Raw genomic sequence first — 47,930 nt, 5'->3', positions numbered from 1 at the left:
AAAACGGCCTGCGTTTCGCCATCCGCGAAGGCGGCCGCACCGTCGGCGCCGGCGTCGTGTCGAAAATCGTCGAGTAAGGCGCGCTTGTCGCGCCTGGTTGCGGCAGGCTATTTTCCTCAGGGAAATCTGCCGAGAGCAACACGGTGAGAAACCAAAGAAGGCCGCTCCGTCCGGGGCGGCCTTTTTTTCATTTTGCGGTTTCTGAACCACGTTTGTCCGCAACGCAAACTGTCCGAATTTTCCCTTCTGTTGCTGAACCGCGCAGAGTTTGAAACAACCGTCCGATAAGACGGTCTGGTTAATTCCCCTGCGGCTCAGACACCGACCCAGAACCAGTCGTTCATTCCGAGTTGTAGTATTTCCGAAGAAGTGCTTTTTAGAAAACCGCCGCCAACAAAACAGGCGTTGGCCCACAAGGAGTACTTTGAAATGGACGAAACCGTACAAAGGCTGTCCAGACGTTTGAAACGACGCGGATACCAGGTTTTGCCAAACAAGGAAACGGGCGAATACATTAGCAGTCTCGGTTTTCAGGTCCAGACGGTATTTGATGTTGGTGTTGCCGGCGGCACAGCGCATTTGTATGCGGCGTTTCCGGATTCAAAATTTGTTTTGATCGAGCCGATTGCAGACTATGAAACAAAGCTACGAAGAAAATGGGCGGACAAAATCAATTTTGATTTTCACGCCTGCGGTGTTGGGGCGGAAAACGGGCAGACAACGCTGCGTATCCCAACGGTCGGTGCCCGATCATTTGGAACGCGCGCGACTATGCTTGAGTTCGATGATTCTGCTACGGCGCACATATCGAAAATCGAAGAAAGACAGGTGCCCGTGAAAACACTTGACGAGATCGCTTCGACCTACAAAGGACCTTTCGGCCTTAAGATTGATACCGAAGGTTTCGAAATCGAAGTAATTCGGGGCGCGTCGGAAATGCTGAAAAACTGCGCATTTGTCTTGGCCGAGGTTTCAACACGCCGTCGTTATCAAGGCGGCTACAAGTTTAGCGATTTTGTTTCGGTTATGGCAGGTCAGGGGTTTGAACTGCACGATTTCATCAGACCGCCGTCGCCGCAGGCAACCGATTGCGACGCGATTTTTGCACCTTTTAACAGCCCTTTGTTTGACTTTCGGGATTTGAAGCTATCGCGCATTGCAGCGAAGGGCGTAAAGCCGTAGGAGGAAGTCGTTCTTTCCTTCTAGATACGTGTGCCCATGGGCACGGGTAGTTCCGGTTTTGCCGCGATAATACTTGGTTGATGCGGCGTGGCGGGTTCGAGATGTTTGGCGGCAGTCAAATCCAGAATTAGTAAGCCTGAAAAACCCCTTGCCAAACCCCCCACACCCCTGTAGATCGCGCGAGTTCTCTTCAAGAACATCGAGGCGGGGTGATTCCCGCCTTTTGGGTTCGAAGAGGGTTGGCGATGCGCGCTTGTCCTCCTCTCAACCTCAACGCCTGATAAAAGGCTGTTATTATGCAAAGCCAAAACATCCGTATTCGGCTGAAGGCATTTGACTATCGCGTTCTGGATGCCAGCACGCAAGAGATCGTCAACACTGCCAAGCGGACCGGCGCGAACGTGCGCGGTCCGATCCCGCTGCCGAACAAGATCGAGAAGTTCACGGTTCTCCGTGGCCCTCACGTTGACAAGAAATCCCGCGACCAGTTCGAGATCCGCACGCACAAGCGTCTGCTCGACATCGTTGATCCGACCCCCCAGACCGTTGACGCGCTGATGAAGCTCGACCTCGCCGCTGGTGTGGACGTCGAGATCAAGCTGCAGTCGTAAGATCGGAGGGTATAGATTATGCGCTCTGGTATTATCGCAAAAAAAGTAGGCATGACCCGCCTGTTCATGGAAGACGGCAAGCAGATCCCTGTGACCGTTCTTCACCTGGACGGCCTGCAGGTCGTTGCACAGCGTACCGCTGACAAAGACGGCTACACCGCCGTTCAGCTGGGCGCAGGTGCTGCCAAGGCAAAACGCACCTCGAAGGCTATGCGCGGTCACTATGCCGCTGCAAAGGTCGAGCCTAAGCGTAAGCTGGCCGAGTTCCGCGTCTCCGAAGATGGCCTGATCGAAGTGGGCGCCGAGATTTCGGCAGAACACTTCCTGGAAGGTCAGAAGGTTGACGTTTCGGGTACCTCGATCGGTAAAGGCTTTGCCGGTGCAATGAAGCGCCACAACTTCGGTGGTCTTCGCGCCTCGCACGGTGTTTCGATCAGCCACCGTTCGCATGGTTCGACTGGCCAGTGTCAGGATCCGGGCAAGGTTTTCAAAGGCAAAAAGATGGCCGGTCACATGGGTGCTGCCCGTGTAACCACCCAGAACCTGGAAGTCGTCAAAACCGACGCCGACCGTGGTCTGGTCTTCATCAAAGGCGCCGTTCCCGGACCAAAATCGGGCTGGGTTACCGTCAAGGACGCCGTCAAGAAGAAAGCACCGGAAGGCCTGCCTTTCCCGGCAGCCGTAAAAGGTGCTGCAACTGAAGCACCTGCGGAAGAAGCTCCCGCGGAAGGTGGTGAAGCATGAAACTTGATGTAATCAAACTGGACGGCGGCAAAGCCGGCAACATCGAGCTGGACGCCGATCTGTTCGGCCTTGAGCCGCGCGCGGACATCCTGCACCGTGTGGTCCGTTGGCAGCGCAACAACGCGCAGGCTGGCACCCACAAGGTCAAGACCCGTTCGGAAGTGTCCTACTCGACCAAGAAGATCTATCGCCAAAAAGGCACCGGTGGCGCACGCCACGGCGCTCGCTCGGCACCGATCTTCCGGGGTGGTGGCGTTTACAAGGGTCCGGTCGTGCGTTCGCATGGTCACGACCTGCCGAAGAAGTTCCGTAAACTCGGTCTGCGCCACGCGCTGTCTGCCAAAATGGCAGCTGGTGAACTGGTTGTGATCGAAAACGCCGAAGCCGAAGGCAAGACCGCTGCACTGGCCAAACAGGTTGCAAACCTGGGCTGGAAACGCGCTCTGGTCATCGACGGGGCGACCGTGAACGAAGGTTTCCTGAAGGCGTCGCGCAACATCGAAGGTCTGGATATCCTGCCGTCGATGGGTGCAAACGTTTATGACATCCTCAAGCGTGACACTCTGGTGCTCACCAAAGCGGCTGTCGAAGCACTGGAGGCTCGTCTGAAATGAGCGCGAAGGCAGAACACTACGACGTGATCCGCAAGCCGATCATCACTGAAAAGTCGACCATGGCGTCCGAGAACGGCGCGATTGTCTTTGAAGTGGCGATCGACAGCAACAAACCGCAGATCAAAGAAGCGGTTGAATCGCTGTTTGGTGTCAAGGTGAAGGCGGTCAACACCACCATCACCAAAGGCAAAGTCAAGCGGTTCCGCGGCCAGTTGGGCAAGCGGAAAGACGTCAAAAAAGCATATGTGACCCTGGAAGAGGGTAACACCATCGACGTAAGCACCGGTCTCTGATCGGACTCGTCTTTGGGAAAAAACATGGGGCCCCTGCTGATGCAGGGGCCTTTTTTGTTGGCGCAGCTCATCTGGCCGCGTTGAACTTGGCCCGGACCTGTGCACAGTGATCTCTAGGCAGTGAGACGGGTGATATGCAGGCTGAACAGCAGGTTCGCGATTTCGGGAAAACCCGGGATGGTCAGATCGTCAGAAGCATCGATATCGGGCAGGGGACGCTTTCTGCGCGTATCCTGACCTATGGCGCAACGCTGCAGGATCTGCGTTTGCAGGGTTTTGAGCATCCTCTGATATTGGGGTGGCCAGAGATTGCAGGCTATGAAGACAGCACTGCTTACCTAGGAGCCATGGTGGGCCGTTGTGCCAATCGGATCGCGCGCGCGTCATACAGTTTGGATGGTGCAAACTACCAGCTGGATCGCAATTATTTGGGCACTCATACGTTGCACGGCGGAACGCAAGGTATGCATTGTTTGGTCTGGGAAATTTCCAGCGTTACACCGGGCGCGGTCACTTTGCAGCTGACCCTGCCTGATGGCCATATGGGCTTTGGCGGCGACTTGGAAGTGGCGGTGACCTTCCGAGTCGAGGCGGAGGCTACATTGAGTATCGAAATGGAAGCGCGGACAACGTCGGCAAGCCTTTGCAATCTGACCCCGCATATCTACTTCAACCTCGACGGTGGAGCAGACATCCGCCAGCACGAACTAATGGTGCGCGCAGAACACTACACCCCTGTTGACGGGGACCTCATTCCCACAGGCGAAGCGCTTAGCGTTGAGGGCACGCCCTTTGATCTGCGGTCACCGCGACCTTTGGGGGGCTGGGCATATGATCACAATTTCTGCCTGTCCGATCAGCGTCTGCCTTGTCGTCCTGTGGCGACGCTGACCGGATCGTCCTCAGGTCTTTCGATGCATCTAGAGACGACCGAGCCGGGTTTGCAGGTCTATTCTGGTGCGTCTTTTGATGAAGGTCCACGCATTGGCTTGGGTGGCCAACCCTACGGCCCTTATTCGGGCGTCGCTTTGGAACCACAGGTCTGGCCCGATTCAATCAACCAGCAAGGGTTTCCAAGTGCGGTATTGCGCAAGGGTCAAACCTATCGCCATGTTTCGCGATACGTGTTTCAGAGCGAGGATTAAGGTCAGGCGGTTCCATGGCCAGTTGGGTCGCCGGAAAAGGGAAAAAAAGCACTTTTTGATCTAGGCAGAGGGTTACACTATCGATGTGAGCACCTATCTCTGATCGGATCCGCCTACGGATAAGCGTGAGGGTCGCCGCGAAAGCGGAGGTTTTCTTGAGCAACAACACCAGAGAAAATGAGCGCGACACATTCGCCTCAGCCAGAATTCGCTTGCTATGCCGGATCGGTAGTCTATGCGGTTTCTACAAACATAAGTGACATGGCAGGCGCATGACAAAACCCTATCTCTCGACCCCGGACAAACCGGATGTGACCGCCGCGCGGGATTGGGTTACGACACTTGCCAAATACCGCGAGCCGAACCAGTGGCGCAGCTCCTTTGAGCTGGGTGTCAGTATTATCCCTTTCTTCTTGCTATGGGCGCTGTCCTGGATGTCGCTTTCGGTCAGCTATTGGTTGGCTTTTGCGATTGCCGTTCTCAACGCGGCCTTCCTGCTGCGCTTGTTTGCGATCCAGCATGATTGTGGGCACGGAGCGTTCTTCAAGAACCGGTCGGTCAGCGACTGGGTTGGGCGGGTCATTGGTGTATTGACCCTGACGCCTTATGACGTCTGGCGTCGCACGCATTCCAACCATCACAACAGCTCGGGGAATTTGGACAAACGGGGAATGGGCGATATCCACACTTTGACAGTCACCGAGTACCGGTCAAAGACGCCCATGAACCGGTTCTGGTATCGGGTTTATCGCAACCCCATTACACTGTTTGTCCTTGGCCCCGGCTACCTGTTTCTGTTCCAGAACCGCCTCCCGCTGGGTTTGACGGGCAGCGTCAGGTTTTGGGTCAGCGCGATGAGCACCAACCTTGCCATTCTGGCTGCGCTCGTGGCCGTATACTATTTTGGCGGCCTGATGCCGGTGCTGCTGATCTTTCTGCCCTCAACCCTGATTGCCGCGACCGCGGGCGTGTGGCTGTTTTACGTACAACACCAGTTCGAGGATACGCATTGGGACGCTGATAAGGACTGGCAACTGCATGAGGCTGCCTTGCACGGCAGCTCGCATTACATCCTGCCATCCGTGCTGCAGTGGTTCAGCGCCAATATCGGCATTCACCACGTGCACCACCTGTATAGCCGCATCCCGTTCTATCGCCTGACCGAAGTGCTGCGCGACCATGATGAGCTGGCCAACAGCAACAAGATGACCATCCGTGAGAGCCTCGCCAACGCGCGGTTGCATCTGTGGGACGAAAATAATCGCCGTTTGTTGTCCTTCGCCGAGGCGCGCGCGCTGTATGGGTGAGGGGTGTTCCGCTGGGTGGAGCACAACGGGAAAGACGTCAAGAAATAGCATGTGACCCTGGAAGAGGGTAACACCTTCGACGTGCCCACCGGCCTCTGATCGGAGCTGCCCTTGGGAAATGACGAAAGCCCCCCACGCAAGCGGGAGTTTTTGTTATTTGAATCTCTGTTCTGAACCTGCTCTGTCAGATTGGCCCTGAGAAGCTGCCGTTGCTTCGACTGCGCAGAGCAGATAGGCATACAGGTATGAAACATGTACCCAAAGAAACAACAGATGAGGCCCTTATTCAGGAGTTTCTGGATAAAGGAGGCAAAGTCAGCGTCGGCAAAACCAAACCCGCGCCCGCTGAGCTGGGTTTGAGCAAGAATGTCTGGAACGCCAAGCTGACCAAAGAAGAGAAGGCCGCGCGCGACAAGAAGTGATTGTGCGAGGCCGGTTGGGCAAGCGGAAAGACTTCAAATAGAAATGTGCCCCTCGAAGAGGGGAGCACACATCGACGTGTCCAGCGGTCTCAGGTCGAATTCGTTTTGGGAGCGACAAAGGCCCCAGCGCTAGCAGGGGCCTTACTTTGTGAGGATTGGTACCGAGCTGTTTTTGGCACGCTGATCGTGTTTAGTAGAGGTCGCCGTCCGAAGCCTGCAGGATGTTGACCACGCCTTCGTCGATCATCTCTTGCAGAACGCTGAGCCGGTCAAAGTCCTCAGGGCTGTTGTAGTTCTGAACATGAACCATGACGATTCCTTTGACGCCGCTGTCATCTTGTAACTTCTTCATGTCGCTGGGGAACATGTGGTAGGCGCCGATGACCTTCACTTTTTCTTCCTCGGAGTCACCGCCCCAAGGTGCGTACTTGATATTCTTGCGGGTAATGCCCTCGATAAATAGTAAGTCAGCATCTTTGGCTGCATTCACCAGGCCTTCCGAGTAGTGCCCGTCGCCGCCAAAGACGAGAACACGGCCGTCGGGTTTGGTCGTAAACCTGTAGGCGTGGGTATTCTCTAAAAACCCGTGCGCTGTCGGGAAGGCTTCGACCAGAACATTGTCATCTTCAAAAATCTTACGTCCGTTGACGTCAACATGTGGCCAGACCGGCACCCCAACTGCGGTTGCGCCGTCAAATTTCTGCACTGTCGATCCTTGTGCCATTTCGTTGCGGTCAATGCGCCATGCGTCGTTGATGCTGGCCATCATCTCGTCGACACCGGCGGGGCCGTAAACTTTCTTGTCGACGACGGCCAGGTTCGACCCGAATTTGAACGGATTCAAAATGAAAGACGGCAATCCAACGGTATGATCTTCGTGCAGGTGGGTCAGGAACATGTATTTGATGTTCGGGACGTTCATGATCGTTGCCAGATCCATTGCGTCCTGAGACTGAACCGATTTACCCAGCGCGCGCCACCAGCCTTCACCAGCGTCAATGAAATAGGGATAGTCGTTTACGATTACCGCCAGAGCCGGGCCATAACGATAGGGGTTGGGATTCGGGTCGCCGCTTCCCATGACCAGAACTTTGGACGGCTTGTCGGTCGGCGAACGATCTAGTGGCCCTCGGTTCTCAAATATTGGCCAGTTTCCGGGCGAACTGAAGGCCGTCTTCATATTCTTCATTTGCGTGAACGGCACGTTGAGATGGTTCTGCTCTGTTGTTGCAGCACCGGCCGCAAGATTTTCTTCCCAGGTTTGCGCAGTTGCAGTTGTTGCAATGACGCAAGCTGTCGCGAGCGTTGCTGATAAAAGTTTCTTAGGCATCGTACATCCCCCTTTAGGTCTGAAAACCTCAACCATTCGAATATGTATATTGGGTACCTTTTGGTATGTTACATACTTAATGGTCTGTAAAGTACTTTTTGGTATGTACGCCTTGACGGAACGCAATTTTGGCTTAAAAAAAGGGCATGCGCGACGCTGAAAAATCCCCGCCTCTTCCCCGATATGACCGTGAAAGATGGTTAGAAACAGCCCTTAATGTCCTTGCGACAGAGGGGGGTGCCCGGCTGCGAATCGACTCTCTCGTCAAAAACCTGGGAGTCACGAAGGGCAGTTTTTACCACCACTTCAAAAACCGTGATGAGTTTGTTCGAGCGCTGATCGACTACTGGTCCAAGGAGTTTACGGAGTCGGTCATCAACGATGTCAATACGTCCGAGGCTTCACCGTCAGAGCGCCTGTTGTCGTTAACGCAATATGTCGAGTCTGAAGGACTTGATCAATTTGATATTGCTTTCCGATCTTGGGCGGCTCAGGACCCCGTCGTGGCCGAAGCTCTGAAAGAAGTCGATCGCAGGCGATATGAGTTTGTAAAAGGGGTTTTTGAGGCTATTGGATTTGAGGGTGCCGAACTTGAAATGCGGGTCAGGTTGTTTCTTGTATTTGTAAGCGCGCGCCGGTCTGTGTACACGCCCCAAAGCACGTACGATTCAGCAAGCGAAACGCTCCTGAGGCATGAATTTCTCACTAAAAAACGCTAATTGGTATACGAACCAACAAGAGGTTCTAAAGGCACTCCTTCGACCAGGGAATAAAGGGGGAGTGAGACACATACATAATGTTTTTGATTTCTATAGACACCTACCCCCAACACTGCTAAACGCACCCAATCTTACGGCCTCGGATTCGTTCCGGGGCCTCTGATATTTGAAACCGGGGACCTTCGGGGCCCTATACCTTTGGCACCTACGGGGGCCTATCACATAGCGGGGAAATCCCCGCACTTGCTAAACGGAAGACAGAAAGCATGGCACTCAAGTCGTACAAGCCGACGACGCCGGGCCAGCGCGGGCTGGTGCTGATCGACCGTTCGGAGCTTTGGAAAGGACGTCCGGTCAAGTCTCTCACTGAGGGTTTGACCAAATCGGGCGGCCGGAACAACACCGGACGGATCACTTCACGCCGCCGCGGCGGTGGCGCAAAGCGTCTCTACCGGATCGTTGACTTCAAACGGAATAAATTTGATGTCGCGGCAACCGTCGAACGGATCGAATATGACCCGAACCGGACCGCATTCATCGCACTGGTAAAATACGAAGACGGCGAGCAGGCATATATCCTGGCTCCGCAGCGTCTGGCTGTTGGTGACAAGGTCGTGGCATCCGCCAAGGCTGACATCAAGCCGGGCAACGCAATGCCGTTCTCGGGCATGCCCATCGGTACCATCGTCCACAACATCGAGATGAAGCCTGGTAAAGGCGGTCAGATCGCACGTGCGGCCGGTACTTACGCTCAGTTCGTTGGTCGCGATGGCGGCTACGCTCAGATCCGTCTGAGCTCGGGCGAGCTGCGCATGGTCCGTCAGGAATGCATGGCCACCGTCGGTGCCGTGTCCAACCCCGACAACAGCAACCAAAACCTCGGTAAAGCCGGTCGTATGCGCCACAAAGGCGTGCGCCCGTCGGTTCGTGGTGTTGCAATGAACCCGATCGATCACCCGCATGGTGGTGGTGAAGGTCGTACCTCGGGTGGCCGTACACCGGTTACTCCATGGGGTAAGGACACCAAGGGTAAGCGTACCCGCAACAAGAACAAAGCGTCCCAGAAGCTGATCATCCGCTCGCGGCACGCCAAGAAGAAGGGACGTTAATCTATGTCTCGCTCTGTTTGGAAGGGTCCTTTCGTCGATGCTTACGTGCTGAAAAAAGCCGAAGCAGCGCGCGAGTCGGGCCGCAACGAAGTCATCAAGATTTGGTCGCGTCGTTCCACCATTCTGCCCCAGTTCGTGGGTCTGACCTTTGGTGTGTACAACGGCCATAAGCATATCCCCGTCAACGTCTCGGAAGACATGATCGGTCAGAAGTTCGGTGAGTATTCGCCAACTCGTACCTATTACGGTCACGCCGCTGACAAAAAAGCGAAGCGGAAGTAAGTCATGGGCAAGGAAAAGAACCCCCGCCGCGTGGCTGAAAACGAAGCAATGGCGAAAACGCGCATGCTTCGCACTAGCCCGCAGAAACTGAACCTGGTTGCGCAAATGATCCGCGGCAAGAAAGTTGAGAAGGCTCTGACCGACCTGACTTTCTCGAACAAGCGTGTCGCGCAGGACGTCAAGAAGTGCCTGCAGTCCGCAATCGCCAACGCCGAGAACAACCACAATCTGGACGTTGACGAGCTGATCGTCGCCGAAGCATGGGTTGGCAAGAACCTGGTCATGAAGCGCGGTCGCCCGCGTGCCCGTGGTCGGTTCGGCAAGATTATGAAGCCGTTCTCGGAGATCACCATCAAGGTGCGTCAAGTTGAGGAGCAAGCCTAATGGGTCATAAAGTAAATCCGATCGGCATGCGCCTGCAGGTGAACCGCACCTGGGACAGCCGCTGGTACGCTGATACCAAGGACTACGGTGATCTTCTTCTGGAAGATCTGAAGATCCGTGAGTTCATCAACAAAGAGTGCAAGCAGGCCGGTATTGCCCGTGTGATCATCGAACGTCCGCACAAGAAGTGCCGCGTTACGATCCACACTGCGCGTCCTGGTGTCATCATCGGCAAGAAAGGTGCAGACATTGAAGTGCTGCGCAAAAAGCTTGCTCACATGACTGACAGCGAGCTGCACCTGAACATCGTCGAAGTGCGCAAGCCCGAGCTTGACGCGCAGCTGGTTGCCGAGTCCATCGCTCAGCAGCTGGAGCGCCGGGTTTCGTTCCGTCGCGCGATGAAACGGTCTGTTCAGAACGCCATGCGCATGGGCTCTCTGGGTATCCGGGTGAACGTCGCTGGCCGTCTGGGCGGCGCCGAAATCGCACGGACTGAGTGGTACCGCGAAGGCCGTGTGCCTCTGCACACACTGCGCGCCGACATCGATTACGCACAAGCCGAAGCGATGACCCCCTACGGGATCATCGGGATCAAGGTCTGGATCTTCAAAGGTGAGATCATGGAGCACGATCCGCAGGCACGTGACCGTAAAGCACAGGAACTCCAGGACGGCCCTGCACCTCGTGGTGCTGGTGGCGGTCGTCGCTAAGGAGGGAAAGATATGCTTCAACCAAAGCGTACTAAATTCCGCAAGATGCACAAAGGCCGGATCAAGGGTGAAGCCAAAGGCGGCTCTGATCTGAACTTTGGCACCTATGGTCTGAAAGCTCTTGAGCCTGAGCGTGTAACTGCACGCCAGATCGAAGCTGCGCGTCGTGCCATGACGCGTCACATGAAGCGTCAGGGCCGTGTCTGGATCCGCATCTTCCCCGACACCCCGGTCACTGCAAAGCCGATCGAAGTTCGTATGGGTAAAGGTAAAGGTTCGGTCGACCGCTGGGCATGCAAAGTCAAGCCTGGCCGCGTGATGTTCGAGATCGACGGCGTCAATGACGACATCGCACGTGAGGCCCTGCGCCTGGCCGCGATGAAGCTGCCGATCAAGACCCGCGTAGTGATCCGCGAAGACTGGTAAGCGATTGGGCGAAAGCCCTTCGTAACAAGATTAACCCCCGTCGGGACACCGGCGGGGGTTTTCTTTTTCGTCAGCCTATTGTGATCCATCCCATCGTTTCGTGAAAGAAGTCGACGATTGTCCATGGCCCCCATAGGCTGACAATTGTGAATGGGAGGGTCATATGTTTCAGCTGCGCAAGAAGGTATTCATCAAAGAGGTCATAACCACCGATCAATTGGGGCAACTATGTGCTCCGGTCTGCCGGGTTGCAGCTTTGGCAGTCATACAGAACCCACTCGCCGGTAAATTTTCGGAAGACTTGTCCGAGCTGTTTGAAATAGGTGGTGCGCTCGGCGCTGACCTCGCGGCCGACGCTGTTTCTCAACTCGACGGTTCTCCGATTTCGTATGGTAAAGCAGCGATTGTTGGCGCGAATGGCGATCTCGAACAAGGCGGCGCACTGATCCACCCGAAACTTGGCGCTCCTATGCGTGCTACAGCGGGTGGGGGCGAAGCTGTCATTCCGTCCAATGCCAAGCTCGGGGCACCGGGATGTTCAATCGATCTGCCGCTTGGGCACAAGGACAACCCGTGGTCCTTTGACCATTTCGATACCATGACTTTGAATATTCCGGATGCGCCGAAACCGGACGAGATCGTCATGTGTCTGGCCTACGCAGATGGCGGACGCCCGATCCCGCGCTGCGGTTCGGGACCGGTCAAAAACTGAAGGCTGGCCGGGGCTGGTCTTGGGTCAGGGCTTGGGCTATGCCCGACCCATGGCACAGATTGAATCACTCTTCGTTACCCGTCTCTATCGCGCAGCCCTTTCCGAATTCGATCCCAAGATCGATCCCGAGGAAATGGAAAATTCTTGTCTTGTCATCGCCGAGGATGATGAGGCTGGGCAGGAATGGTGCGAAGAAAACGGCTACCCCGGCTACACCAGCTATGCCTCGTTGACCGATCTGCCCTGGCGGTTCCCGATCTTTGCCGATCTGGTCAAGGCGTTGGATCAGCATGTGGCAGCCTTTGCCAAGGATCTGGAGTTCGATCTGGGCGAGGGTGAATTAAAGCTCGAAGACCTGTGGATCAACATTCTCCCCGAAGGTGGAATGCACTCCAGCCACCTGCACCCGCACAGCGTGATTTCCGGCACGACCTATGTGGCGATGCCCGAAGGGGCGAGCGCGCTGAAACTGGAGGACCCCCGCTCGGCCCGCATGATGGCGGCACCGACGCGGCTAAAGGGCGGGCGGCGGGATTTACAGCCGTTCATCTATATGAAGCCGCAGGTGGGGGATGTCCTGCTGTGGGAAAGCTGGCTGCGACATGAGGTGCCGATGAATATGGCCGAGGATGAGCGGATCAGTGTCAGCTTTAACTACAAGTGGGAGTGAGCCGCGGGTCACGACACAGCAATTGTACTAATGTAGCGATTGCGGGACGAATGGGCGGCGCCCCCGCCAATCACTTTTCACTTCGAGTTGTCGAAAAACCTTGCAATATGTGTCGTCATGAACCATGTGAGGCACGCTTACGTTTTTCTTTTTCGACCACTGTCTCCCGATTCTTCGGCGTTCAGTCTCTCGATCCAGACCTACAACGCCGCGCTGTCGCAATTCCGCGGACAGCAATTTAATAGGAGACTACGGATATGGCCAATGGCACCGTAAAATGGTTCAACACAACTAAAGGTTTTGGCTTCATTGCACCGGAGACCGGTGGCAAAGACGTGTTTGTACACATCTCTGCTGTTGAGCGCTCGGGTCTGACCGGCCTGGCCGACGACCAGAAAGTAACATTCGACATCGAGCCCGGCCGTGACGGTCGCGAGTCGGCTGTGAACATCGCTCTGGCGTAAGTCACTTAGACTTAGACAGTTGAAGACGCGGTCTCGTGCAAACGAGGCCGCGTTTTTCGTTTGTGGAAGGTAGTGCCAAAATTGCGATTGACTGCACTGCGACGCACTGATGAAGATCGCCGCGAAGGAAGTGATCGGTGTTAGCTTTGACAACAAGTGGTATAAACCCGTGTCTCAGGCAGGCCATGGAAACTGCTACTCCAGTATTTTGGGGGGGCGTGTTGGTGCTGTTTCTGCTGATACTTTATCGAACGGGTTGGAACGTGAGAGAGAGCATTCTGGCGATCATATGTTTGCGCGGAATGCGAAACATCACCCCGGTTGAATTGGTTGTTTCGGCGGTGACGATCAGCGCAACGTTTTATGTCCTGCTTCAAGCTTTGGAAGCCTGCAAACAAATATAGTTTTTACTTGGCTAGTTTGCTTACATTCTCATGCGCCAAACTTTCCCTTGCCACCCACTGCTGAACCCCCTATAGAGCGGCATCTTGCGTTCCCCTGGCCGAGTCGGGGGATTCGTATGTCTATCATTCATCCACCAGGTCAAAGGTGACCCTGTAAGGGGCCTTCTGGTGTTTTGAGCAAAGGAAAAAGGCGATGAACGCCCAAGAACTGCGTGACAAGACCCCGGACCAGCTCCGCGAGGAACTGGCCAACCTGAAGAAAGAAAGCTTTAACCTGCGCTTTCAACAGGCAACCGGTCAGCTGGAAAGCACCGCCGGCATCAAAGCGGCCCGCCGCAACGCTGCCCGCGTCAAAACCATTCTGAACGAAAAGGCCGCTGCTGCGGCATCGGAGGAGTAATCCTATGCCCAAGCGTATCCTGTCCGGCACCGTAACCAGCGATGCCAACGCACAAACCGTAACCGTATCCGTCGAGCGCCGCTTTACGCATCCGGTTCTGAAGAAAACCATCCGTAAGTCCAAGAAATACCGGGCTCACGATGAAAAGAACGCCTTCAAAGTCGGTGACTCTGTTCGCATCATCGAATGCGCGCCGAAATCGAAGACGAAACGTTGGGAAGTTCTGGAAGCGTAAGCTTTCAGGATTTTTCCATTTGTCGAAACCCTGGGGGATCTAACCAGACCAGCCCCCACAGGTCGGGAGAAACCACATGATCCAGATGCAGACCAATCTGGATGTCGCTGACAACTCCGGCGCACGCCGAGTTCAGTGCATCAAGGTCCTGGGTGGTTCCAAGCGTAAATACGCCTCCGTTGGCGACATCATTGTCGTCTCGGTGAAGGAAGCCATCCCGCGCGGCCGCGTAAAGAAAGGTGACGTCCGTAAGGCCGTCGTCGTACGCACCGCCAAAGAAGTCCGTCGCGAAGACGGCACCGCGATCCGTTTCGATCGCAATGCCGCCGTCATCCTGAACAACAACAACGAGCCCGTAGGTACACGTATCTTTGGCCCGGTTGTTCGTGAACTGCGTGGCAAGAACTTCATGAAAATCATCTCGCTCGCTCCGGAGGTGCTGTAATCATGGCTGCTAAACTCCGCAAAGGCGACAAGGTCGTCGTGCTGGCCGGCAAGGACAAGGGCAAAGAGGGAACTATCACCTCGGTTAACCCATCTGCCGGAAAAGCTGTTGTTGACGGTATCAACATCGCCATCCGCGCCACTCGCCAGACACAAAACTCTCAGGGTGGTCGTCTGCCTCAGGCAAACCCGATCGAGTTGTCGAACCTGGCTCTGCTGGACAAGAACGGCAAAGCAACTCGCGTTGGCTTCCGCATGGAAGGTGACAAGAAAGTGCGCTTCGCCAAGACCACGGGGGACGTGATCGATGCTTGATAACGCAACCTACACCCCGCGTCTGAAAGCTCAGTACGCTGAAACCATCCGTGCCGCTCTGAAAGAAGAGTTCGGCTACAAGAACGACATGCAGCTGCCCAAGCTGGACAAAATCGTTCTGAACATCGGTTGTGGTGCCGAAGCGGTTAAAGACTCGAAGAAAGCGAAAGCTGCTGTCGAGGATCTGACTGCGATTGCTGGTCAACAGGCTGTTTCCACCAAGGCGAAGAAGTCGATCGCTGGCTTCCGCGTCCGTGAAGACATGCCGCTAGGTGCGAAAGTGACCCTGCGCGGTGACCGGATGTATGAATTCCTGGATCGCCTGATCACCATCGCGATGCCACGTATTCGTGACTTCCGCGGCGTGAAGCCGTCTTTCGATGGTCAGGGCAATTTTGCCATGGGCATGAAAGAGCACATCGTGTTCCCGGAAATCGACTTCGACAAAGTTGACGAAGTTTGGGGCATGGACATCGTAATTGCCACCACAGCGAAAACCGACGCTGAAGCAAAGGCACTGTTGAAAGCTTTCAACATGCCGTTCAACGCGTAAGCGCCGGGAGGATTGAGACATGGCTAAAAAAGCAATGATCGAACGCGAGAAGAAGCGCGAACGCCTGGTGGCCAAATATGCCGCAAAGCGTGCCGAGCTTAAAGAAATCGCGAATGACGAGAGCAAGCCGATGGAAGAGCGCTTCAAAGCGCGTCTGAAACTGGCGAAACTGCCGCGCAACAGCTCGGCTACTCGTCTGCACAACCGCTGTCAGCTGACCGGTCGTCCCCACGCTTACTACCGTAAGCTGAAGGTCAGCCGTATCGCGCTGCGCGAGCTGGGTTCTGCTGGTCAGATCCCCGGCATGGTGAAATCGAGCTGGTAAGGGAGAGAATGATATGAACGATCCTATCGGCGATATGCTCACCCGTATCCGCAACGCGCAAATGCGTGGTAAGTCCACTGTTTCCACCCCGGCTTCCAAGCTGCGTGGTTGGGTTCTGGACGTGCTGGCGGACGAAGGTTACATCCGTGGCTACGAAGCGACGACCGGTGAAAACGGTCATCCGGCCATCGAAATCAGCCTGAAATACTACGAAGGCACCCCTGTCATTCGCGAACTGAAGCGGGTCTCTAAGCCCGGTCGTCGCGTATACATGGGCGTCAATGACATCCCGCAGGTCCGTCAGGGTCTGGGTGTGTCGATTGTCAGCACTCCGAAAGGTGTGATGTCGGACCAGAACGCACGCTCCAACAATGTTGGTGGCGAAGTGCTCTGCACCGTCTTCTAAGGAGGTCTGTCAATGTCTCGTATTGGTAAACGTCCGGTCGAATTGCCCAGCGGCGTAACTGCCTCGGTTTCCGGCCAGACCATCGAAGTCAAAGGCCCGAAAGGCGCCCGCAGCTTCACTGCGACTGATGACGTTACGCTGTCGGTCGAAGACAACGTGGTTCAGATCAACCCTCGCGGTATGTCCAAGCGCGCGCGCCAGCAGTGGGGCATGAGCCGCACGATGGTCGCAAACCTGGTGACCGGTGTGACCGAAGGCTTCAAGAAAGAGCTGGAGATCCAGGGTGTTGGTTACCGGGCTCAGATGCAGGGCAACACCCTGAAGCTGAACCTGGGCTACAGCCATGACGTTGATTTCGTCGCTCCGGAAGGTGTCACCATCACCGCGCCGAAGCAGACCGTGATCATTGTGGAAGGTAACGACCAGCAGCAGGTGGGCGAAGTCGCGGCGAAAATCCGCGAATGGCGCCGTCCCGAGCCCTATAAGGGCAAAGGCATCCGCTATAAGGGCGAGTTCATCTTCCGCAAAGAAGGCAAGAAGAAGTAAGGACGCAAACAATGGCAAACAGCAAAAGAACCCTGTTTCTGAAGCGCCGCCTGCGCGTTCGGAACAAACTTCGCAAGGTCAACGCGGGTCGTCCGCGTTTGTCCGTACACCGTTCGAACAAGAACATCTCTGTTCAGTTGATCGACGACGTACGTGGCGTAACCTTGGCCTCGGCCTCGACCCTGGAAAAAGATCTGGGTGTTGTTGGCAAGAACAACGTCGAAGCGGCCACCAAAGTGGGCGCGGCCATCGCCGAGCGTGCCAAGAAGGCAGGCGTCGAAGAGGCCTATTTCGATCGTGGCGGCTTCCTGTTCCACGGCAAAGTGAAGGCTGTCGCCGACGCTGCGCGTGAAGGTGGTCTGAAGATCTAAGACTTGCGGGCGGGTTTCGATCCGCCCCGATGATCCGGGGGCCTTGGCAATGCCGGGGCCCACTTGGATTGAACAAACGACGCCGCAAGCGTCACCAAAGAAAAGGGATGCCAAAATGGCAGAACGTGATAACCGCCGGGGCCGTGGACGTGACCGCGACGAAACTCCGGAATTCGCAGATCGTCTGGTTGCGATCAACCGCGTATCGAAAACCGTAAAAGGTGGTAAGCGCTTTGGCTTCGCCGCTCTGGTGGTCGTAGGCGATCAGAAAGGCCGCGTAGGCTTTGGCAAAGGTAAAGCGAAAGAAGTACCTGAAGCCATCCGCAAAGCGACTGAACAAGCCAAGCGTCAGATGATCCGCGTGCAACTGCGCGAAGGTCGTACCCTGCACCACGACATCGAAGGCCGTCATGGCGCCGGTAAAGTGGTTATGCGCAGCGCACCTGAAGGTACCGGTATCATCGCCGGTGGTCCGATGCGTGCCGTGTTCGAAATGCTGGGCGTGAAGGACGTTGTGTCCAAGTCGCTGGGCTCGCAGAACCCGTACAACATGATCCGCGCCACCATCAACGGCCTGCAGAAAGAGCAGAGCCCGCGTTCGGTTGCCCAGCGTCGTGGCAAAAAGGTTGCTGACATCCTGCCTAAGCGGGACGAAGCACCAGCTGCTGCTGAAGCAGAAGCATAAGGAGAGCGACCCATGGCAAAAACCATCGTCGTCAAGCAAATCGGTTCCCCGATCCGTCGCCCCGCTGAACAGCGCGCAACTCTGATCGGCCTGGGCCTGAACAAGATGCACAAAACCCGCGAGCTTGAGGATACCCCCTCGGTCCGCGGCATGGTCAACAAGATCCCGCATCTGGTTGAGATCATCGAAGAGCGCGGCTAATCGCCTTGCTTCTAAGAGCTAGAAACGCCTCCGATCAGTTCGGGGGCGTATTTTTTGTTTAAGGGCAGTGTTGGTTGTCGCCTCACCCGATGTGGTTTTAGTTCAACTTGAACGTATTCCGCTTATTACCCGCCGCATATAGTCCATGAACTGCGCCCGCTCAGGTTCAGTCAGAACCTGCAAGGCTTGGGAATTCACATTCTGGGCCGACTCATAGGCGCTGTTTCTAAGTGCGGCGGCCTTTTCGGTTAACCAGATCAACTGGGCCCTGGCGTCAGCGGCATTTTTCGTTCTTTTGATCAAGCCGTCGCGCTCCATACGGTTGAGCGTGTTGGCCAGAGTCGCTTGTTCGACGTCAATTTTGGCCAGCAGATCTTTTTGGGTGACCCCGTCCTTGAGCCAAAGCTCCAGCAAGACTGGGAACTGTCCAACAACGATGCCCAAAGGCGCAATGCGTTGCTGCAGCTCCTTCGCGAACAATCGTGCCATGTGATTGACCAGATATCCGGCCGAGTTCTCTTTTTCGAAATCCATGGTTGAGATTTACACTTGAATAGCAAGCTATGCAATAATATATAGCAAGCTATGCAAGAGAATGGAAAGGAATCGAAATGGCTCATATCGAAGAGATGGATAAAGTCGTCACACTGGCTGATCAGATGCAGGCCGAGGAAGGCCCTGTGGTGCTGATCAACGTGTTTACAGTGGGCGCGAAAGACGAAGAGGCGCTGTTGAAGGCCTGGGCACATGATGCGGACTTCATGAAGTCCCAGTCGGGATATATCTCGACCCAGCTTCATCAGGGGATCGCCGGCAGTTCGACCTTCGTGAACTATGCGATCTGGCAGGACGTCAAAAGCTTTCGCGATGCCTTCACCCACCCAGAGTTCCAGCGTCGAATTGCAGACTACCCCGAAAGCGCCGTGGCGCGTCCACATCTTCTAAGAAAGCTCACAGTCGAAAACCACTGCGTCGCCTGATGCCAAAAGCGGAGTAGCCACATGATAAAATCAATTCACCCTATCGCCGGTGTAATAGGATTCCTGACAATATTCGTGTTCTGGACATCCACTTTGTACAGCGAATTGTTTGCGACCCATGCGACTGTCGCGGCCGTAAAGTCCATGATCGTCAGTGGGCTGATTATTCTTGTGCCCGCGATGGTGATCGTAGGTGCATCCGGCATGTCCCTTGGGCGTCGGCGCAAGGACGCACCGGCGCTAGCCAAGAAGAAGCGAATGCCGATCATCGCGATGAACGGCCTGTTGATCCTTGTTCCCGCTGCAATCTTCCTGAACGCGAAAGCGAGCGCTGGGTCCTTTGACATCAGTTTCTACGCCGTGCAGGTCGTTGAGTTGCTCGCTGGTGCCACAAACCTCACTTTGATGGGGTCGAGTATACGCGACGGCCGGGCGATGACTGCCCGCAGAAGACGTGCGGGAAAGTAGCTGCACCAGTAGCCGCCGCTTACTCCCATGCAATTGGTCTCACAGCTGCGCGACCTGCTGCTCAGCTATTCAATAGATGCATAACGGCTAGACCGAAACTTCGGTTGTTAGCGATATCGCCCGGGCCTATCTCAGCCCTGTCCAAACAAGGAACGCAAACAGTTTCCGGGGAATTCGCCCCGGGCAGAGAAAGGAAATACATCATGGCTCACACAGCTACATATTCCCGCGACGGCTTTAGCCTGAGCGCCCGCATCGCGAACTTTTTCGAGCGCGTCAAAGAGGCAAATGCCCTGCGTGCTCAGTACGATCAGACTTATTCGGAATTGCAGAGTCTGACAGATCGTGAACTGGACGACATCGGTGTTCGCCGCTGCGATATAAAGGACATCGCTCGGGACCACGTTTATTGTTCGTGACCTTACCGACAACCTGACCAAGAGACGCCTGAGGGCGTCTCTTTTGATTCCGGGGTGCTCTTGGCACAGTCGACAGGAATTTCGCCCCAACCGTTGCGACCTAGCGGGAAATGGGCCAAATACGCGACAGGGCACCTGTCGGCGCCGTAACCAGGAACAACACGAAGGGCCGGAGCCGGTGAAAGAGTATCAGGTTGGCATGCTTTGGATTGAAGGCCCTCTTAGCTTTCTCGAGCAGTTGTGCATCAAATCCTTTCTGGATGTCGGCCAACATGTCCGCCTTTATACTTACGGGCCGGTCACAAACATCCCCGAGGGTGTCGAAGTGCGTGACGCGCGGGAAGTACTGGCGGATGATGAGGTGATCCTACACAAGCGCACGGGCAGTCCCGCGCTGCATTCCGACAAGTTTCGCGTGCAGATGCTGGCGAAAGTGCCGGACATAATCTGGGCCGATACCGACGCATATTGTGTCAAACCCTTTACAACTGAAAACGGTCATTTGCATGGTTGGCTAGCCGCGCACGAAATCAACGGTGGGGTGTTGGCTTTGCCTGCGGACAGCGCAACGCTGTATGATTTGATCGACTACACCAATAATCCTTATCGCATTCCGCATTGGCTGTCGCCCAAGCAACGCCGACCGCTTATTGACATGGCTTTGGCTGGTGAAACGCCACACGCAAGCGATATGCCGTGGGGTATTTGGGGCCCACGCGCCCTGACCTGGCTTTTGAGGGACAATAACGAGGCTCGTTTTTCGCAGCCCCAAGACGTTTTGTACCCTGTAACCTACGGGGCTCGGCGGGCAATGGTACGATCCAACGGAAATGCCGAGCGGTTCCTTACCGAGAACACCATGTCGATCCATTTCTATGGCCGTCGCATGCGTTCGTTCATACTCAATCGGTTCAACGGAATCCCACATCCGGAAAGCATGGTTGGCCGGCTGGTCGAAAAGCATGGGATCGACCCGCACGCAGCACCCTTGCAGAAAAAAGCCGCAACGGAAGACCTTGCCGACGTGTCTGACGAATGACGTATAGGGGCTGCGGGCTTGCCAACTTGTCCCAACAGTCCTATACGCCTGCGGTGGCTTTGCGCCATACGAATCAAAACCAAGAAATGCCGTGTCTGACCCATCACGCTTCGCGGGTCATTTCCGGCTTAGGAGAAGCGAAATGAAACTGAACGAATTGCGCGACAATCCTGGCGCCACACCGAAACGCACCCGCGTTGGCCGTGGTCCGGGTTCCGGCAAAGGTAAAATGGGTGGCCGTGGTATCAAAGGCCAGAAATCCCGTTCGGGTGTGGCCATCAATGGCTATGAAGGCGGTCAGATGCCTTTGTACCAGCGTCTGCCCAAGCGTGGCTTCAACAAGCCGAACCGCAAGGCATTCGCCGTTATCAACCTGGGCCTGATCCAGAAATTCGTCGACGCCGGCAAGCTGGACGCCAAAGCTGCGATTACCGAGGATGCGCTGGTTGCCTCCGGTCTTGTTCGTCGCAAGCTGGACGGTATCCGCGTTCTGGCCAAAGGCGAAATCAGCGCCAAATTGAACCTGGAAGTCACCGGTGCTTCGAAGGCTGCTGTTGAAGCGGTCGAGAAAGCGGGCGGCTCACTTACGGTCACAAAAGCTGCTGCGGCAGAGTAAGCGCTTGTGAGCGGGCCAAGACCCGCTTACATAGACCTCAGAGTTTTCCAAGACGCCGCCCGAGCCGGAAAACGGTTCCGGGCGGTGTTTTCATAAGAGAGACCGATTTATGGTATCAGCAGCAGAACAAATGGCAGCCAACACAAGCTGGTCTGCCCTTGGTAAAGCCACCGATCTGCGCAACCGCATCCTGTTCACGCTTGCATTGCTGATCGTCTATCGTCTGGGCACCTTCATTCCGGTGCCGGGGATTGACGGACAAGCACTGCGCGAGTTCATGGAGCAAGCGGGGCAGGGCATCGGCGGCATGGTTTCGATGTTTACCGGCGGGGCGCTGGGGCGGATGGGTATCTTTGCCCTCGGCATCATGCCTTACATTTCAGCCTCGATCATCGTGCAACTGCTGACATCAATGGTTCCCGCGCTCGAACAGCTTAAGAAAGAGGGCGAGCAGGGGCGCAAGAAAATCAACCAGTACACCCGTTTCGGCACCGTGGCCCTAGCCACTGTTCAGGCCTATGGTCTGGCGGTTTCGCTGGAATCGGGCGATCTGGCCACCGATCCTGGGCTTTTCTTCCGCATGTCGACCATGATAACTCTGGTTGGCGGTACGATGTTCCTGATGTGGCTGGGTGAACAGATCACCGCGCGCGGCATCGGCAACGGTATTTCTCTGATCATCTTCGTCGGCATCATTGCCGAGGTTCCGGCTGCTCTGGCGCAGTTCTTTGCGTCCGGCCGTTCGGGTGCAATTAGCCCTGCCGTGATCATTGGTGTGATCGTCATGGTTATCGTGGTCATTACCTTCGTGGTGTTCATGGAACGCGCGCTGCGTAAGATCCACATTCAATACCCGCGCCGTCAGGCCGGTATGAAGGTATACGAGGGCGGCTCCAGCCACCTGCCGGTCAAAGTGAACCCGGCGGGTGTTATCCCGGCGATCTTTGCCAGCTCGTTGCTGTTGCTGCCGGTGACGATCTCGACCTTCTCTTCGGGTGCCACGAACGGCCCGGTCATGTCGTGGTTGCTGGCCAATTTTGGCCCCGGCCAGCCGCTGTATCTCCTGTTCTTCGCGTCGATGATCGTGTTCTTCGCCTATTTCTACACGTTCAATGTCTCGTTCAAACCGGATGATGTTGCGGACAACCTGAAAAAGCAGAATGGTTTTGTGCCTGGCATTCGCCCCGGCAAGAAAACCGCCGAGTATCTGGAATACGTGGTCAACCGCGTGCTGGTTCTGGGTTCGGCCTATCTGGCGCTGGTATGTCTGCTGCCTGAAATTCTGCGGAACCAATTCGCCATCCCGTTCTACTTCGGCGGCACCTCGGTTCTGATTATCGTCTCTGTGACCATGGACACGATCCAGCAGGTGCAGAGCCATTTGCTGGCGCATCAATACGAAGGGCTTATCGAAAAGTCCCAGCTGCGCGGTAAAAGCAAGAAACGCGGCAGGAAGGGACCCGCTCGTCGATGAACATCATTTTGTTGGGCCCGCCGGGTGCGGGCAAAGGAACGCAAGCGCGTCATCTGGTTGAAACGCGTGGTATGGTGCAACTGAGCACCGGTGACATGCTACGAGAAGCCAAGGACAGCGGGACCGAAATGGGCAACCGCGTCGCCGAGGTGATGGCCAAAGGTGAACTGGTAACCGACGAGATCGTCATCGGCCTGATCCGTGAAAAGCTGGAACAAGGTGCCAAGGGCGGTTTCATTTTCGACGGTTTCCCGCGCACGCTGGCACAGGCTGACGCGTTGGGAGATCTGCTGAACAGCACCGGCGAAACGCTGGATGCGGTCATCGCGATGGAAGTCAACGATGACGCGCTGGTCGAACGGATCACCGCACGCTCGACCTGTGGTGGCTGCGGCGAGGTCTACAATGACGTCACCAAGCCGATCCCGGCGGACGGAAAATGCACCAACTGCGGCAAGGAAAACGACTTCAAACGCCGCGCAGATGATAATGAGGAGAGCCTCAAGACCCGTCTGATGGAGTACTACAAAAAGACCTCGATGCTGATCGGCTATTACTATGCCAAGGGCAACCTGTCCTGGGTTGACGGCCTGGGTGAAATTGACGCCGTTCAAAACGAGATTTCGCAGGTTTTGGATGGTGGCGTCGACGTCGGAAACGGCTGATCCATTTCTGCCCTTGACCTGAGCGGGAAAAGCCCATATCGACCCCCATCCCTAACGGGAATCACGACCGCATGCGGGATTCGTTCCGGATGCCCCGACCACCTCGAATAATACTGGATCCTCTGGCGTCACTGCCAAGATCGAGTGTTGTGAAAAAAGGTTCCGGAGCTACGGAACCGCAACAAAAAAGGAAAGTGACACGTGGCACGTATTGCCGGCGTAAACATCCCGACTGCAAAGCGGGTACCTATCGCCCTCACATATATCACCGGTATCGGAAACACCTCGGCCAAAGCGATCTGCGAAGCCGTAGGCATCGACGCGACCCGTCGCGTCAATGAACTGTCCGACGCCGAAGTTCTGGCCATCCGCGAGCATATCGACGCAAACTTCACCGTTGAAGGTGACCTGCGCCGCGAAGTTCAGATGAACGTCAAGCGCCTGATGGACCTGGGCTGCTACCGCGGTCTGCGTCACCGTCGTAACCTGCCCGTTCGCGGTCAGCGTACCCACACCAATGCTCGTACCCGCAAAGGCCCCGCAAAGGCCATTGCTGGTAAGAAGAAATAAGGAGGGTCTGACTGATGGCACGCGAAAAGACTCGTACCAAGAAAAAAGAGCGCAAGAATATCGCATCGGGCGTCGCCCACGTGAATTCGACCTTCAACAACACCAAGATCCTGATCTCGGACGTGCAAGGCAACGCCATTGCATGGTCTTCGGCAGGAACCATGGGTTTCAAAGGTTCGCGTAAATCGACACCTTACGCCGCTCAGATGGCTGCAGAAGATGCAGGCAAGAAGGCGCAGGATCACGGCGTCAAGACGCTGGAAGTCGAAGTTCAGGGCCCCGGTTCGGGTCGTGAATCGGCTCTGCGCGCGCTGGCTGCTGTGGGCTTCAACATCACGTCGATCCGTGACGTGACACCGATTGCTCACAACGGTTGCCGCCCGCCGAAGCGCCGCCGCGTCTAAGCGATTTTGAATTGAGCTGGGGCTGTGTTTTCACACGGCCCCAGCACGTCATTTTGAACCTCGGGCGTCTGCACCTTGTTGGTCATGGGGCGCGGACAGGAATGGAGGGATTACATGATCCATAAGAATTGGGCTGAATTGATCAAGCCGACACAGCTGGATGGCAAGCCGGGCAACGACCCCGCGCGTCAGGCTACCTTGGTTGCTGAACCGCTGGAGCGTGGCTTTGGTCTGACCTTGGGCAACGCGCTACGCCGCGTCCTGATGAGCTCGCTGCAAGGTGCGGCCATCACCAGCGTCCAGATCGACAACGTATTGCACGAGTTCTCGAGCGTCGCTGGCGTTCGCGAAGACGTCACTGACATCATCCTGAACCTCAAGCAGGTTGCCCTGCGTATGGAAGTCGAAGGCCCCAAGCGCCTGTCGATCAATGCCAAAGGCCCTGCAGTTGTTACCGCCGGTGACATCAGCGAAAGCGCTGGTATCGAGGTTCTGAACCGCGATCACGTCATCTGTCACCTGGACGATGGCGCCGACCTGTTCATGGAACTGACCGTCAACACCGGTAAGGGCTATGTTTCGGCTGAGAAGAACAAGCCGGAAGACGCGCCAATCGGTCTGATCCCGATCGACGCGATCTATTCGCCGGTCAAAAAGGTTGCCTACGACGTTCAGCCAACCCGTGAAGGTCAGGTTCTGGACTATGACAAGCTGACCCTGAAGATCGAAACTGATGGTTCGATCACGCCGGAAGACGCGCTGGCTTTTGCCGCACGCATCCTGCAGGACCAGCTGTCGATCTTCGTCAACTTCGACGAGCCCGAAGCGGCTGGTCGCCAGGACGAAGACGATGGTCTGGAGTTCAACCCGCTGCTGCTGAAAAAAGTAGACGAGCTGGAACTGTCGGTCCGTTCGGCAAACTGCCTGAAGAACGACAACATCGTTTATATCGGCGACCTGATCCAGAAAACCGAAGCCGAGATGCTGCGCACCCCGAACTTCGGCCGCAAGTCGCTGAACGAGATCAAGGAAGTGCTGTCCGGCATGGGTCTGCACCTCGGCATGGATGTCGAGGACTGGCCGCCCGACAACATCGAAGATCTGGCAAAGAAATTCGAAGACGCGTTCTAAACGCGTCTTCCCAAATGCCCGGGTTTCCGGGGACAAAATGGGCAGATCCGCCCCAAGGAGAGCCGGTGACACGCATCGCCGGCCAGACAAAGCAAAACGCTGAAGAAGGAACTAGAAAATGCGTCACGCACGTGGTTACCGCCGCCTGAACCGCACTCATGAGCACCGTAAGGCTCTGTTTGCAAACATGGCTGGCTCGCTCATCGAACATGAGCAGATCAAAACAACTCTGCCCAAGGCAAAAGAACTGCGCCCGATCATCGAAAAGCTGGTCACTCTGGGCAAGCGCGGCGACCTGCACGCCCGCCGTCAGGCCGCATCGCAGCTGAAAGAAGACAAAGACGTCGCAAAGCTGTTCGAAATCCTGGGCCCCCGCTACGCCGAGCGTCAGGGCGGTTATGTCCGTATCCTGAAAGCTGGCTTCCGCTATGGCGACATGGCACCGATGGCGATCATCGAATTCGTTGACCGTGATCTGGACGCCAAAGGCGCGGCTGACAAAGCCCGCGTTGCCGCCGAAGAGGCCGCAGACGAAGAATAAGAAAGCCCGGCTTTCTGAATTCGAACCCCCGCGTTTCGGACGCGGGGGTTTTTTCTTTTTGGTCCCTTGGTGTCGCGGTTAGGGCATTTTCGGCGATATCCGTTGATGACTCCCCGAACCTCACGGATCATGCTGCACGATGAGGGTGGAGGACGGATGATGGCAATCCCAACTAAATTACCGAACGAACTCACGGGACCGTCTGTGTGGACCGGTCGGGACATGCGTGCGCGTCGGAGTGAATGGATCATTGATCTGACGGCGGACGACATCAAGGATCTTGAGCAAGCTGCCCGTCGCTACTTGAGCCTCGAAAGAGATATCGGTGAGATCACAAAGCCCGCTTTCCCCCTAAAACGGTTTCACCGGCATCTGGCAAGCCTGCGAGAGAAGCTGATCAACGGGATCGGTTTCGAAGTGATCCGTGGCCTTCCGGTGCAGAATTATACGCAACAGGTCGCGGCCACGATTTTCTGCGGCGTGGGTGCTCATCTTGGCTCGGCCCGGTCGCAAAACGCGCAAGGACACATTCTGGGGCATGTGCGCGACATCGGTGCAGATGCGAACGATCCGAATACCCGGATCTATCAAACGCATGAGCGCCAGACATTTCACACCGACAGCGCCGATATCGTCGGCCTGCTGTGCCTGCGCGAGGCTAAGGAGGGCGGAGACTCGCTGCTGGTCAGTGCCGAGACGATCTTTAATAGGATGCGGTCAGAATGCCCGGAATTGCTGGAACTGTTGTTTGACCCAATAGCGACCGACCGGCGCGGGGAAGTACCAGACGGCATGGAACCTTTTATGTCGATCCCGCCGTTTTCCTGGCACGATGGTAAGCTGACGGTGTTTTACCAAAGACAGTATATCGACAGTGCGCAACGATTTCCTGAAGCGATGCGGTTGACACCGGGTCACATTGAGGCGCTAGACCAGTTTGATGCACTGGCGAATGATCCCGACCTCAGTCTTTCTATGCGGCTGCAACCGGGCGACATGCAGTTCGTGTACAACCATTCGCAACTGCACGACCGGACCGGGTTCGTGGACTGGCCTGACCCGGTAGAGCGCCGCCATTTGCTGAGGCTTTGGCTGTCGCCGGAAGGAGATCGCGAATTGCCCGAAGTTTTCAGGCAACGTTACGGCACCATCGAGGTGGGCAAGCGCGGCGGGATCATCACGGAAGGCACGCGGCTGCACGCTCCGTTGGATTGAGGCCTCTAACGCGCAGAACGGATGCTTGCATTACGGCACGTGTAGACGCATATCCGATAGGCGATTAACCGACGGATGGATCATGCGGAAAGTTCTCTGTGCTCTGATGCTGGCGACACTTGCAGTGTCAGCAAATGCTGAAACAAAGGTGCCAACATCGCAGGTCGAAATCAGCCTGGGTTTCGCCCCGGTGGTGAAGCAGGCCTCACCCGCAGTCGTCAATATCTATGCTAAGATCGTAAGACAGGGCGGGGCCAATCCGTTTTTCTCGGACCCGTTTTTTGAAGAGTTCTTTGGCAGGGGATTTGCCGAACCGCGCCCACGTGTACAGAATTCACTGGGATCTGGCGTCATTCTGTCAGAAGACGGTTATGTGGTGTCGAACTATCACGTTGTTGGCACGGCTACCGAAATCCGCGTGGTGACAACCGATCGACGCGAATTTTCAGCGCAAGTGGTGCTGGGCGACAAGGAAAGCGATATTGCCATCCTGCGGTTGGAAGACGCCAAGGATTTGCCGCATCTGAACTTCCGCGATTCCGACCAGATCGAGGTAGGGGAACTGGCGCTTGCGATCGGTAATCCGTTTGGTGTGGGACAAACCGTATCTTCCGGGATCATCTCCGGATTGGCGCGGACCGGGACGGCCACCGGCAACGCGCGTGGGTACTTTATTCAAACCGATGCTGCGATCAATCCGGGCAATTCCGGCGGGGCGCTGATCGACGTGAATGGCGATCTGATCGGGATAAACACTTCAATCCTGACGCGATCCGGCGGCTCCAACGGCATCGGGTTTGCGATCCCGGCCAATCTGGTTGCCGAATTTTTGCGCCAGGCCAAGGCCGGGAATGAAAGCTTTGTCAGCCCTTGGGCCGGGGTCGCTGGTCAGCACATGAGTGCGGATATCGCCGAATCTTTGGGGTTGGTATTCCCTATGGGTGTTGTGATCTCGGACCTGCACGCCCTGAGTCCGCTGGGTGAGGCAGGGCTGCGCGTGGGGGACGTGGTAACCCATGTTGATGGGGATGAGGTGAATTCCCCGGCCGAGATGAAGTTCCGCATGTCCGTCGCCGGCGTTGGTGGCACTTCGGTGCTGACCCGGCTGCGGGGTCACGACAGTGCGGATATCGAGGTTGCCCTGATCAAGGCCCCGGAAACTCCACCGGCTGATGAGACCGTTCTGAACGATGACACCGTGATGCCGGGCCTGAAGGTGTCGCGCATCAACCCGGCGATCATTACCCAGATGGGGCTTTTGCTGTCGCAAACTGGCGTGGTGATTGTGGATGCAGGCCGGTACGGTGGACGATCCGGGTTGCGCGCGGGTGACGTGGTCCTAAGCATCAACGGAACGGAAGTCCGGCATCCTTTGGACGTGGTGGATGCGATGACCGACCCGGGGCGCAGATTGAATTTGGATGTTCTGCGGGGCGGACGGGCCGTATCTCTGCGGTTCCGGCTGTAACTCCATGAGCGACCTGTTCGATACCGGGGCGAGCGAGCCTGCACCATCCCCGCACCGCCCGTTGGCGGACCGGCTGCGCCCGCAGTCGTTGGCCGAGGTCATCGGACAACAGCAGGTACTGGGCCCGGATGCTCCGCTGGGGGTCATGCTGGCCTCGGGCAGTCTGTCCAGTTTGGTTTTTTGGGGCCCGCCGGGCGTTGGGAAAACCACCATTGCACGCTTGCTGGCGCAGGAAACCGATCTGCATTTCGTTCAGATCAGTGCGATTTTTACTGGCGTGCCGGACCTGAAGAAAGTGTTTGAGGCGGCCAAGATCCGTCGGCAGAACGGGCAGGGCACGTTGCTGTTTGTCGATGAGATTCACCGCTTCAACAAAGCGCAGCAGGACGGGTTCCTGCCGCACATGGAGGATGGGACGATCCTGCTGGTCGGGGCCACGACCGAGAACCCGTCCTTTGAACTGAACGCCGCTGTGCTTAGCCGAGCACAGGTTCTTGTCCTTGAACGGCTCAGCCTCGCCGACCTTGAACGTCTGACACAGCGCGCAGAGAAAGAGCTGGACCGCGCCCTGCCGCTGACGGGCAATGCCCGCGAAGCTCTGCAGGAGATGGCGGATGGCGACGGGCGCGCGCTGTTGAATCTGATCGAACAGGTTGCGGCTTGGAAGGTGGATGCACCGCTGGACCCTGATGCGTTGTCGACAAGATTGATGCGCCGCGCGGCCAAATACGACAAATCCGGGGACGAGCATTACAATTTGATCTCGGCCCTGCATAAGTCAGTGCGCGGATCTGACCCGGATGCGGCGCTTTACTGGTTTGCGCGGATGCTGACGGGTGGGGAGGATCCGCGCTATCTGGCGCGGCGGATCACGCGGATGGCGGTCGAAGACATTGGTCTTGCCGATCCGCAGGCGCAGACGATCTGCCTGCACGCGTGGGAAACTTACGAACGCTTGGGTAGCCCCGAGGGTGAATTGGCCATAGCGCAGGCGCTGGTCTATCTGGCCTTGGCCCCAAAATCGAACGGTGCCTATGTCGGGTACAAGGCGGCGATGCGATTGGCCAAGCAGTCAGGCAGCGAACCTCCGCCAAAACACATCCTGAACGCGCCGACATCGTTGATGAAAGATCAGGGCTATGGAACGGGCTATGCCTATGATCATGACGCCGAAGATGGCTTTTCGGGTCAAAACTATTTTCCCGACGGAATGGAACGGCCCGAGTTGTATCAACCCGTGGAACGTGGTTTTGAGCGGGAACTAAAAAAGCGGCTGGATTACTTTGCCAAGCTTCGTTCGCAGCGGAACAGATCCTAGCGCTGGCTTGACTCTTGCCGTGCGGCACGCCACAGACGCGCATGTTTTCTAAGGCACCTGAGGGCACGCAATCCGCGCGGAACCGCCGCGTGAAGGGGATATCGGTATGAGTGGCGTACAATTGATCACCGTGGCAGAGGGGGATGGCGACCAGCGGCTGGATCGGTGGCTGCGCCGCCTGTTCCCGCATGTCAGCCAGGGCCGCATCGAAAAGATGTGCCGCAAAGGTGAGGTGCGCGTGGAAGGCGGGCGGGTCAAAGCCTCCACCCGGCTTGGTGTCGGGCAGGTCGTGCGCGTGCCACCCTTGCCGGATGCTGATCACAAGCCGGTTGCAGTCAAACGAGGCATCTCGGATGCCGACGCCAAGATGATCCAGTCTTGCGTGATCTATCGCGACGATCATGTTCTGGCCCTGAACAAGCCACAAGGTCTTCCAGTGCAGGGCGGCAGCGGCCAGACCCGCCACGTTGACGGTCTGTCCGAGGCGTTGCGCTTTGGCTATGACGAAAATCCGCGCCTCGTGCACCGCTTGGACAAGGACACATCGGGTGTATTGCTGATGGCCCGCACCCGCGAGGCCGCCAAGGGGCTGACAGCTGCCTTCCGGCATCGCGATACACGCAAGATCTATTGGGCGCTGGTTGCTGGCGTGCCGACCCCGTATCTGGGCGAGATCAAGACCGGACTGGTCAAGGCATCCGGTCACGGTAAACAGGGCGAGGGCGAGAAGATGATCGCCGTACATCTGAACGAAATCAACGACACGCCGGGCGCGAAACGGGCGCATACGCTGTATGCAACGCTATATCGCGTGGCCGGGCGCGCCTCGTGGGTCGCGATGGAGCCGATCACCGGGCGTACGCACCAGCTGAGGGTGCACATGGCGGCGATCGGTCACCCAATCGTTGGCGATGGCAAATACGGTGGCTCGGGGCAGGAAAATCTGGGGGACGGTTGGGGCGCGCAACTGGGCGGGGTCATCAGCAAGAAGCTGCACCTGCACGCGCGGCAGGCCTCATTCCAGCATCCGGTCACGCGCAAGACCATAACCGTCAAAGCTCCGCTGCCTGAGCATATGAAACACAGCTGGGACACGTTCGGCTGGACCGAAGATCTGGCCGCGGAAGATCCGTTCGAGGAACTGCAATGAGCGCACCGTTGCGTTTGGTGCTTTTTGATGTGGACGGAACCCTTGTCGACAGCCAGGGCAGCATTGTCGCGGCGATGACCGCCAGTTTTGGGGCCCTGTCCCTGACGGTCCCTGACCGCAAGGCGATTTTGTCCATCGTCGGTCTGTCCTTGCCCAACGCCATGGCCCGGCTTGCGCCCGAGCAGAGCGAAACGGTTCAACACAATCTTGTTGAGGGCTACAAACAGGCCTATCACGCAAATCGTTTGGAGCAGGGGGCTGCAAGCTCACCGCTCTATCCCGGTGCGCGGGACGCAATCGAAACCCTGCATGACATCCCCGAGGTGCTGCTGGGTGTGGCCACTGGAAAATCCCAACGTGGTCTGGATGCCCTGATCGAAGCACATGACCTGGAGCGCTATTTCGTGACCCGGCAGGTTGCGGACCATCACCCCTCGAAACCGCATCCGTCGATGATCGACACGGCCCGTTCTGAAACCGGAGTTTCTGCGGCAGATACGGTGATGATTGGCGATACCCGGTTCGACATGGATATGGCGCGGGCTGCCGGAGTAACAGGCATCGGCGTATCCTGGGGATATCATGACCGATCAGCCCTGAACGGCGCGGCCTGTATAATTGAAAATTTTGGCCAGTTGCCCCGTGCGCTGGATAATATCTGGACCTGAAGACATGAGTGACTGGAAGCCAAAGCGATTTTGGACCGCCTGCGCGGTTGTCCAAGCGGAAGACGGATACACCGTCGAATTGGACGGTCGCCGGGTCAAGACCCCGGCCAAGGCCGCATTGATCCTGCCGACGCAGGCAATGGCCGACGCGGTTGCTGCAGAATGGGATGCGCAGGAAAAAGAGGTTGATCCGACCCTGATGCCGTTTACCCGGTCTGCAAATGCGGCCATCGACAAAGTGCGTCATCAGCACGCCGAGGTTGCGGACATGCTGGCCGATTACGGCGATTCGGATTTGTTGTGTTACCGGGCGACACACCCGCAAACGTTGCTGCAGCGACAGGCAGATCAGTGGGACCCGGCCCTAGATTGGGCAGCTGAAACCCTAGCCGCGCGATTGGTTCCTGTGGTTGGTGTGCTGCATCAGCCACAGTCTGCAGAAGCGCTCAGCACACTTCGAGGCCGCGTACACGAATTCAACGACTTCCAGCTCGCCGCCTTTCACGATCTGGTCAGCCTGTCCGGCTCACTGGTACTGGGATTTGCCGCCGCCATGGACTGGCGCGCGGCGGACGAAATCTGGGACATCTCAAGGCTCGACGAAGCCTGGCAAACCGAACAATGGGGCCACGATGACGAGGCGCACGCGGTTGCCGAGATCAAAAAAGCTGCGTTTCTACACGCTAAACGGTTCATTGAAATCTCTATCTGAGCCTATTGGGCATTAATTTTTGACACAGATCCGGTCATCGCTGAATTGACTCATCGTTTTCCCTGATCCGACCCTTGACGTTTGTTTATGAATGCGAGCAAACTCATGCCCACTAAAGGGGAGACACCTTTGGAGTAACCTTTCTGGTGCCAGAGGTGCCGGACAGAGCCGTCCCGGAATAGGGGCGGGTAAACAGGAAGAGGTAAAAATGAAAAAATCCGTAATTTTGGGCGTGGCCACAGTTGCCGGTCTGGCTGCTGCGGCAGCGACAGCGGGCACCGTTGACGACGTCAAAGCGCGCGGCAAGCTGAACTGTGGCGTGTCCTCCGGACTGGCCGGCTTTTCGCTGCCTGACGCGAATGGCGAATGGCAAGGTTTTGACGTTGCTGTCTGCCGTGCCGTTGCCGCAGCCGTTCTGGGCGATTCCAGCGCTGTCGAGTTTGTGCCGACCACCGGTAAGACGCGCTTTACTGCGCTGGCTTCGGGTGAGATCGACATGCTGGCACGTAACACCACATGGACCTTCAGCCGCGATGTCGACCTCAAGTTCGAATTTGCTGGCGTCAACTACTATGACGGTCAGGGTTTCATGGTTCCGAAAGCACTGGGCGTAAGCTCGGCCAAGGAACTGGACGGCGCGACCGTCTGCATCCAGACCGGCACCACGACCGAGCTGAACCTGGCCGATTTCTTCCGTGCCAACAACATCAGCTATGAGCCGGTTCCGATCGAAACCAACGCCGAAGCGCAGCAGCAGTATCTGGCTGGCGCATGTGACGTTTACACCACCGACGCATCGGGCCTGGCTGCAACCCGCGCCACGTTCGAAAACCCCGGTGATCACGTTCTGCTGCCCGAAATCATCTCGAAAGAGCCGCTGGGCCCGCTGGTCCGTCATGGCGATCACGAGTGGGGCGACATTGTCCGCTGGACTCTGAACGCACTGGTTTCGGCTGAAGAGCTGGGCGTGACTTCGGCGAACATTGAAGAGCTGAGCGCTGGCACCGACAACCCGGAAGTGAACCGTCTGCTGGGTACCGAAGGTACTCTGGGCGAGATGCTGGGTCTAAACGCAGATTGGGCAGCAAGCGCGATCAAGGCGGGTGGCAACTATGGTGAAGTATTTGCCAAGAACATCGGTGAGGAAACTCCGATTGGTCTTGCACGCGGCCTGAATGCCCAGTGGACCGATGGTGGTCTGCTGTACTCGCCGCCGTTCCGCTAAAATCCACGGGAAAGGGCGCGGGGCAACCTGCGCCCTTTTTCCATAAATAAGAAACACTCCCGGATGGATTGAGCGAAGATCAACTTCGCCGGCAAAAAACGGGATGCACGGGGAAATACATAGGTCATGACGACTCTCACTGACCCGCCGAAGGAGCAGTTCCGGCTGTCCATGCTCCTTTACGATACGCGGTACCGATCAGCGACCATTCAGGTCATTGCATTGATTGGTTTCATGCTTCTGGCAGCCTGGATCATCTCAAATACCATTCAAAACCTTGAAGGGTTGGGAAAACCGGTCGAATTCGGTTTTTTTGCAGAATCCGCAAGTTATGACATTAACCAGCGATTGCTGGAATACACCTCACAGGACAGCCATCTACGCGCCGCCTTCATCGGTTTGCTGAACACGCTGGTTGTTGCGGTTCTCGGGTGTATCACGGCGACGATAGTCGGCGTTTTTGTCGGCGTGCTGCGTCTGTCGAACAACTGGTTGGTCGCGCGTATCATGACTTTCTATGTCGAGATTTTCCGTAACGTGCCTGTCCTACTGTGGATCGTTCTGGCCATGGCCATTTTGATCGAAGGCTTGCCCGCACCTAATGCGTTCCGAGGTGATAACCCCACGGCAACGATGGATCTGTTCAACACCGTCGCCGTTACCAATCGGGGTGTGTATATCCCTGAGTTCCTGTTCTCGCGTAGTTTGGGCGACATCCACTTGTTTGGAACATCAAGCCTTCGGTTTGATATTTCGCTGGATCTGGTCGCGTTTCTGATCGTTCTGGGTGGCAGCATCTTTACCATGCGCAAAGTGTCCGCCTGGGCCGCCGCCAAACAGGAATCAACAGGCGACCGTCCTAAGATCTGGCATATCCAGCTGGGCATTCTGTTCGTCCCGATGATCATCCTGATGACTGCACTGGGCTTACACCTTGGATACCCGGAATTGAAAGGATTCAATTTCAGAGGCGGCACGCATATGCGCAACTCTCTGATCGCGCTATGGCTGGCTTTGTCGCTGTACACGGCGGCCTTCATCGCCGAGATCGTACGCGCCGGCATTCTGGCTATATCCAAGGGTCAGACCGAAGCCGCGTCTGCGCTGGGCTTGCGCCCGGGTCGCACCATGCGGCTGGTTATCCTACCTCAGGCGCTGCGGGTGATCATCCCGCCGATGATCTCGAACTATCTAAACCTGACCAAGAACTCGTCGCTGGCGATCGCGGTCGGATACATGGACATCACGGGGACCCTGGGTGGCATCACCATGAACCAGACCGGCCGCGAGCTGGAATGCGTTCTGCTGCTGATGCTGGTCTATCTGGCCATCTCGCTGAGCATTTCGGCGGTGATGAACTGGTACAACAACCGTGTCAAACTGGTGGAGCGGTAATATGAGTGATGTTTCATTTGTCCGCACGGAAATGTTGCCGGAACAAGCCCCGCCAGCGTCCGAAGTTGGAGCAATCGGGTGGATCAGGCACAACCTGTTCTCCAGTTGGTTCAACGCGATCCTGACGTTGGTTTCGCTTTACGCGATCTGGTACGTGTTGTCGGGCGTTCTGCCATGGATCTTTCAGTCCGTCTGGAACGCCAACTCGCTGAACGAATGTCGCGAGATTATGATTGACACCTGGGGTTCAACCCATGGCCATGCTTGCTGGGCGGTGATCAATGACCGTTGGCTGCAGTTGCTGTTCGGGTTCTACCCGAGCCACCTGTACTGGCGTCCGATTGTATCGCTGATCCTGCTGTTGGTCGCATTGGCCCCGGTTCTGTACTCGGATCGTGTGCCGTCCAAGATGCTGATCGTCACTGCGATTTATCCGTTCCTGATGCCGTTCCTGATGTGGGGCGGCACCATTTGGGGACCGATCGCGGCAGCGTTGGGGTTTGTTGTCGGTTGGGCTGTCTACACCCTTGTCAGCAAACAACTGAGCGGTCTGTTTGGTTTGATTGCGGGCGTCGCAGCGTCGGTTATCTGGTGGCTGGTTCTGTCCAGCTATTTCGTCGGTGCCCTGGACTCGATCCTGCCAATCGGTATCGAAGCCGTACAAAGCCGTCAGTTCGGTGGCTTCATGCTGGCGATCTTGCTGGGTGTCGTGGCCATTGGTGTCTCGTTGCCCATCGGAATTGTACTGGCGCTGGGCCGTCAGTCCGACCTGATGATCGTCAAGTACCTGTGCGTGGGCTTTATCGAGTTCATCCGCGGTGTGCCGCTGATCACGCTGCTGTTCGTGGCCTCGTTGCTGCTGAACCTGTTCCTGCCGCCGGGCACCAACTTTGACATCATCCTGCGGGTGATGATCATGATGACCCTGTTCTCGGCTGCCTATATGGCCGAGGTGATCCGGGGTGGTCTGGCTGCCCTGCCACGGGGTCAGTATGAAGGTGCCGACAGTCTCGGCCTGAACTACTGGCAAGCACAGCGACTGATCATCATGCCGCAAGCCCTGAAAATCTCAATTCCGGGCATCGTGAGCACATTCATCGGGATCTTCAAAGATACGACACTGGTGTCGATCATCGGATTGTTCGACGTGATCGGACTGGCATCTGCCATCCGCGCCGACACCGCTTGGAACGGCATCTACTGGGAACTGTTCGCGTTCATCGCGGCGCTGTTCTTCGTCGTCTGCTTCTCCATGTCCCGTTACTCCATGTATCTGGAGCGCAAGCTTCAGACTGGCCACCATTAAGGAGTTCAACATATGTCTGAACTTGCAATTGACCGTCAAATCGATCGCTCGAAGATGCAGGTGAGCGACGAGGTCGCCATCGAAATCAACAACATGAATAAATGGTACGGATCTTTCCACGTGCTGCGCGACATCAATCTGACCGTCAATCAGGGCGAGCGGATTGTTATTGCGGGTCCTTCCGGTTCCGGAAAATCCACATTGATCCGTTGCCTGAACGCGCTGGAGGAACACCAGCAGGGCACGATCATGGTCGATGGGACCGAGCTGTCGAATGACCTCAAGAACATCGACAAGATCCGGTCCGAGGTTGGCATGGTGTTCCAGCACTTCAACCTGTTCCCGCATCTGACCATTCTGGAGAACTGCACGCTGGCCCCGATCTGGGTGCGCAAGACGCCTAAGAAAGAGGCCGAAGAGCGCGCGATGCACTTCCTGGAAAAGGTGAAAATCCCCGAGCAGGCGGATAAGTATCCCGGTCAGCTTTCAGGTGGTCAGCAGCAGCGTGTGGCGATTGCCCGCTCGCTGTGCATGATGCCGCGGATCATGTTGTTCGATGAACCGACATCGGCGCTGGACCCCGAGATGATCAAAGAGGTGCTCGACACCATGATCGAGCTGGCCGAGGAAGGCATGACCATGCTGTGCGTCACGCACGAGATGGGCTTTGCTCGTCAGGTCGCCAACCGCGTGATCTTTATGGATGCTGGACAGATCGTGGAACAGAACGAACCGGAAGAGTTCTTCAACAACCCGCAGAGCGAGCGGACCAAGCTGTTCCTCAGCCAGATTCTGGGGCACTGAACCCGGTTACCAATTCAGGAAAAGGCGGGGCTTTGGCCTCGCCTTTTTCTATTCCAGCAACTCGCGAGGAATAACAAACCCCTGCACATCGCCGCTATGCCACCGGACGCCGGACCAATCCGCAATGTCAAAGCGGATCACAGCCGTTGCACAGGTTGGGTAGTCGTAGAACCGGGCGTGATCCGGCGGGTGCTTAACGATTTGGTTCGCAAAAGCGGCAATGCCGGGATTGTGGCCCAGCATCAAAACGGTTTGTTTCGTTGCGCCCGATAACTCAAGCAGCATATCTGCGGGGTCGGCATGATAAAGCGTTCGCTGAAAGCAAACGGTATCTGCCTGCAGGCCCATTCTCTCCCACGTCTCACGGGTTCTGACCGAACTTGAGCTGAGAACTTCATCCGGCAGCCAGTCGTTTTCACGCAGCCACGTCGCAATCGCCGGGGCCGACCTGCGCCCGCGCTTGTTCAGCGGGCGATCATGATCGGCAAGGGCCGGACTGTTCCAACTGGATTTCGCATGGCGTGTCAGGATCAGAGTGCGGGTCATGACGGGTGAAACGCTCTCATGTGATGCGCAGATTGTTCGGGATCACGCGCGGCGCCCGAGCTGAGAGGACAGGACCGCCGCACAAGACAACCGCCGGTCATGCAGGTTTGCCCTTCGGGAGTGGACAGGTGTCCATGGCACGTCGACACATCATAAAAATCCCGACTGTTCAGAGCGCCGACAGGGCATGTCTGGGTGCAGGGGGCGGCGCAGGTGGTGCAGGGGGACGCGTCAGGTGGAGCGGGTATGGGAATCTCGTTGATGAAATGCAGCGCACCCCGAAACGAGATCATCATGCCGACCTCATCATGCACCAAAGCGCCAACCGGGCTGCTGAACGTGCGTCCCGATTTTAATGCCCAGTCGATAAAGGGCGTATAGGGCGGGCCGCCAAACGGAAAATAGGCGGTGGCGGATAAGTCCTGTGCCATCTGCCCCACCACACGCGATGACCAGCGGTCGACCGGGTCCTTGCCTTGCCATTCAGGTGAGGATTTTAGGGCAGGCCAGAATGCACTCCCAGCACCTAGCAGGATCAGCGTGCCGCCTTCCAACTGCTTTGCGTCTTTAACGCGAGGGTGCAGCGCGCCCATGATGATCAGGCCAACGTCCTGTGCAGCCTTTTCGATATCAGCATAGCTAAGCGCTGCCGGGTCAGAGGAGGGGGGATGGCGTTTGGTCATGTCTCCTCCGCCAAAGGCTCAGTCCGGTCGGATCAGCGACCCGGCGCCGTGTTCTGTATAAAGTTCAAGCAAGACGGCGTTGGGCGCGCGTCCGTCAAGGATAACCACGGCACGGACCCCGCTGTGCAGCGCGTCCAGAGCCGTTTCGGTCTTGGGTATCATGCCGCCGGCAATGGTGCCGTCCAACGTCATCTCGCGGATCTGACCCGCCTTTAGTTCGGTCACGACGTCCCCGGCTGCGTTTTTGACGCCCGAGACATCGGTCAACAGCAGCAGTCGATCGGCCTTTAGCGCGGATGCGATAGCACCAGCGGCAGTATCCCCATTGACGTTGAAGGTTTCCCCGTTCCGGCCCGCACCCAGCGGGGCGATGACAGGAATTACATCATGCGCAAACAGGTCATGCAGGATTTTCGGGTTCATCTCTGCCGGACTTCCGACAAAACCCAGGGATTCATCGGTCTGATCACAAGTCATCAACTGCGCATCCTTGCCCGACAAGCCCACGGCCGAGCCGCCCTGGCCGTTGATCGCCTGCACGATGCGCTTGTTCACGAGGCCGGACAGCACCATCTCAACCACTTCAACGGTTGCTTTGTCGGTGACACGCTTGCCGTTCACGAACTCGGACTGGATATCCAGCTTATCCAGCATCGCGTTGATCATCGGACCACCGCCATGCACGACAACCGGGTTTACGCCCACCTGACGCATCAGGACGACATCGCGGGCGAAGCTTTCCATGGCTTCGTCGCTGCCCATGGCGTGGCCGCCAAGTTTAATGACGACAATAGCGCCGTCGTAGCGTTGCAGGTATGGCAGTGCGCTGTTCAGCGTTGCGGCGGTGGCGATCCAGTCCCGGTTCATGTCTCTTGTCTTCATGGCTGCAGTCCCTCTGGGAACCCGTGTTAGGGCCTTTGTACAGCTCTGCCAAGACCGGATCGCGCATAGGGCCGCACCGGTTGCCCGGATGCGGCTGTCTGTGTGTCAGCTTATCGCGCGTTTCATCGCCGGGATGTTGCTGATCAGCAGCAAATCGACGGCCAGTACGGTCAGCAAGGTGAGGCCCACCAGCGGGAACGCCATCGCGGTGAACAAGCCGATCAGGACGGCCCCTTTCCACAATGGCAGTTCCGCTGGCATCGGCGGCGCGGCCAGACGTCCGGCCCGTTGGGGACGACGTTTTACCCACAACACAACGCCCGAGACGCACACGAAGATGACAGACAGGCAGAACACCAGGTTCAGGACAAAGTTCCACATGCCCATCAGACCAATGTGAAACGGGATCCCAATGGCCATGGATTTTCCCATCAGCGAGTAATCCTCATACCGGACATCCGCCAGAATCTTGCCGGTAAATTGGTCGACATGAACGGTGCGGTCGTTCACCGGATCGGTCGAGTCGCTGCTCATGCTGTCGCGGTTCAGGGTCCAGACACCATCCTCGCCGCTGGGATAGGCCACACGGAACCGGCCTGTCATGTCCAAGGCGGTGCCAAGGGCCACAAGCGCGTCGATATCGACCGGCGTGCCTTGTGGGACGCCGTCGATCCCGGCCTCGGACCCAGAGGCGGGCATGGGCGTTTGTTCCAACGCCCATGGGACGTCATTCTGGTGGCCGTGGTTCATGCTGGCGTGGATGTCATCGGACAGGGGGACATTGTCCCATTTCTCGGCCGGAAAGCTGCTCCATGGCTGAACGATCATGCCGCCCCAGACGCCCGCCCAGGACAGGCCCGAAATCAGGAAGACCATCAACAGCCCGGACATCCAGAACCCAATCACAGCGTGCAGCGACCGCCACAATGCGCGGCCGCGTGCGCGCAGGTTGGGAACAATAGCGGCCAAAGTGTTTCCACGCGGCCACCACATGTAAAGGCCGGTAAAGACCAAAAGCAGGCTCAGCCCCGCTGCGATTTCAATGATGCGGTCTCCGGTCGTGCCAATCAGAAGGGTCGAGTGGATGTTGTCGGCCAGATCATACCACCCGGCGCGACGATCCCAGACCTGCAGAACCTCTCCGGCGTAAGGATCGACGGCGACAAGACGCTGACCTTCTTCGGTTTTGATGCGAAACACAGTGGCCAGATTATCAGCCTTCGGACCGATCCATTCCACAACCGTGCCGGGCACCTCATCAAGGGCGATAAGGGCCTGTTGTGAGGCCGGTAACGCTTGCCCGTGGACATCAACGGCGATTTTTTCGCCGTCGCGACCGTCGAACTGAGTGATGAACATCATCATTAGTCCGGTTACTGCCAGAATGATCAGGAACGGGATGACGAAGATCCCGGCATAAAAGTGCCACCGCCAGGCGGCGAAATAGAATTTTTGCGCAGCAGTGTTCTGCGCCGGGGTGTCCCCCAGGTTTTGGCTGTCCAGTGCCATTTTTGTTCTCCGGATTCGATTACTGCCCCGCGCAGCGCGTGCACGGGTTCAAAAGTGTTGAGGTGAATCAGGAGAAGAAGGGTGGCCCCCGCGCATCATAGCGGGCGTAGAACCCGGCACTGCGGTGGGTGAAATCACGATGGATCCAGCGTGGCTGGATTTTCGCCGTAAAAGGGACGATCTCGCCGACTGACGGCAAGTGTGTATCCGCCGTTAGGCCCGCGAATGGGCACATTGCGCGCGAATCCGTGTCGTCGTGCACAGGATCGCCGGGGTTCAGGTCAACCCATTGTTCGACTGTTCCATCGCCAGTACAGATCACCAGCAGCACTTTCCCATCACTGCCCATCGCGGGCATCCAGCCCTGCGGGATCATGCCGGTCAGCACAACTGCCAGCAACGTAAGGATTGGGAAAATGCGGCTGATCCGGATCATTCCAGATGTGCGATGATCGAACGAAGGGTCGGAATACCGTCACCCTTTTCGGACGACGTCAGCACGATTTCCGGATATGCCGCCGGGTGCTTGGACAGTGCGCCGCGAACCTGATCCAACACCTTCTGCCGGTCATTGGCCTTGACCTTGTCCGCCTTGGTCATCACGCACTGAAATGTAACAGCGCTGGAATCCAGCAGCTTCATGATCTCGGCATCGACCGGCTTCACCCCATGGCGCGAGTCAATCAGGACAAACGCCCGTCGCAGGGTCTGGCGGCCGCTTAGATACTGTTTCAGCAGCCGCTGCCATTTTTCAACGACCTTCACCGGGGCGTTGGCGTAGCCGTACCCGGGCAGGTCAACCAGATAAAGCTCGGGACCTTGGGTGAAAAAGTTGATCTCTTGCGTGCGGCCCGGAGTGTTGGACGCGCGTGCCAGACCCTTGGTGCCGGTCAGCGCATTGATCAAGCTGGACTTGCCGACGTTTGAACGTCCGGCAAAGCAGACCTCAAGCCGGTCAGGGGTCGGCAGGCCATTCATGGCGACCACGCCTTTGACAAACTCGGACTGTCCCGCAAACAATTTGCGGCCGAGTTCCAGCGCGAACTTGTCCGGGTCTTCGACCAGTGGAAAGGGTAGGGTGCTCATAACGGATGAACCTTATCGCCAACTGAAATTGCGCCGCCTCGGACAACCTCGGCATAAACGCCGAAATCCTGATGACCCCAGCTGTTCAATGTGCCCAGCGTATCCGCATCGCGCACGCCGGTTTTCGGATTTGCCGTTGTCGCCAAACAGCGTCGGATGCGTTCTTTGACATGGAACACGGCCTCACCGATCTGTACTTCGCGATCCAGCCAGTCGAATTCTTCCCACAGGGGCAGGCCATCGAACCAGATGTTGCCACGCCAGCGCTGGATCGACAGATCGCTGCCAAGCTTTTGCCCGACGGCGCGGTGCGATGCCATGTTGCACAGGCTGATCGAGGGGTAATCGCTGTCAGTCATGCCGCGACCCGGCACTCGGATGATCCGTGCTGACGCCGCCCGATCCGCTGGCATCAACGGCCGGACCCAGTCCAAAAAGACCTGCTGTTCCCCATCCGGATCAAAAGTCAGATCCGGACGATCCGGATGTGTCAGGGTTATCGTGTCGCCGTTCAGCTGGGCCGAGATAGCCATCAGTTGCGGTGCTTTCGCCCCTCGACTGAAATTGGCGCAAGGCACCCATTGAGAACCATCCGCCTTCGACGCCTCATGCGCGACTGCCCAAACGCGATCCCCGGGCATGGTCTGCCCGGGGGTCACTGATACGGTCTGGAGGGCCTCGCGACCATGACTTTTGATCGGATGCCGCCAGATATGGGTTACTTCAGCATTCATTTGTCGTCCGTTTTGGGCGTCCGCTTGAAGCCGGATTTGATGTTGCCGAACACGTCAGGCTTATAGCCCTGACTACGCATGATCAGGTATTGCTGCGTGAACGTGATCGTGTTGTTCGCGATCCAGTAAACAACCAGTCCGCTGGCAAAGCTGCCCAACATGAACATGAACACCCAAGGCATCCAGGCAAAGATCATCGCCTGAGTCGGGTCAGTTGGTGCCGGGTTCAGCTTTTGCTGCAACCACATCGAGATCCCCAACAGCAAAGGCAGGATACCGATGAAGATAAGTGCCATAAAGGTATCTGGCTGCGGGCCGGCAAAAGGCAGCAATCCAAACAGGTTCATGATCGAAGTCGGATCAGGTGCGCTGAGGTCCTGGAAAGGGCCAAACCAAGGAGCCTGACGCAGTTCGATGGTGACGAAGATCACCTTGTACAGCGAGAAGAAGATTGGGATCTGCATCAGGATCGGCAAACAGCCCGCGGCGGGGTTTACCTTTTCCTTCTTGTACAGCTCCATCATGCCCTGCTGCATCTTTTGGCGATCGTCGCCTGCGGCTTCTTTCATGGCCTCCATCTGCGGCTGAAGCTCTTTCATCTTCGCCATCGAGACGTAGGATTTGTACGCCAGCGGGAATAGGATCGCCTTGATGATCAGCGTCAGGCCAATGATCGACCAACCCATGTTGCCGATTAGGGCGTTGATGTTGTGCAGCAGCCAGAAAATCGGCTTGGTCAGGAAGTAGAACCAGCCCCAGTCGATGCTGTCGACGAACTTCTGTACACCGTCAGCCTGATACTCGCGGATGGTTTCCCATTCTTTGGCACCCGCGAACAGTTGGGTGGTGACTTCTTCAGTTGCGCCGGGCGCGACAGTCAGCGTCGGCAGAACCGTTTCGGTCTGATAAATCTTGCGGCGGGCGTCATATTTAGCCGCAGCCTTGAATGCCGATCCCTCTGCAGGGATCAGAGTGGTCATCCAGTAGTGATCGGTAAAACCGACCCAGCCACCTTCCTTGACCTGAAAGACTTCGGCTTGCGCACGCTCATTCGGGTCAATGTCAAAGTCGCGCACATCGCCATAGTCGATCTCGTCCAGAACGCCGTCAGCCATAACCATAACGCCTTCATGCAGGATGAAGAAGTTTTTCAGATCGGGCAGGTCGCCGTCTTCGCCAATGCCGTGACGGGCCAGGATGCCATATGGGGCCATGCCGACCTCGGCCTGGGTATTGTTCTCAACCGACTGGGTGACGGTGAACATGTAGTCCTGGTCAACCTCAATAGTGCGGCGGAAGGTCAAGCCCTTGCCGTTGTCCCATTTCAGAGTGACCGGAGTATCGACCCCCAGGGTTTCGCCGTCTTCGACGGTCCACAGTGTATTAGGGCCGGGGACGTCAGCGCCGGCGACGCCTGCGCCCGGTGCCCATCCGTACAAGGCATAGTAAGCCGATTCCGAACCAACGGGCGACAGCAGTTCGACAATGGGTGCGCCTTCTTCGATCGAAACTTTGTAATCTTTCAGGAACAGTTCATCGATACGACCGCCGGACAGGGACAGGCTGCCTTTCAGGCGCGGTGTTTCAATCTCGACCCGAGGTGCTTGGGCGTCGGGCTCGATCTCGGTGGCGTCTGCGGTTGCTTCACCAACTGTATTGGTGCCAGCAGCGCTTGGGGTCTGAACCTCTGTACCATCAGTCGCGCTGATCTCGGCAGATTCCGGTGCGGTCGTCGGCTCGGGCGGTGGAAACAGCACGAACCAAACCAGGATCACGAGAAAGCTGAGCGCGGTTGCGAGGATGAGGTTCTTGTTCTGATCGTCCATCGGGGACAGCCACCTTAAGCAGTGAAAGACACCCGCTGGGTTCAACAGAGTGCGGGCCCAAAGGTCAAGCGGAATCGCCCTGTAATTCATCACCGATTGGGGTTCTGTGGCGTTAATTCGCGCCTAAGGACGTGCCTGACGCCCGATTTTTGGCATTCCGTTGAGTTTGTTTTGATGTGCGGCCATCCAGTCCAACGTCTTTTCAAAGGGCATGGGCTTGCCAATTTCAAACCCCTGCACGTGGTCGCAGCCCAGTTGCGCCATCAGGGCATGCTCGCCTTGTGTCTCGACCCCCTCGGCCAGAGTTTCGACATTCAGCCGTTCCGCCATGGTCAAAATCGCGCTGACCAACTGTTGCTGGCTTGCGTCCCGATCCGCCTTTGCCACGAAGGACCGATCGATTTTAATGCGTGAAACGTCAAAGCGCTTGATCGACGCAATGGAGGCGTGGCCAGTGCCGAAATCATCGAGGTCAATGCAGCAGCCGAGCTTGGACATGCTTATCACGTTGCGGGTGATTACGTCATCGGGCCGCCTGGAAAACACTGTTTCAAGAATCTCGACGGTCAATCTGTCGGGCGTCAGGTCATTTTGATCCAGCTCCCATTTCAGACGGTCGATCAACGCCGGGTCGCGCAGCTCTTCTGACGAGAAATTCATGCCAATCCGGGGCACAACGACACCGGCAAGGTTCCACTGGCGCATGGCGGCGAAAGCGTGATGGCGCATCACCTGACCCAAGCGTTCCATCAGATCGGCTTGTTCTGCAAAAGGCAGGAAAACCGGCGGTCCCAGCACGCCTTTCTGTGGGTGTTCCCAACGGGCAAGCGCCTCGAACCCGGTAACGTGGCCGGTGTCGGTGGAAATCTGTGGCTGAAACCATGGGCGGATTTCACCACTATCCAAGGCCGCAATAAACTCATTGCGCAGGTTGGCACGCACGCGTGCCCGCCGCTGCGTTTCAGATGAAAAGGCGCGGATGGTTGCAGGACCGTTCCTTTGTGCTTCGGCCAAGGCCGCGTTGGCTGCATCGATCCACTCGGCAAAGGTGATGTCGGGCAAAGTGGATTGCAGACAAAACCCGATTGAACATGACATGTAAACGCTGGTGCCATTTAGCATGATTGGCTCATCGACGGCGGCCTGAATGCGCCCCGACATCTGAATGCAGGCCTCCAGATCCAGATTCTGCGCGGCGTGCAGGCCGATTGCGATCTTGCCCTGGTCCAGCCCAGTGGCAATGTCATGTGAGCGTATGACCGAAAGTACCCGGCTGCGGAATTGGTCAGCCATTACGTTCCCGGCCGCATTACCGTGCAGATCAAGACATTCAGAAAACCCGTCCAATTCAACAATCATACAGGAGGCTTCGTGGCCAGTGCGCTGATTTTCCGCAAACAGCGTTTCCATCTGGGCCGCAAACCTGTCGAGAGGAAGGAGGCCGTTACCGTCTTTTTCCCGATTGCTGGCCTTGTGCTCGGTCGATACCACGGCGAACACAAGCGGCAGGGTAAGTGCCACGACAACCAATGCCCGCTCACCACCAATCCAATACGCGGCCAGACTGATCGCAGGCGCGAAGGCCAAGGCGGGCGGGCCGCTTAGCACCATGGCAAGAGAGTCAAAAATTCTGCTGACTGAGATATGTTTCCACATCGGATCTTCGGGCCTCTACCTTGCGTTTGAAACGCTCAGGTCGACCCTAGGAAACCAATCTGAGTCACTCGTTAACGGAGCTGCGGAATTTCGCCCGAATTTTCGTCATTTTCATTCGGTTTGAGTGCAAGGTTCTGAAAATCAAACAATTTTGGGTCCAAAAGATGCGACGGACGCGCATTTGTCAGGGCCCGGAACATCACTTGACGGCGTCCGGGGCTGTTCTTTTCCCACTGATCCAAAATCTGTTTGACCTGCTGACGTTGCAACCCATCCTGACTGCCGCAGAGGTCGCAGGGGATAATCGGATAGTTCATCGAGGTCGCGAATTTCTCGCAATCGGCCTCAGCCACATGGGCGAGGGGGCGGAAGACGAACAAATCGCCTTCTTCGTTCACCAGCTTGGGCGGCATGGTGGCCAGTCGCCCGCCGTGAAACAGGTTCATGAAGAACGTCTCGAGGATATCGTCGCGGTGGTGGCCCAGTACGACGGCCGAGCATCCCTCTTCCCGGGCAATGCGGTACAGGTTGCCTCGGCGCAGGCGCGAACACAGGGCGCAAAAGGTGCGGCCCTGTGTAACTTTGTCCATCACGATGGAATAGGTGTCCTGATATTCAATCCGATGCGGAACGCCCATTCGTTCCAGGAACTCGGGCAGGACAGTGGCCGGAAATCCGGGCTGGCCCTGGTCGAGGTTGCAAGCCAGTAAATCAATGGGCAGCAGGCCACGCCATTTAAGTTCGTACAGAACGGCCAACAGGGTATAACTGTCCTTACCGCCGGACAGGCAAACCAGCCAGCGGGGCGGTTTCCCGTCCTTGTCATGCGCGGACGGGTCCACCATCCCATAGTGCTCGATGGCTTCACGGGTCTGCCGCACAATGCGTTTGCGCAGTTTTTTGAACTCGGTGGTCGAGGGCGCGCCTGCAAAGAGCGGGTGGATATCGTCAGCTTCGTCAAACATGCGCTGCCCCTACAGCAGTTAAGCCAACCGGGCAAGTGGCCGGGTCAGCCCAGTCGGGCAAGCAGGGCGTCCGTGTCCAGCCCGGACACGGATCCGGAGATGCGGCCGCTGTTGCCCAAAAGCCTTGTGGCGATGAACCCGTCTGCAACGGCCGCGGGTGCGCGACGCAATAGCTGAGCTGCTGTCAGCAGCAATGCAGTACGTTCGGCAAACCAACGGGCTTCACTCTCAGGCGGCAGCCCGGGCCACCGATCACGATGCGCCTTGAGCGCGGCGTCATAGCCGTGGTCGACACCCGTTGCTATATCCAGTTCGGCCTGCAGGGCCTCAGCGGCCAGCGGTTCGCGAGACAGGCTGCGCAGAATGTCGAGACAGATCACATTGCCCGACCCCTCCCAAATACCGTTCAGCGGGGCTTCGCGATACAGCAGGGGCAGGGGCGTGTCTTCGACATAGCCCATGCCAC

63 protein-coding genes (1 of these 63 only partly in view) are annotated in these 47,930 nt (G+C 56.9%); 50 read left to right on the top strand and 13 right to left on the bottom strand.

Annotated elements, in window-relative coordinates:
- The 9 genes from AC2FLJ_RS21105 to AC2FLJ_RS21065 form a co-directional block, all read left to right on the top strand.
- Positions 1 to 77, top strand: a 77-nt coding sequence (locus tag AC2FLJ_RS21105; RefSeq protein ID WP_211198660.1) for an EF-Tu C-terminal domain-related protein, incomplete at its 5' end; no start/stop codon positions are given.
- A 352-nt stretch (positions 78 to 429) separates the two neighbouring features.
- Positions 430 to 1,182, top strand: coding sequence for an FkbM family methyltransferase (locus AC2FLJ_RS21100; RefSeq protein WP_496707483.1), 753 nt, complete (start codon positions 430 to 432; stop codon positions 1,180 to 1,182).
- Positions 1,183 to 1,478: 296 nt separating this feature from the next.
- The gene (gene rpsJ, locus AC2FLJ_RS21095) at positions 1,479 to 1,793 is read left to right on the top strand and encodes a 30S ribosomal protein S10 (RefSeq protein WP_008756422.1); all 315 of its coding nucleotides are present in this window, start codon (positions 1,479 to 1,481) and stop codon (positions 1,791 to 1,793) included.
- A gap of 18 nt (positions 1,794 to 1,811) precedes the next feature.
- Positions 1,812 to 2,537, top strand: coding sequence for a 50S ribosomal protein L3 (gene rplC / locus AC2FLJ_RS21090; RefSeq protein ID WP_058272361.1), 726 nt, complete (start codon positions 1,812 to 1,814; stop codon positions 2,535 to 2,537).
- The gene (gene rplD, locus AC2FLJ_RS21085; RefSeq protein ID WP_050605826.1) at positions 2,534 to 3,151 is read left to right on the top strand and encodes a 50S ribosomal protein L4; all 618 of its coding nucleotides are present in this window, start codon (positions 2,534 to 2,536) and stop codon (positions 3,149 to 3,151) included. The genes rplC and rplD overlap by 4 nt, the downstream gene beginning before the upstream one ends.
- Positions 3,148 to 3,444 (top strand): 50S ribosomal protein L23, encoded by a 297-nt coding sequence (locus AC2FLJ_RS21080; RefSeq protein WP_058272362.1) that lies wholly within the window; start codon positions 3,148 to 3,150, stop codon positions 3,442 to 3,444. Before rplD ends, AC2FLJ_RS21080 begins: the two co-directional genes overlap by 4 nt.
- Before the next feature lie 134 nt (positions 3,445 to 3,578).
- Positions 3,579 to 4,589 (top strand): aldose epimerase family protein, encoded by a 1,011-nt coding sequence (locus tag AC2FLJ_RS21075; RefSeq protein ID WP_496707480.1) that lies wholly within the window; start codon positions 3,579 to 3,581, stop codon positions 4,587 to 4,589.
- Between the two features lie 272 nt (positions 4,590 to 4,861).
- Positions 4,862 to 5,896: a fatty acid desaturase gene (locus AC2FLJ_RS21070; protein ID WP_109312777.1), complete on the top strand. Its 1,035-nt coding sequence runs from the start codon at positions 4,862 to 4,864 to the stop codon at positions 5,894 to 5,896.
- Between the two features lie 245 nt (positions 5,897 to 6,141).
- A complete protein-coding gene (locus AC2FLJ_RS21065) occupies positions 6,142 to 6,318 on the top strand; it encodes a hypothetical protein (RefSeq protein ID WP_050605905.1) in 177 nt (58 codons plus the stop codon).
- A 190-nt stretch (positions 6,319 to 6,508) separates the two neighbouring features.
- Here AC2FLJ_RS21065 and AC2FLJ_RS21060 read toward each other — a convergent pair whose 3' ends face one another.
- The gene (locus AC2FLJ_RS21060; protein ID WP_496698119.1) at positions 6,509 to 7,648 is read right to left on the bottom strand and encodes an MBL fold metallo-hydrolase; all 1,140 of its coding nucleotides are present in this window, start codon (positions 7,646 to 7,648) and stop codon (positions 6,509 to 6,511) included.
- A 146-nt stretch (positions 7,649 to 7,794) separates the two neighbouring features.
- Between AC2FLJ_RS21060 and AC2FLJ_RS21055 the strand changes: the two genes are divergently transcribed.
- The 20 genes from AC2FLJ_RS21055 (at position 7,795) to rpmD (ending at position 18,009) form a co-directional block, all read left to right on the top strand.
- Positions 7,795 to 8,367, top strand: coding sequence for a TetR/AcrR family transcriptional regulator (locus AC2FLJ_RS21055; protein ID WP_496707478.1), 573 nt, complete (start codon positions 7,795 to 7,797; stop codon positions 8,365 to 8,367).
- Positions 8,368 to 8,633: 266 nt separating this feature from the next.
- On the top strand, positions 8,634 to 9,476 hold the full coding sequence (rplB, locus tag AC2FLJ_RS21050; RefSeq protein WP_008757664.1) for a 50S ribosomal protein L2: 843 nt from the start codon (positions 8,634 to 8,636) through the stop codon (positions 9,474 to 9,476).
- Positions 9,477 to 9,479: 3 nt separating this feature from the next.
- On the top strand, positions 9,480 to 9,758 hold the full coding sequence (rpsS, locus tag AC2FLJ_RS21045) for a 30S ribosomal protein S19 (RefSeq protein WP_010437056.1): 279 nt from the start codon (positions 9,480 to 9,482) through the stop codon (positions 9,756 to 9,758).
- Between the two features lie 3 nt (positions 9,759 to 9,761).
- On the top strand, positions 9,762 to 10,142 hold the full coding sequence (gene rplV / locus AC2FLJ_RS21040; protein WP_039538267.1) for a 50S ribosomal protein L22: 381 nt from the start codon (positions 9,762 to 9,764) through the stop codon (positions 10,140 to 10,142).
- Positions 10,142 to 10,852: a 30S ribosomal protein S3 gene (gene rpsC, locus AC2FLJ_RS21035; RefSeq protein ID WP_058272367.1), complete on the top strand. Its 711-nt coding sequence runs from the start codon at positions 10,142 to 10,144 to the stop codon at positions 10,850 to 10,852. The genes rplV and rpsC overlap by 1 nt, the downstream gene beginning before the upstream one ends.
- A 12-nt stretch (positions 10,853 to 10,864) precedes the next feature.
- The gene (rplP, locus tag AC2FLJ_RS21030; RefSeq protein ID WP_058272368.1) at positions 10,865 to 11,278 is read left to right on the top strand and encodes a 50S ribosomal protein L16; all 414 of its coding nucleotides are present in this window, start codon (positions 10,865 to 10,867) and stop codon (positions 11,276 to 11,278) included.
- Between the two features lie 163 nt (positions 11,279 to 11,441).
- Entirely contained in the window at positions 11,442 to 11,990 is a 549-nt protein-coding gene (locus tag AC2FLJ_RS21025; protein ID WP_496698124.1) for an amino acid synthesis family protein, read from the top strand.
- 49 nt (positions 11,991 to 12,039) lie between these two features.
- Positions 12,040 to 12,660, top strand: a complete 621-nt coding sequence (locus AC2FLJ_RS21020) for a 2OG-Fe(II) oxygenase family protein (RefSeq protein WP_058272454.1) — start codon at positions 12,040 to 12,042, stop codon at positions 12,658 to 12,660.
- A 257-nt stretch (positions 12,661 to 12,917) separates the two neighbouring features.
- A complete protein-coding gene (locus AC2FLJ_RS21015; RefSeq protein WP_010437077.1) occupies positions 12,918 to 13,124 on the top strand; it encodes a cold-shock protein in 207 nt (68 codons plus the stop codon).
- Positions 13,125 to 13,721: 597 nt separating this feature from the next.
- Positions 13,722 to 13,928, top strand: coding sequence for a 50S ribosomal protein L29 (rpmC, locus tag AC2FLJ_RS21010; protein ID WP_037311745.1), 207 nt, complete (start codon positions 13,722 to 13,724; stop codon positions 13,926 to 13,928).
- 4 nt (positions 13,929 to 13,932) lie between these two features.
- Positions 13,933 to 14,163: a 30S ribosomal protein S17 gene (rpsQ, locus tag AC2FLJ_RS21005; RefSeq protein ID WP_058272371.1), complete on the top strand. Its 231-nt coding sequence runs from the start codon at positions 13,933 to 13,935 to the stop codon at positions 14,161 to 14,163.
- Positions 14,164 to 14,239: 76 nt separating this feature from the next.
- On the top strand, positions 14,240 to 14,608 hold the full coding sequence (gene rplN, locus AC2FLJ_RS21000; protein WP_008757934.1) for a 50S ribosomal protein L14: 369 nt from the start codon (positions 14,240 to 14,242) through the stop codon (positions 14,606 to 14,608).
- A 2-nt stretch (positions 14,609 to 14,610) separates the two neighbouring features.
- Positions 14,611 to 14,922 (top strand): 50S ribosomal protein L24, encoded by a 312-nt coding sequence (rplX, locus tag AC2FLJ_RS20995; RefSeq protein WP_058272372.1) that lies wholly within the window; start codon positions 14,611 to 14,613, stop codon positions 14,920 to 14,922.
- Entirely contained in the window at positions 14,915 to 15,475 is a 561-nt protein-coding gene (rplE, locus tag AC2FLJ_RS20990) for a 50S ribosomal protein L5 (protein WP_058272373.1), read from the top strand. The genes rplX and rplE overlap by 8 nt, the downstream gene beginning before the upstream one ends.
- 19 nt (positions 15,476 to 15,494) lie before the next feature.
- A complete protein-coding gene (gene rpsN, locus AC2FLJ_RS20985; protein WP_010437098.1) occupies positions 15,495 to 15,800 on the top strand; it encodes a 30S ribosomal protein S14 in 306 nt (101 codons plus the stop codon).
- A gap of 13 nt (positions 15,801 to 15,813) precedes the next feature.
- Positions 15,814 to 16,206, top strand: coding sequence for a 30S ribosomal protein S8 (gene rpsH, locus AC2FLJ_RS20980; protein ID WP_008757119.1), 393 nt, complete (start codon positions 15,814 to 15,816; stop codon positions 16,204 to 16,206).
- Positions 16,207 to 16,218: 12 nt separating this feature from the next.
- On the top strand, positions 16,219 to 16,752 hold the full coding sequence (gene rplF, locus AC2FLJ_RS20975) for a 50S ribosomal protein L6 (RefSeq protein ID WP_058272374.1): 534 nt from the start codon (positions 16,219 to 16,221) through the stop codon (positions 16,750 to 16,752).
- Between the two features lie 11 nt (positions 16,753 to 16,763).
- The gene (gene rplR / locus AC2FLJ_RS20970; RefSeq protein WP_010437103.1) at positions 16,764 to 17,123 is read left to right on the top strand and encodes a 50S ribosomal protein L18; all 360 of its coding nucleotides are present in this window, start codon (positions 16,764 to 16,766) and stop codon (positions 17,121 to 17,123) included.
- Positions 17,124 to 17,238: 115 nt separating this feature from the next.
- Positions 17,239 to 17,808: a 30S ribosomal protein S5 gene (rpsE, locus tag AC2FLJ_RS20965; RefSeq protein ID WP_058272455.1), complete on the top strand. Its 570-nt coding sequence runs from the start codon at positions 17,239 to 17,241 to the stop codon at positions 17,806 to 17,808.
- A 12-nt stretch (positions 17,809 to 17,820) separates the two neighbouring features.
- A complete protein-coding gene (gene rpmD / locus AC2FLJ_RS20960; protein ID WP_008757946.1) occupies positions 17,821 to 18,009 on the top strand; it encodes a 50S ribosomal protein L30 in 189 nt (62 codons plus the stop codon).
- Between the two features lie 102 nt (positions 18,010 to 18,111).
- Here rpmD and AC2FLJ_RS20955 read toward each other — a convergent pair whose 3' ends face one another.
- Positions 18,112 to 18,543 carry a MarR family winged helix-turn-helix transcriptional regulator gene (locus tag AC2FLJ_RS20955; RefSeq protein ID WP_496698132.1) on the bottom strand — a complete coding sequence of 144 codons (432 nt, stop codon included), beginning with the start codon at positions 18,541 to 18,543 and terminating at the stop codon, positions 18,112 to 18,114.
- 77 nt (positions 18,544 to 18,620) lie between these two features.
- Here AC2FLJ_RS20955 and AC2FLJ_RS20950 point away from each other — a divergent pair, with 77 nt between their 5' ends.
- The 21 genes from AC2FLJ_RS20950 (at position 18,621) to AC2FLJ_RS20850 (ending at position 37,577) form a co-directional block, all read left to right on the top strand.
- Complete coding sequence (locus AC2FLJ_RS20950; RefSeq protein ID WP_496698134.1) at positions 18,621 to 18,989, top strand: antibiotic biosynthesis monooxygenase family protein; 369 nt, start codon at positions 18,621 to 18,623, stop codon at positions 18,987 to 18,989.
- A gap of 21 nt (positions 18,990 to 19,010) precedes the next feature.
- Positions 19,011 to 19,457, top strand: coding sequence for a hypothetical protein (locus AC2FLJ_RS20945; protein WP_496698136.1), 447 nt, complete (start codon positions 19,011 to 19,013; stop codon positions 19,455 to 19,457).
- 203 nt (positions 19,458 to 19,660) lie between these two features.
- Positions 19,661 to 19,876: a DUF1127 domain-containing protein gene (locus tag AC2FLJ_RS20940; protein ID WP_282120542.1), complete on the top strand. Its 216-nt coding sequence runs from the start codon at positions 19,661 to 19,663 to the stop codon at positions 19,874 to 19,876.
- 199 nt (positions 19,877 to 20,075) lie between these two features.
- A complete protein-coding gene (locus AC2FLJ_RS20935; protein ID WP_496707473.1) occupies positions 20,076 to 20,915 on the top strand; it encodes a hypothetical protein in 840 nt (279 codons plus the stop codon).
- Between the two features lie 142 nt (positions 20,916 to 21,057).
- Positions 21,058 to 21,531: a 50S ribosomal protein L15 gene (rplO, locus tag AC2FLJ_RS20930; protein ID WP_058272380.1), complete on the top strand. Its 474-nt coding sequence runs from the start codon at positions 21,058 to 21,060 to the stop codon at positions 21,529 to 21,531.
- A gap of 109 nt (positions 21,532 to 21,640) precedes the next feature.
- Positions 21,641 to 23,005, top strand: coding sequence for a preprotein translocase subunit SecY (gene secY, locus AC2FLJ_RS20925; RefSeq protein WP_058276180.1), 1,365 nt, complete (start codon positions 21,641 to 21,643; stop codon positions 23,003 to 23,005).
- Positions 23,002 to 23,670, top strand: coding sequence for an adenylate kinase (locus AC2FLJ_RS20920; protein WP_496707471.1), 669 nt, complete (start codon positions 23,002 to 23,004; stop codon positions 23,668 to 23,670). The genes secY and AC2FLJ_RS20920 overlap by 4 nt, the downstream gene beginning before the upstream one ends.
- Before the next feature lie 201 nt (positions 23,671 to 23,871).
- Positions 23,872 to 24,240, top strand: coding sequence for a 30S ribosomal protein S13 (gene rpsM / locus AC2FLJ_RS20915; RefSeq protein WP_058272383.1), 369 nt, complete (start codon positions 23,872 to 23,874; stop codon positions 24,238 to 24,240).
- Positions 24,241 to 24,254: 14 nt separating this feature from the next.
- Positions 24,255 to 24,644 carry a 30S ribosomal protein S11 gene (gene rpsK / locus AC2FLJ_RS20910; protein ID WP_037311698.1) on the top strand — a complete coding sequence of 130 codons (390 nt, stop codon included), beginning with the start codon at positions 24,255 to 24,257 and terminating at the stop codon, positions 24,642 to 24,644.
- Positions 24,645 to 24,758: 114 nt separating this feature from the next.
- Positions 24,759 to 25,775: a DNA-directed RNA polymerase subunit alpha gene (locus tag AC2FLJ_RS20905; protein ID WP_058272456.1), complete on the top strand. Its 1,017-nt coding sequence runs from the start codon at positions 24,759 to 24,761 to the stop codon at positions 25,773 to 25,775.
- Positions 25,776 to 25,893: 118 nt separating this feature from the next.
- Entirely contained in the window at positions 25,894 to 26,316 is a 423-nt protein-coding gene (gene rplQ / locus AC2FLJ_RS20900; protein ID WP_058272384.1) for a 50S ribosomal protein L17, read from the top strand.
- Positions 26,317 to 26,421: 105 nt separating this feature from the next.
- Complete coding sequence (locus AC2FLJ_RS20895; RefSeq protein ID WP_496707468.1) at positions 26,422 to 27,531, top strand: TauD/TfdA family dioxygenase; 1,110 nt, start codon at positions 26,422 to 26,424, stop codon at positions 27,529 to 27,531.
- 79 nt (positions 27,532 to 27,610) lie between these two features.
- Positions 27,611 to 28,999, top strand: a complete 1,389-nt coding sequence (locus AC2FLJ_RS20890) for a trypsin-like peptidase domain-containing protein (protein ID WP_496707485.1) — start codon at positions 27,611 to 27,613, stop codon at positions 28,997 to 28,999.
- A 4-nt stretch (positions 29,000 to 29,003) separates the two neighbouring features.
- A complete protein-coding gene (locus tag AC2FLJ_RS20885) occupies positions 29,004 to 30,317 on the top strand; it encodes a replication-associated recombination protein A (RefSeq protein ID WP_496707466.1) in 1,314 nt (437 codons plus the stop codon).
- 106 nt (positions 30,318 to 30,423) lie between these two features.
- Entirely contained in the window at positions 30,424 to 31,467 is a 1,044-nt protein-coding gene (locus AC2FLJ_RS20880) for an RluA family pseudouridine synthase (protein WP_496698146.1), read from the top strand.
- Complete coding sequence (locus AC2FLJ_RS20875; protein WP_496707464.1) at positions 31,464 to 32,135, top strand: HAD-IA family hydrolase; 672 nt, start codon at positions 31,464 to 31,466, stop codon at positions 32,133 to 32,135. Before AC2FLJ_RS20880 ends, AC2FLJ_RS20875 begins: the two co-directional genes overlap by 4 nt.
- Before the next feature lie 4 nt (positions 32,136 to 32,139).
- A complete protein-coding gene (locus AC2FLJ_RS20870; protein WP_496707462.1) occupies positions 32,140 to 32,847 on the top strand; it encodes an ATP12 family chaperone protein in 708 nt (235 codons plus the stop codon).
- Between the two features lie 208 nt (positions 32,848 to 33,055).
- Positions 33,056 to 34,072 carry an amino acid ABC transporter substrate-binding protein gene (locus tag AC2FLJ_RS20865; protein ID WP_496707460.1) on the top strand — a complete coding sequence of 339 codons (1,017 nt, stop codon included), beginning with the start codon at positions 33,056 to 33,058 and terminating at the stop codon, positions 34,070 to 34,072.
- A 126-nt stretch (positions 34,073 to 34,198) separates the two neighbouring features.
- Positions 34,199 to 35,467, top strand: coding sequence for an amino acid ABC transporter permease (locus AC2FLJ_RS20860; protein WP_496707458.1), 1,269 nt, complete (start codon positions 34,199 to 34,201; stop codon positions 35,465 to 35,467).
- Between the two features lies 1 nt (position 35,468).
- Complete coding sequence (locus tag AC2FLJ_RS20855) at positions 35,469 to 36,773, top strand: amino acid ABC transporter permease (protein ID WP_282120552.1); 1,305 nt, start codon at positions 35,469 to 35,471, stop codon at positions 36,771 to 36,773.
- Between the two features lie 12 nt (positions 36,774 to 36,785).
- Complete coding sequence (locus AC2FLJ_RS20850) at positions 36,786 to 37,577, top strand: amino acid ABC transporter ATP-binding protein (protein WP_058272392.1); 792 nt, start codon at positions 36,786 to 36,788, stop codon at positions 37,575 to 37,577.
- A gap of 48 nt (positions 37,578 to 37,625) precedes the next feature.
- Here AC2FLJ_RS20850 and AC2FLJ_RS20845 read toward each other — a convergent pair whose 3' ends face one another.
- The 11 genes from AC2FLJ_RS20845 to AC2FLJ_RS20795 form a co-directional block, all read right to left on the bottom strand.
- Entirely contained in the window at positions 37,626 to 38,123 is a 498-nt protein-coding gene (locus AC2FLJ_RS20845) for a SixA phosphatase family protein (RefSeq protein ID WP_496698154.1), read from the bottom strand.
- Positions 38,120 to 38,806, bottom strand: a complete 687-nt coding sequence (locus tag AC2FLJ_RS20840; RefSeq protein WP_496698156.1) for a ferredoxin — start codon at positions 38,804 to 38,806, stop codon at positions 38,120 to 38,122. Before AC2FLJ_RS20840 ends, AC2FLJ_RS20845 begins: the two co-directional genes overlap by 4 nt.
- 18 nt (positions 38,807 to 38,824) lie before the next feature.
- Positions 38,825 to 39,688 (bottom strand): acetylglutamate kinase, encoded by an 864-nt coding sequence (gene argB, locus AC2FLJ_RS20835; RefSeq protein WP_058272395.1) that lies wholly within the window; start codon positions 39,686 to 39,688, stop codon positions 38,825 to 38,827.
- 105 nt (positions 39,689 to 39,793) lie between these two features.
- Entirely contained in the window at positions 39,794 to 41,197 is a 1,404-nt protein-coding gene (locus AC2FLJ_RS20830) for a PepSY-associated TM helix domain-containing protein (RefSeq protein WP_496707455.1), read from the bottom strand.
- Between the two features lie 67 nt (positions 41,198 to 41,264).
- Positions 41,265 to 41,633 (bottom strand): DUF2946 family protein, encoded by a 369-nt coding sequence (locus tag AC2FLJ_RS20825; protein WP_496707453.1) that lies wholly within the window; start codon positions 41,631 to 41,633, stop codon positions 41,265 to 41,267.
- Positions 41,630 to 42,283 (bottom strand): ribosome biogenesis GTP-binding protein YihA/YsxC, encoded by a 654-nt coding sequence (yihA, locus tag AC2FLJ_RS20820; RefSeq protein WP_496698162.1) that lies wholly within the window; start codon positions 42,281 to 42,283, stop codon positions 41,630 to 41,632. The genes AC2FLJ_RS20825 and yihA overlap by 4 nt, the downstream gene beginning before the upstream one ends.
- The gene (locus AC2FLJ_RS20815; protein ID WP_496707451.1) at positions 42,280 to 43,017 is read right to left on the bottom strand and encodes an MOSC domain-containing protein; all 738 of its coding nucleotides are present in this window, start codon (positions 43,015 to 43,017) and stop codon (positions 42,280 to 42,282) included. The genes yihA and AC2FLJ_RS20815 overlap by 4 nt, the downstream gene beginning before the upstream one ends.
- The gene (gene yidC / locus AC2FLJ_RS20810; RefSeq protein ID WP_496707450.1) at positions 43,014 to 44,843 is read right to left on the bottom strand and encodes a membrane protein insertase YidC; all 1,830 of its coding nucleotides are present in this window, start codon (positions 44,841 to 44,843) and stop codon (positions 43,014 to 43,016) included. The genes AC2FLJ_RS20815 and yidC overlap by 4 nt, the downstream gene beginning before the upstream one ends.
- Before the next feature lie 123 nt (positions 44,844 to 44,966).
- Positions 44,967 to 46,499 carry an EAL domain-containing protein gene (locus AC2FLJ_RS20805; RefSeq protein ID WP_496707448.1) on the bottom strand — a complete coding sequence of 511 codons (1,533 nt, stop codon included), beginning with the start codon at positions 46,497 to 46,499 and terminating at the stop codon, positions 44,967 to 44,969.
- A 71-nt stretch (positions 46,500 to 46,570) separates the two neighbouring features.
- A complete protein-coding gene (gene ttcA, locus AC2FLJ_RS20800) occupies positions 46,571 to 47,464 on the bottom strand; it encodes a tRNA 2-thiocytidine(32) synthetase TtcA (protein WP_496698168.1) in 894 nt (297 codons plus the stop codon).
- 44 nt (positions 47,465 to 47,508) lie between these two features.
- On the bottom strand, positions 47,509 to 47,930 hold the final stretch of the coding sequence (locus AC2FLJ_RS20795; protein ID WP_496707445.1) for an acyl-CoA dehydrogenase family protein. It continues 1,195 nt past the right edge of the window; the window shows 422 of its 1,617 coding nt (coding positions 1,196-1,617); its start codon lies off the right edge, out of view — the gene reads right to left on this strand; the stop codon is at positions 47,509 to 47,511.

It is taken from the genome of Ruegeria sp. CDSA034 (assembly GCF_059612275.1).
Note: the sequence above shows the minus strand (reverse complement) of the source record. Positions and strands in the feature narration are given on the sequence as shown.

Bases quoted from the DNA above. Each gene is read 5' to 3' on its own strand.
- AC2FLJ_RS21100 (WP_496707483.1), top strand. From the start codon at position 430: ATGGACGAAACCGTACAAAGGCTGTCCAGACGTTTGAAACGACGCGGA.
- rpsJ (WP_008756422.1), top strand. From the start codon at position 1,479: ATGCAAAGCCAAAACATCCGTATTCGGCTGAAGGCATTTGACTATCGC.
- rplC (WP_058272361.1), top strand. From the start codon at position 1,812: ATGCGCTCTGGTATTATCGCAAAAAAAGTAGGCATGACCCGCCTGTTC.
- rplD (WP_050605826.1), top strand. From the start codon at position 2,534: ATGAAACTTGATGTAATCAAACTGGACGGCGGCAAAGCCGGCAACATC.
- AC2FLJ_RS21080 (WP_058272362.1), top strand. From the start codon at position 3,148: ATGAGCGCGAAGGCAGAACACTACGACGTGATCCGCAAGCCGATCATC.
- AC2FLJ_RS21075 (WP_496707480.1), top strand. From the start codon at position 3,579: ATGCAGGCTGAACAGCAGGTTCGCGATTTCGGGAAAACCCGGGATGGT.
- AC2FLJ_RS21070 (WP_109312777.1), top strand. From the start codon at position 4,862: ATGACAAAACCCTATCTCTCGACCCCGGACAAACCGGATGTGACCGCC.
- AC2FLJ_RS21065 (WP_050605905.1), top strand. From the start codon at position 6,142: ATGAAACATGTACCCAAAGAAACAACAGATGAGGCCCTTATTCAGGAG.
- AC2FLJ_RS21060 (WP_496698119.1), bottom strand. From the start codon at position 7,648: ATGCCTAAGAAACTTTTATCAGCAACGCTCGCGACAGCTTGCGTCATT.
- AC2FLJ_RS21055 (WP_496707478.1), top strand. From the start codon at position 7,795: ATGCGCGACGCTGAAAAATCCCCGCCTCTTCCCCGATATGACCGTGAA.
- rplB (WP_008757664.1), top strand. From the start codon at position 8,634: ATGGCACTCAAGTCGTACAAGCCGACGACGCCGGGCCAGCGCGGGCTG.
- rpsS (WP_010437056.1), top strand. From the start codon at position 9,480: ATGTCTCGCTCTGTTTGGAAGGGTCCTTTCGTCGATGCTTACGTGCTG.
- rplV (WP_039538267.1), top strand. From the start codon at position 9,762: ATGGGCAAGGAAAAGAACCCCCGCCGCGTGGCTGAAAACGAAGCAATG.
- rpsC (WP_058272367.1), top strand. From the start codon at position 10,142: ATGGGTCATAAAGTAAATCCGATCGGCATGCGCCTGCAGGTGAACCGC.
- rplP (WP_058272368.1), top strand. From the start codon at position 10,865: ATGCTTCAACCAAAGCGTACTAAATTCCGCAAGATGCACAAAGGCCGG.
- AC2FLJ_RS21025 (WP_496698124.1), top strand. From the start codon at position 11,442: ATGTTTCAGCTGCGCAAGAAGGTATTCATCAAAGAGGTCATAACCACC.
- AC2FLJ_RS21020 (WP_058272454.1), top strand. From the start codon at position 12,040: ATGGCACAGATTGAATCACTCTTCGTTACCCGTCTCTATCGCGCAGCC.
- AC2FLJ_RS21015 (WP_010437077.1), top strand. From the start codon at position 12,918: ATGGCCAATGGCACCGTAAAATGGTTCAACACAACTAAAGGTTTTGGC.
- rpmC (WP_037311745.1), top strand. From the start codon at position 13,722: ATGAACGCCCAAGAACTGCGTGACAAGACCCCGGACCAGCTCCGCGAG.
- rpsQ (WP_058272371.1), top strand. From the start codon at position 13,933: ATGCCCAAGCGTATCCTGTCCGGCACCGTAACCAGCGATGCCAACGCA.
- rplN (WP_008757934.1), top strand. From the start codon at position 14,240: ATGATCCAGATGCAGACCAATCTGGATGTCGCTGACAACTCCGGCGCA.
- rplX (WP_058272372.1), top strand. From the start codon at position 14,611: ATGGCTGCTAAACTCCGCAAAGGCGACAAGGTCGTCGTGCTGGCCGGC.
- rplE (WP_058272373.1), top strand. From the start codon at position 14,915: ATGCTTGATAACGCAACCTACACCCCGCGTCTGAAAGCTCAGTACGCT.
- rpsN (WP_010437098.1), top strand. From the start codon at position 15,495: ATGGCTAAAAAAGCAATGATCGAACGCGAGAAGAAGCGCGAACGCCTG.
- rpsH (WP_008757119.1), top strand. From the start codon at position 15,814: ATGAACGATCCTATCGGCGATATGCTCACCCGTATCCGCAACGCGCAA.
- rplF (WP_058272374.1), top strand. From the start codon at position 16,219: ATGTCTCGTATTGGTAAACGTCCGGTCGAATTGCCCAGCGGCGTAACT.
- rplR (WP_010437103.1), top strand. From the start codon at position 16,764: ATGGCAAACAGCAAAAGAACCCTGTTTCTGAAGCGCCGCCTGCGCGTT.
- rpsE (WP_058272455.1), top strand. From the start codon at position 17,239: ATGGCAGAACGTGATAACCGCCGGGGCCGTGGACGTGACCGCGACGAA.
- rpmD (WP_008757946.1), top strand. From the start codon at position 17,821: ATGGCAAAAACCATCGTCGTCAAGCAAATCGGTTCCCCGATCCGTCGC.
- AC2FLJ_RS20955 (WP_496698132.1), bottom strand. From the start codon at position 18,543: ATGGATTTCGAAAAAGAGAACTCGGCCGGATATCTGGTCAATCACATG.
- AC2FLJ_RS20950 (WP_496698134.1), top strand. From the start codon at position 18,621: ATGGCTCATATCGAAGAGATGGATAAAGTCGTCACACTGGCTGATCAG.
- AC2FLJ_RS20945 (WP_496698136.1), top strand. From the start codon at position 19,011: ATGATAAAATCAATTCACCCTATCGCCGGTGTAATAGGATTCCTGACA.
- AC2FLJ_RS20940 (WP_282120542.1), top strand. From the start codon at position 19,661: ATGGCTCACACAGCTACATATTCCCGCGACGGCTTTAGCCTGAGCGCC.
- AC2FLJ_RS20935 (WP_496707473.1), top strand. From the start codon at position 20,076: ATGCTTTGGATTGAAGGCCCTCTTAGCTTTCTCGAGCAGTTGTGCATC.
- rplO (WP_058272380.1), top strand. From the start codon at position 21,058: ATGAAACTGAACGAATTGCGCGACAATCCTGGCGCCACACCGAAACGC.
- secY (WP_058276180.1), top strand. From the start codon at position 21,641: ATGGTATCAGCAGCAGAACAAATGGCAGCCAACACAAGCTGGTCTGCC.
- AC2FLJ_RS20920 (WP_496707471.1), top strand. From the start codon at position 23,002: ATGAACATCATTTTGTTGGGCCCGCCGGGTGCGGGCAAAGGAACGCAA.
- rpsK (WP_037311698.1), top strand. From the start codon at position 24,255: ATGGCACGCGAAAAGACTCGTACCAAGAAAAAAGAGCGCAAGAATATC.
- AC2FLJ_RS20905 (WP_058272456.1), top strand. From the start codon at position 24,759: ATGATCCATAAGAATTGGGCTGAATTGATCAAGCCGACACAGCTGGAT.
- rplQ (WP_058272384.1), top strand. From the start codon at position 25,894: ATGCGTCACGCACGTGGTTACCGCCGCCTGAACCGCACTCATGAGCAC.
- AC2FLJ_RS20895 (WP_496707468.1), top strand. From the start codon at position 26,422: ATGACTCCCCGAACCTCACGGATCATGCTGCACGATGAGGGTGGAGGA.
- AC2FLJ_RS20885 (WP_496707466.1), top strand. From the start codon at position 29,004: ATGAGCGACCTGTTCGATACCGGGGCGAGCGAGCCTGCACCATCCCCG.
- AC2FLJ_RS20880 (WP_496698146.1), top strand. From the start codon at position 30,424: ATGAGTGGCGTACAATTGATCACCGTGGCAGAGGGGGATGGCGACCAG.
- AC2FLJ_RS20875 (WP_496707464.1), top strand. From the start codon at position 31,464: ATGAGCGCACCGTTGCGTTTGGTGCTTTTTGATGTGGACGGAACCCTT.
- AC2FLJ_RS20870 (WP_496707462.1), top strand. From the start codon at position 32,140: ATGAGTGACTGGAAGCCAAAGCGATTTTGGACCGCCTGCGCGGTTGTC.
- AC2FLJ_RS20865 (WP_496707460.1), top strand. From the start codon at position 33,056: ATGAAAAAATCCGTAATTTTGGGCGTGGCCACAGTTGCCGGTCTGGCT.
- AC2FLJ_RS20860 (WP_496707458.1), top strand. From the start codon at position 34,199: ATGACGACTCTCACTGACCCGCCGAAGGAGCAGTTCCGGCTGTCCATG.
- AC2FLJ_RS20855 (WP_282120552.1), top strand. From the start codon at position 35,469: ATGAGTGATGTTTCATTTGTCCGCACGGAAATGTTGCCGGAACAAGCC.
- AC2FLJ_RS20850 (WP_058272392.1), top strand. From the start codon at position 36,786: ATGTCTGAACTTGCAATTGACCGTCAAATCGATCGCTCGAAGATGCAG.
- AC2FLJ_RS20845 (WP_496698154.1), bottom strand. From the start codon at position 38,123: ATGACCCGCACTCTGATCCTGACACGCCATGCGAAATCCAGTTGGAAC.
- AC2FLJ_RS20840 (WP_496698156.1), bottom strand. From the start codon at position 38,806: ATGACCAAACGCCATCCCCCCTCCTCTGACCCGGCAGCGCTTAGCTAT.
- argB (WP_058272395.1), bottom strand. From the start codon at position 39,688: ATGAAGACAAGAGACATGAACCGGGACTGGATCGCCACCGCCGCAACG.
- AC2FLJ_RS20830 (WP_496707455.1), bottom strand. From the start codon at position 41,197: ATGGCACTGGACAGCCAAAACCTGGGGGACACCCCGGCGCAGAACACT.
- AC2FLJ_RS20825 (WP_496707453.1), bottom strand. From the start codon at position 41,633: ATGATCCGGATCAGCCGCATTTTCCCAATCCTTACGTTGCTGGCAGTT.
- yihA (WP_496698162.1), bottom strand. From the start codon at position 42,283: ATGAGCACCCTACCCTTTCCACTGGTCGAAGACCCGGACAAGTTCGCG.
- AC2FLJ_RS20815 (WP_496707451.1), bottom strand. From the start codon at position 43,017: ATGAATGCTGAAGTAACCCATATCTGGCGGCATCCGATCAAAAGTCAT.
- yidC (WP_496707450.1), bottom strand. From the start codon at position 44,843: ATGGACGATCAGAACAAGAACCTCATCCTCGCAACCGCGCTCAGCTTT.
- AC2FLJ_RS20805 (WP_496707448.1), bottom strand. From the start codon at position 46,499: ATGTGGAAACATATCTCAGTCAGCAGAATTTTTGACTCTCTTGCCATG.
- ttcA (WP_496698168.1), bottom strand. From the start codon at position 47,464: ATGTTTGACGAAGCTGACGATATCCACCCGCTCTTTGCAGGCGCGCCC.